The sequence below is a fragment of the Mesorhizobium sp. LMG17149 genome (assembly GCF_024518695.1).
GTDB lineage: Bacteria > Pseudomonadota > Alphaproteobacteria > Rhizobiales > Rhizobiaceae > Mesorhizobium.
On the sequence record NZ_JANIFL010000003.1, the window covers coordinates 1 to 57186 of the forward strand.

The window sequence follows — 57186 nt, forward strand, 5'->3', positions numbered from 1 at the left end:
GTGTCGATGAGGTTCATCGCGCCCTTGATGATGCCGTTGGTCTCGAGGAATTCCTCGTCGCACTGGGCGATGATGTCGACAATGGCATTGCCGATGCAAAGCACGTCATAATCCGGCATCAAAATCTCCGCCAAAACCCGAGCCGGCTTCTTGCCACGCCGGTCCGGCGCGGGTCTAGCGATTTGAAACCGGTTTGCCTAGGGCGTGACACGCAACTTTGGCGGAACAGGCAAAAGGCGCATCAGCCGCGAGGCGCTATGACAATTCGACCGTGGCCGAAGCATTTCATCGCCGGACCGCCTACAAGCATGGCTCACCCGATCCCGTCTGAAGGCGAGCCATGCCGACAAAGAACGAGCCTGCAAAGAACGACATGACCACCGACCTTGCGCTGCTCGTCGTGCTGGCGGTGCTCTGGGGCGCCTCCTACACCTTCATCAAGATCGGCGTCGAAACCATCCCGCCGGTCACCTTCATCGCCGCCCGCACCCTGATTGCCGGTGGTATCTTGTTTGCCATCCTCCGCTGGCGCGGGCTCGCCATGCCGGGCGATGCGGCAAGCTGGCGCCGCTTCGCCTTCCAGGCCTGCCTCAACAGCGTCATCCCGTTCACCCTGATCGCCGCGGCGGAACGTTCGGTCGATGCCGGCCTCGCCACCATCCTGAATGCGACCTCGCCGATCTTCACCTTCCTCTTGACAGCGCTCATCACCCGCCACGAGCCGGTCACGCTGCGCAAGCTGATTGGCGTGGGCGCCGGCATTGCCGGCATCTGCCTCATCATCGGCACGCAGGCACTGGGTGGCCTCGGTCACGAGTTGTGGGCGCAGTTGGCCATCGTAGCGGCAACAATCTGCTATGCCGGGGCCGCCATTTTCGGCCGCGGCTTCAAGGGTCTCGATCCGATGCTGCCTGCCGCCGGTTCGATGCTGTGCGGCGCCGTCATCCTCGTGCCGCTCAGTCTTGTGTTCGACCAGCCGTGGACGCTGGCGCCTTCGATCGCATCGATTCTGGCCCTGCTCGGCCTGTCGGTGTTTTCCACCGCACTGGCCTTCGTTATCTATTTCCGCCTCATCCACACGCTGGGTTCGGTCGGCACCACCTCGCAGGCCTATCTGCGGGTGCCGATCGGCGTCGGCATCGGCGCCCTTTTCCTCGGCGAAAGCCTAGGCTCGACGGCATGGCTGGGCATGGGTTTTGTCGTGGCTGGGGTCGCCGCCATGACCATTCCGGTTCGAAAGCCAGCATTTGCGCGGTAGAGCAATTCCAGGACAAGTGTGAAGCGGTTTTCCCGGGAAAAGCGCATAGCGCTCTCCCATTGGGGATTGCGTCAAAGCAAAAGAACCGGCCTGCTTGCGCTCATGCCGTGCTCTGCTTATCTCGGAAGCATCCGCCTTTTCGACGGTGTCTGGTGTGACCTAGGGGTAAAGCACGGTGATTTTCGACGCTGCCCGCACTGCGGCCCTCGAGCTGCTCTCGCCTCCCTTTCGGGCCGTGTTCCTCAAGACATTGGGTCTGACGCTGCTGGCGCTTGTCGCCTTGTGGTTCGGCCTGACCAGCCTCGTCGAGTGGCTCGCCCTGCCGTGGCTGCAGACGCTGTTGCCCGGCATACCGTCCTGGGCCGGCTGGCTGGGTGGCATCATCGCCGCGATAGCGCTTGCCTTCGGCATGGCATTGCTCATCGCGCCGGTGACGGCTGTTGTCGCCGGCCTGTTCCTCGACGATATCGCCGAAGTGGTCGAGCGCACCGACTATCCCGGCGATCCGACCGGTCGCGCCATGCCGGCGCTGCGCTCGCTGGTGCTGTCGGCGCGATTCCTCGGCGTCGTCATTCTCGGCAACATCGTCGCCCTGCTGCTTCTGCTGGTGCCGGGCGTCAACATAGCCGCCTTCTTTATCGTCAACGGCTATCTGCTCGGGCGCGAGTTCTTCGAATTCGCTGCCATGCGCTTTCGCGGGGAAGAAGAGGCCAGGGCCTTGCGCAGGCACTATGCCGGCACGGTGTTTCTCGCCGGGCTGCTCATCGCGGCTTTCCTCGCCGTGCCGTTGCTCAACCTGCTGACGCCGCTCTTCGCCGCCGCCGTGATGGTGCATCTGCACAAGGCGATCTCGGTGCGGGAAGTGGCTCGCTCCTCGCGCCGCTGAGCATTTTCTTCAGCGCAACAGGAATCCGCGTCCGAGCTCGTCGTCCGCTTCGACGATAAACTCCGTCCTGCCACTATAATAGGCGCGGCCGCCGACGCGGGCGATGATCGCCCCGTGCGGGCCAGCCTTCGCAGTCCGCACCACGGCTCCCGAAAAACGCGAGCCGGCAATGCTTTCGAATGTGCGCGTCTGTCCGATCGCGATCTCGCCCTTGGCATGCATGGCTGCCAGCCTCGCGGTGACGCCGGAACCGGTCGGCGAGCGGTCGACCTCCGCCTCGGCGAAGACGCAGATGTTCTTGGTCACCCCATCGGAAAAAGCATCGCGGCCATCGGTCAGGATGGTGCCGTAGAGGAAGGCAAGGTCGCCGTGGTCGGGATGCGACAGCGGAAATTCGGCCTTGAGCCTGTCCGTCAGCGCGGTTGCCGCATCGACGAAATCGCGCACCCGGCTTCTGCCGAATTCGAGCCCGAATTGGTAACAATCGGCCAGCGCGTAGAAAGCCCCGCCATAGGCGACGTCGAAGCCGATCGTGCCGTGGCCCGCCAGCTCTATCGTCCGGCCGCCGGCGAACAGGAAGGCCGGCACGCTTTCGAACGACACCGCACCGGCCTTGCCGTCCCTGACCTCGACCGAGGCGACGACCAGCCCGCACGGCGCCTCGATATTGACTGTCGTGATTGGTTCCTGTTTCGCCACCAATCCTTCATCTACGGCGTAGCGGCCGAGCGCGACGATGGCGTGGCCGCACATCGTCGAATAGCCCTCATTGTGCATGAACAGCACGGCGAGGTCGGCGCCGGGCAGGTCGGGTTCGACCAGCAGGGCGCCATACATGTCGTAATGGCCGCGCGGCTCGAACATCAGGATCTTCCTGAGATGATCGAGATGGTCGCGCACATAGGCGCGCTTTTCCAGGATCGTGCCCTTGGGGACACTGGGATAGCCGCCGGTGACGATCCTGAGCGGCTCGCCGCCGGTATGCATATCGACGACGGTAAGCGTCATGCGATGGGCCCCGTTCAAGCTGAAGACTTGCCGAAGAGGGCTTGCAATTTGCCGAACGGCATGGCGGCGCGGGTGAAGCCGAAGGTGCCGTCCTGCTGGATCTCGCGCGCCGCCGTTTCCAGCATGCCATAGGCGAAATTGGTCAGCCACGGCCCGAGCGAGATGCGCTTGACGCCGGCCATGGCGAGGTCGGCGATGGTGAAGCCAGGCTTTGCCATGACATTGACCGGCTTGTTGACCGCCGAGCAGAGCGTGCGGATCATCTCGACATCGCCGATGCCGGGCGCATAGAGCACGTCGGCGCCGGCCTTCTCGAAGGCCTGCAGCCGCTTGATGGTGTCGTCGAGGTCGGACTTGCCCCACAGGAAATTCTCAGCCCGCGCCGTGAAGACGAAATCGCGCTTCAGCGCCCGCGCCGCCTCCGCCGCCGCCGCAACGCGCTCGACGGCGTGCGCGAAATCATAGATCGGCTTGTCCGGATCGCCGGTGTGGTCCTCGATCGAGCAGCCGGCAAGACCGGCCGCTTCCGCCGCGAAGATGGTTTCGGCGGCCTGCTCGGCGCTGTCGCCCTTGCCTTTCTCGAGGTCGGCGGAGACAGGCAGGCTGGTCGCCGCCGTCACCTCGCGGCAATGGTGGATCATCTGGTCGAAGGTTACGGCGCCATCCGGCAGGCCGCGTGAAAAAGCAAAGCCGGCGCTGGTCGTCGCCAGCGCCGTGAAACCGAACGAGGTCAGCAGCTTCGTCGTGCCAATATCCCAGGGATTGGGCATGACGAAGGTCGAGGCATGCAGGTCGCGAAAGATCTTGCCCTTGTCCATGGTAGTTCCCCCATCATGTGCGGTGTGGCTAAGCGGATTTTATCCTGCCCGATTTGACCGGGCAAACGAATGCGGTTGGTTCAGAAGCGATTGGCGTTCTCTCCTGCCAATTTGTCCAGCGCGTCGGAATCCTTGGTGTAGCGCGATGTCTTCTTGTCCCAGTGATAGGTGACGGAGATCTCGTGGGACTCTGGTCTGGGCGGAGTGTCGTCGCAGCTTTCGCCGTTCAGCACAGTAGAGTCGGTCACGGTCACCTTGATGGCGGCATAAGGCTGACCATCGGCAATGCCCTGAAAAGCTACATCCTGCTTGCGGCTGTAGGCGCACAGGTTTTCATCGAACGTATAGATCATGTCGATCGGTTCGAACTTGTCGTCGCGGATCATGATCAGCGGCGTGATCACATAGTTCTGGCTCGAATTGAAATGCGCGCTCATGGTGATGAGGACGTCATCGTTGGCGCCGACGGAAAGCTTGCCCGGTTCGCGGAAATAGGTGCCGCGGTCGAGCGCGACATTGACGGCGTCGAGCAGCTTTGGCTTGGCCGTGATGTCGTAGAGCGCCAGCACCGCATAGCCTTCGGCGCTGTCGGGAGAATCGCCAAGGTCGAACAGCATGGTCAGCCGATCCTTGCCGCCGGCCTTGATGGCGAGCACCGCGGCATTGGAAAAGCTCGAAGTCTCGGGCGGCGAACCGCCGCTGTCCGGTCCCTCGATATGACGCATCTCGATCGGCAACCCACCCCTATAGAAGCCGTCCTTGTCCGCAGCGAGATCCGGAATGACCATCCTCGCGAGGTCGAGATAGGTGACATCCGTGCGGCCAGGCAGAGCGCTGCCGAGCTCCGGAAAGCTGATGGCTTGCGCGCCGGCCGCGGTCCATAGAAACGGCGCCAGCATCAAGGCGAGGATGAGGCGGAGCAGGCTGGGGTTCATGCGTGGCCTCGAGTTGGCGGTGCCAAGCTAGCACGGACAATCGAGGCGTACAGCTGCAGGCTGAAGATCAGGTCAGTGGATCGGCACCAGCCCGGCCAGCTCGCGCATGTCGTCGAACAGGATGCCGCCGGCCTGGATCAGGCCGGCGCGGTCGGAATAGGGATCGGCATGGTAGGAAAACACCCGCATGCCGGCGGCGATCCCGGCCTGCGTGCCGGCGACGCTGTCCTCGATGACGATGCAGTCGGCAGGCGCGAAGCCCATGGTCTTGGCCGCATGCAGGAACAGGTCCGGGAACGGCTTGCCACGGCTGACCATGGTCGAGGAAAACATCGCGTGTTCGAACAGCGGCAGCAGCCCGGTCTGGCCAAGCGTGATGTGCATCTTCGACACCCGGGCCGAGGTGGCGACGCAATAGGCGATACCGGCTGAACGCACGGCTTCGACGAACTCGCGGACGTAGGGGATCGCTTCGACGCCGTGGGCAAACAGGTCCGGCAGGCCGGCGTTCCAGCGATCGACGAAACCGGCGCCGAGCCTGACGCTGGTCTCTTCTTCGATCTCTTTCTGCACCGACGCCATGCTGCGGCCGGAGAAATTCTTGCGGCAATATTCGAAGCTTGTCGGATAGCCGGCAGCGGTCAGGCATTCGGCGAGACGCCGATTGGCCAAATTCTCTGTATCGACCAGAATCCCGTCGCAGTCGAAGATGACAAGCTTAGGCAGTTCAGACATCAGGCGGTGCCGGTCGATCCGAACCCGCCCGCGCCACGCGCCGTACCACCGGCCAGACTGCGCTCTTCCACGGTCGCCTGGGCCACCGCAGCGAAGATGATCTGGGCGATGCGCATGCCGCGCGTCACGGCAAAGTCCTCGTCGCCGAGATTGATCAGCAGCACCTTCACCTCGCCGCGATAATCGCTGTCGATGGTGCCGGGCGTGTTGAGGACGGTCAGGCCGTGCTTGAAAGCAAGTCCGGAGCGCGGCCGCACCTGGCCCTCCATGCCTTCCGGAATTTCCAGGATCAGCCCGGTCGGCACCAGAGCGCGCTTTCCCGGAAGGATCAGCAGCGGCCGGTCGTCCGGCACCGCGGCGCGCAGATCCATGCCGGCGGCACCAGTGCTTTCATAGGCGGGAAGGGGAAGTCCTTCAGCATGCGGCAACCTGACGAAGCCGACGGTCGGACCGATAACGGAGGAAGTTTGAAGGGCTGCGCGCATAAAATCGATCCTATCGGCGCGAACGGCGATTCGGTCAACTCGACTGTAATTCTGTCAACGGCTTTCTTTTGGGCGGCACGATGGCCGGTCCGGTAGTGGGTCGCCTAACTGTTCGAATTTCGATATGTTGGCCGCATGGATAATCAGGCCGATGACCAACCCGACATCTTAGCCCTATTGAGAAGCACTGCAGAGTCTAGCAAGCGTCTCGCTGAGGCCATGTTGAAGGCCTATGCAGCAAACGCTTTGCCAGAACCAGCGACGCCGGACGATATCGCTCATTGGAAACAGGTTTTGGTGGATGCCAAGTCAGAATTGCTAAGGCTACACGAGGCCCACCGGACCTAAAGACCAGAAGCGCCCAGTTCATACCGAGACACTACCCAATCCCACATGCGGTGCCCCTAACGCAGTTCCATCGGAACGACGGTCGTTTCCTTGATTTCCTCCATCACGAAGGACGCGGAAACGTCCGACAGCGCCACCTTGGCAATCAGCCGCTGATAGAGCCGGTCATAGGCCTTCACGTCGGCGACGCGGGCGCGCAAGACATAATCGAGGTCGCCGGACATGCGGTAGACGCCGATGATCTCGGGAAAGCCGGTCACCGCCGCCCGGAACTTCTGCAGCCACTCCGGATCGTGGTTGGACGTGCGGATCAGGATGAAGACGGAAAGGCCAAGCCCGAGCTTTTCGGCATCGACCAGCGCCACCCTGCCGGTGATGACACCAGCCTCTTCCAGCCGCCTCACTCGGCGCCAGCAGGCATTGCGCGACAGCGCCACCCGTTCCGACAGCTGGTCGACCGACAGCGTGCCGTCGCGTTGCAGCTCAGTGAGCAATTTCCGGTCGATTTCGTCAATTTCCAGCGTCATGTGGGATGTTTGTCCCAAGGATCACCGAAATACAAGGACATTTTGAGACCGATGAACCGGCGAAGCGTGTCAGGATACACATATCAGGAACTTGAAGCGCTGAAGGGGAACCAGCATGTCGGTCGCCAAGATTTTCACCTCTCATCCGGCCAAGGTCGGCGAAACCTATTTCAGCCACATGGGCTTTGCCGCCTGGTTTTCGTCGCGCCTGTTGATGGCGGCTTGTGCTGCGCTCGTTCATGCTTTCTTGCCATTTCTGTTTGAAACTACCGCCAGCCGAATCGTTCGCGAGCTTTATGAGCGGACGCACAACAGAGGCACACACGCGATCAAGGAGCCTGCGGCTCTTATGGATCGCGCCTAGAGGACGACAGAAGCGATGTGCCGGTGGGCGGCCTATCTCGGTGAAGCGGTCTTTCTCGAAGACATCCTCACGGCGCCCTGTCACTCGCTGATCGCCCAGAGCCATTGCGCCCAGGAAGCGAAATCGCCGACCAATGGCGACGGCTTCGGCCTTGCCTGGTATGGCGACCGCCCGGAGCCGGGTCTCTATCGCGATATCCTGCCGGCCTGGTCCGATCCCAATCTGAAAAGCCTGTGCCGGCAGATCAAATCCGGCCTGTTCCTCGCCCATGTACGGGCGTCCACCGGCGGCGCCACCAGCCGCATGAATTGCCATCCGTTCATCTCCGGCGCCTGGTCGTTCATGCACAACGGCCAGATCGGCGGCTTCGAGAAGATCCGCCGCGCGCTGGAGAATTCGCTGTCAGACGCCGTCTTCGACCAGCGCGAAGGCACCACCGATTCCGAACTCTTTTTCCTGCTGATGATCGACGAAGGGTTGGCCGGCGATCCGCAAGGCGCGGTGTCCCGCGCCACTAGCCGCGTGCTCGAAGCCTCGCGCCGCGCCGGCCTCGAACCAGCGCTGAAGCTCACCGCCGCCTTCTCGGATGGACAGGCGCTGCATGCGGTGCGCTATGCCACCGACGCCCACGCGCCGACGCTCTACACCTCCGTCTTGCGCAAGGGCGGCGGCCGCTGCATCGTGTCCGAACCCTTCGATCGCGAGGGTGGCGACTGGCAAGCGATCCCGCCATCGAGTTTTGTCACGATGACGCGGGACGGCATCAGCATTCGCCCGTTTGCTCCGGCGGCGGCAAAGCTGGCGCTGGTCGGGTAAGTTTCTTCGCCGGATCGCAAATGCTGCAAAGTCGCGGGCCAGCGCCCCCCTCTGTCCTGCCGGACATCTCCCCCTCAAGTGGGGAGATTGGCAGCTTCGCCGACCGCGCGTTCTTGCAACGTTGAAGATTGGCGAAAGCCGTGACGCTATCCAATCTCCCCACTTGAGGGGGAGATGGCCGGCAGGCCAGAGGGGGGCGCCGTAGAGTGCCGACATCGGCAGCACAACTTCGATCAAGCACTAGCGAATACCGAATGCTCAACTCCGCTTGAAATCGCGCCGCGTTCCGCCAATTGGTCAGGCACGCGTGGCCAAGCCGGAGCATTCCTCATGGACATCGTCTTCTCCTCAACCGTCGATCTCGCTACAGCCATCGCCAAGCGCAAAATCTCCGCCGTGGAAGCACTCGACGCCTATCTGGCGCAAATCGATGCGCACAACCATGCGGTGAACGCCGTCATCTCGCTCGACAGGGAAGGCGCCCGCGAGCGTGCCAAGAAGGCGGACGCTGCCCAGGCGCGCGGCGCCGCACCCGGACCTCTGCATGGCGTGCCGTTCACGCTGAAAGACATGCACGAAACGTCAGGCATAAGGACCACGGTCGGCTTCCCGCCCTTTGCCGACTATGTCGCCAAGCAGGACAGCCCGGTCGTCATCAGACTGAAAGCGGCCGGCGGCGTGCTGATGGCCAAGACCAATGTCGCGGCCATGCTTTCGGACTGGCAATCGAACAACCCGCTGTTCGGCCGCACTAACAATCCATGGAATCTCCAGCGCACGGCGGGAGGCTCCAGCGGAGGCGCGGCAGCGGCAATTTGCTTGGGGATGACGCCGTTCGACGTGGGCACAGACATGCAGGATTCGATCCGGCTGCCAGCCGCCTTTTGCGGTGTTTATGGCTTGAAGCCGACGGAGCATCGTGTCTCGCTGGCCGGTGCCTTCCCCGATCCCGGCGGTGCCGCGCGCAGCGTACGGCTGATGTCCTGCCTCGGGCCGTTGGCGCGCAGCGTGCAAGATTTGGCGCTGATTTATCAAATCATCGCCGGCCCGGATGGAAGCGACACCGATCTTGCTCCGGTGCCGGTCCAGGATATGCCGAAGCTCGACCCTAGGACATTGCGCATCGCCTTCGCGCCGTCCTTTCCCGGCTTTCCGGTGGCCGGCGACATCAGCGCCGCGGTCGAAAACCTCGCAAGGCAGCTGCAATCGGCCGGTGCCCTCGTTGAGGAGGCAAAACTGCCGAAACTCGATCTGCACCACGATCTGGAGCAGGGCGGCGCGCTGATCGGCATGATGCTGGAGGCCGCCCAGCCGGAGTCGCCGGAGAACCCGACACCGGTCTCGCATTGGTTCGAGGCACTCGCCCGCCGCGACAGGTCCATTCTCGCCTGGGACCGGTTTTTCGAAAACCATGACGCGCTGCTCTGCCCGGTCGCCATGACTTCCGCCTTCCCGCATTGCGAGCCGGGCACGCCGATCACGGTCGACGGCAAGGAGCAGAGCTACTGGATGCTGCCGGCCTATGGCGCCGTCTTCAACTACAGCGGCCATCCGGCGCTTTCCATCCCATGCGGACAGGGCAGCGAGGGCTTGCCGATCGGCTTGCAACTGGTCGGCAAACGCTGGTCGGAGTCACAGCTGCTCGGCATCGCCAGGGCAATCGAACCACTGACCGGCGGCTTTCGGCGTCCGCCCGCCTATTGAGCGAAACGCGACAATCCATAAGGGGCAAGTAAGGGGTCGCGCTCGCCGTCGAGGATTTCCCGAGCGGCGAACAGGCCGATGGCCGGCGCCAACGTGATGCCGGAATGCATGACGGCGACATAGACACCGTCCAAGCCCTCGGCGCGGCCAATGATCGGAAAGCCGTCGATCGGCGTCGGCCGGTAGCCGACCGTGTGGAAATCGAGTTCCAACCCATCGCTGTCGCGCAGCATGGCCTTCATGGCCGCAAACAGGGCGTGGGCGGTGGCTTCGGCATCCATGCCCGGATCGGCTCCGCCAAAATCCGAGCCGGCGATGATGCGGCCTTCCGCCGTCTGGCGCATGTGCAGCCGCTCGGCCAGCACCAGCCCGTTGAGCAGCTTTTCGTGCGGTCGCGAATGGACGATCAGGCCGGGCGGCGTTTCGATCGGCAGGTTGATCCCGGCGGTCGCGGCGATCTCCGGCGAGCCAACGCCGGCCGCGACCACCACCTCGTCCGATGCAATCAGGCCATGCGATGTGTCGACACCGGTGATCCTGCCGCCGGTCTGGACCAGGGCCGTCACCGTGCTGGAGATGGTCTTCGCGCCATGTCGCTTCGCGTCTGCCAATAGGGCACGGACGGCGGCCACGGGCTCTGCGACACCTTCTTCGGCAACATGCAGGGCAAAATCCGGAAGCTCGGTGAGATTGGGCTCGATGCGCGCTGCACCGGCGCGGTCGACTTGGCTGATGCCATAGCCCCAGGCGGAATGTTCCGTGGCGTAGGTTTCCATGTCGGCCGCCGGTAAGTCCCAGCACAGGCCGCCGCACCAGCTCAGCGGCAGGTCGGGCAGGTCCTGCGCCAGCCGCGACCATTCGGCCATGGCGCGGGTGCGCAGCCGGAAATAGGGCTCCGGATTGCCCCAGCTGGCGTTGATCCAGGCGAACGAATTTGGCGTCGCCACCCCACCGGCAGCACTGTCGGCAATCACCGTCACTTGCGCACCCGCTCTGCTCAGATGCCAGGCGGTGGAGGCACCGATGATGCCGGCGCCGATGACGATTACTTGTTTCGCCGCAGTCATGCTTGCTCCTCTGCCTCGTCATCCGGAGGGATGTTCATCCAGTGCCATCCCGGCAGCCGCTTGCCAACATCGCGCAGCGTAAAATATGCGGCAATGCACTGGCCGGAGCCACAGCACGACTGAGCTGTATGCTCTGACGGTGAGGCGGCGATCAGCAGCGCCCGAGCCGCCGGACCGGTCGACAGGCCGGCACTGCGCTGCTAGAAGCCCGGCCTGTCACACGGAAATCCCAGAGAATGCCCGAAGCAATAGAAGAAGAAGTGGCGCGCCGCCGCACCTTCGCGATCATCGCGCACCCGGACGCCGGCAAGACGACGCTCACCGAAAAGCTGCTGCTGTTCGGCGGCGCCATCCAGCTCGCCGGCGAGGTCAAGGCCAAGAAGGACAAGATCCAGACGCGGTCCGACTGGATGAAGATCGAGCGCGAGCGCGGCATCTCGGTCGTCACCTCGGTGATGACCTTCGAGTATGAGGACAATGTCTTCAACCTGCTCGACACGCCCGGCCACGAGGATTTCGCCGACGACACCTACCGCACGCTGTCGGCGGTCGACTCGGCGGTCATGGTCATCGATGCCGCCAAGGGCATCGAGCCGCGCACACTGAAACTGTTCGAAGTCTGCCGGCTGCGCGACATTCCGATCATCACCTTCATCAACAAGATGGACCGCGAAAGCCGCGATCCGTTCGAGATTTTGGACGAGATCGAACAGAAGCTGGCGCTGGATACTGCCCCCGTCACCTGGCCGATCGGCCGCGGCAAGAATTTTGCCGGCACCTATCATCTGGCGCTGAATGCCGTGCGCAGGGGCGACGCGGAGAAAGAACGCACGCCGGTCAACGGTCCCGATTCCAACCGCGTCGCCGGCTTGCTGCCGGAAAACGAGCGCGAAGCCTTCATCGAGGAACTGGAGCTCGCGCGAGAAGCGTGCAGACCCCTTGATATTGAGGCCTTCCGCGAGGGCCATCTGACGCCGGTCTATTTCGGTTCGGCGCTGCGCAATTATGGCGTGCGCGACCTGATCGAGGCACTCGGCGCTTTTGGACCGCCGCCGCGCGCGCAGGAGGCCGACACCCGCAAGGTCGAGGCGACCGAAGAGAAGATGACGTCCTTCGTCTTCAAGATCCAGGCCAACATGGATCCCAATCACCGCGACCGCATTGCCTTCGTCCGCGTCTGTTCGGGCAAGCTCGAGCGCGGCATGAAGGCCAAGCTGGTGCGCACGGGAAAACCGATGTCGTTGTCGGCGCCGCAGTTCTTCTTTGCCCGGACCCGCGTTACCGCTGACGAGGCTTTTGCCGGTGATGTCGTCGGCATCCCCAACCATGGCACGCTGCGCATCGGCGACACGCTGACCGAAGGCGAGGAGATACTGTTCCGCGGCGTTCCGAATTTCGCCCCGGAAATCCTGCGTCGTGTGCGCCTCGGCGACGCGATGAAGGCGAAAAAACTCAAGGAAGCGCTGCACCAGATGGCAGAGGAGGGCGTCGTGCAGCTGTTTTCGCCGGAGGATGGCTCGCCGGCCATCGTCGGCGTCGTCGGCGCGCTGCAGCTCGACGTGCTGAAGGAACGGCTGAACTTCGAATACACGCTGCCGGTCGAATTCGAGATGTCGCGGTTTTCAGTCTGCCGCTGGATATCGGCCGACGACAAAGCCGAGACGCTTCGCTTCATCGAGGCGCATCGCGGTGACATCGCCCGCGACCTCGACAATGATCCGGTGTTCCTCGCCCAGCACGCTTTCTCGCTGAACTACGAAGCGGAACGCTGGAAGGCGATCAAGTTTGCCACGATCAAGGACTATCAGGTCCGCGACAAGGCGGCGTAGGCGCCAGTTTTCCCTTCTCCCCGTTCACGGGGAGAAGGTGCCCGAAGGGCGGATGAGGGGCAGCGCCGACCCTCGACTATCCTCTCGCCGCTTCCTCGATCCTGGCGATGTCGATCTTGCTCATCTGCATCATCGCCGACATCACGCGGCCGGCCTTGGCCCGGTCCGGATCCAGCAGCAGGCGCGGCAGCTGCTCCGGCACAACCTGCCAGGAGACGCCGAATTTATCCTTCAGCCAGCTGCATTGCGACGGTTGGCCGCCACCTTCGATGAGCTTGTCCCAGAAGTAATCCACCTCTTCCTGCGTCTTGCAGTCGATCGACTGCGACATCGCCTCGGTGTGCTTGAACTGCGGTCCACCATTGAGCGCCTGGAATTGCACCCCGTCGAGTTCGAACGTGGTCACCAGCACCTTGCCTTCATCGGCGTGGCCTTCGGGCCAGCGCATCACGCTCAGCACCTTCGAATTCTTGAAGATGGAGACGTAGAAATTCATGGCCTCTTCGGCCTGGCCGTCGAACCACAGGCAGGTGGTGATCTTTTGCATGTCGTGCTCCTCGGGTTGTTTGGTTGCGTTACGGCGAAACGGCTGACTCCGAACGCGGTGCCATTTCCATGTCGTCTGCCCAAGGACGGGCATGCAGTGCGCCATCCGACAGTGCCACGCATTTTTTTGAGAGAATCTGGCGCATTGCAAAATTGTGGCCAGACCGGGCTTGCGCGTCTATAACGCCTGCGGTCCGAATTCAGCTCCGCCGCGCCATGCCTGGCTGTGGCCAGCCACCAAGGAAAAAACATGCCTGCCTATCGCTCCCGCACCACAACCCATGGCCGCAACATGGCCGGCGCACGCGGCCTCTGGCGCGCCACCGGCATGAAGGACTCGGATTTCGGCAAGCCGATCATCGCGGTGGTCAACTCCTTCACCCAGTTCGTGCCGGGCCATGTCCATCTGAAGGATCTCGGCCAGTTGGTCGCGCGCGAGATCGAGAAGGCCGGCGGCGTCGCCAAGGAATTCAACACCATCGCCGTCGACGACGGCATCGCGATGGGCCATGACGGCATGCTCTATTCGCTGCCGTCGCGCGAGCTGATCGCCGATTCCGTCGAATACATGGTCAATGCTCACTGTGCCGACGCCATGGTCTGCATCTCCAATTGCGACAAGATCACGCCCGGCATGCTGATGGCATCGTTGCGCCTCAACATCCCGACCGTCTTCGTTTCCGGCGGTCCGATGGAAGCCGGCAAGGTGGTGCTCGCCGGCAAGACGCAGGCGCTCGACCTGGTCGATGCCATGGTGGCGGCCGCCGACGACAGGGTCTCCGACGAGGACGTCAAGGTCATCGAGCGCTCGGCCTGCCCGACCTGCGGCTCCTGCTCGGGCATGTTCACCGCCAATTCGATGAACTGCCTGACCGAGGCGCTTGGCCTGTCGCTGCCCGGCAACGGCTCGACATTGGCGACGCATGCCGACCGCAAACGGCTGTTCGTCGAGGCCGGCCACCTGGTCGTCGATCTCGCCCAGCGTTACTACGAACAGGATGACGAGACGGCTCTGCCGCGCAACATTGCCTCGAAGGGCGCCTTCGAGAACGCCATGACGCTCGACATCGCCATGGGCGGCTCGACCAACACCGTGCTGCACATCCTGGCTGCCGCGCATGAGGGCGAAATCGATTTCGATCAGGACGACATCGACGCGCTGTCGCGCAAGGTGCCGGTGCTGTGCAAGGTTGCTCCGGCCAAGTCCGACGTGCACATGGAAGACGTGCACCGCGCCGGCGGTATCATGGCCATCCTCGGCCAGCTCGACAATGCCGGCCTGCTCAACCGTGACCTGCCGACGGTGCACACGCGAACGCTGGGCGAAGCGCTCGACCATTGGGATATTTCCCGCACGACCAGCCAGAGTGTGCGCGATTTCTTCCTCGCCGCCCCTGGTGGCGTGCCGACACAGGTCGCTTTCAGCCAGGACCGCCGCTGGGACGAACTCGATCTCGACCGCGAGAAAGGCGTCATCCGCTCGACCGAACATCCCTTTTCCAAAGATGGCGGCCTCGCCGTGCTGAAAGGCAATCTGGCTCTCGACGGCTGCATCGTGAAGACCGCCGGCGTCGATGAATCGATCCTGAAGTTCACCGGCCCGGCCCGCGTCTTCGAAAGCCAGGATTCCAGCGTCAAGGCGATCCTGTCCAACGAGATCAAGGCCGGCGATGTGGTCGTCATCCGCTATGAAGGGCCGCGCGGCGGCCCAGGCATGCAGGAAATGCTTTATCCAACCAGCTATCTGAAGTCGAAAGGGCTCGGCAAGGCCTGCGCCCTGGTCACCGACGGCCGCTTCTCGGGAGGCACGTCGGGCCTGTCGATCGGCCATGCGTCGCCGGAAGCCGCCGAAGGCGGGCTGATCGGGCTGGTGCAGGAGGGCGATACGATCGAGATCGACATCCCGAACCGCAGCATCCGCCTGGCTGTCGATGAGGCGGAACTCGCTGCCCGCCGGGCGGCGATGGAGGCCAGGGGCGCCCTGGCCTGGAAGCCCGAGGAAAAGCGCAAGCGCAAGGTGACGACCGCCTTGCGCGCCTATGCCGCGATGGCGACCAGCGCGGCCAAGGGCGCGGTGAGGTTTGTGCCGGAATAGAGCAGTTCTTCCTTCTCCCACAAGGGGAGAAGGGAAGAGTGTGCTACGGCATCAACTGATACTCATAAAGCTTCTGGTAGAGCCCACCCTGCTTGAGCAAGGTCTTGTGCGGGCCGCTTTCCACCACCTTGCCGGCTTCGAGCACCACGATCGTGTCTGCCTGGTGCACCGTCGACAGACGGTGCGCGATGACGATCGTCGTGCGGCCTTCCGTCAATTGCTGCAGCGCGTCGCGGAACAGCGCTTCCGATTCGGCATCAAGCGCGCTGGTCGCTTCGTCCAGCAGCAGGATCTCGGCATTGCGCAGCATGGCGCGTGCGATCGAGATCCGTTGGCGTTGGCCGCCCGATAGCAGGCCGCCATTCTCGCCGACATCCGTCTCGTAGCCTTTCGCCTGCGCGCTGATGAAGTCATGGGCGTTGGCCGCCTTGGCGGCGGCGATAACCTCTTCGTCGGTCGCACCCTCGCGCCCAAGCCGGATGTTGTGCATGATGGTGCCGGCAAACAGGAATGTATCCTGGCTGACATAGGCGATCTTTTCCCGCAGCGATGCGAGTGTCGCATGGGAAATATCCTGACCATCGAACAGCACCTTGCCACTCTTCGGGTCGTACATGCGCATGATCAGGTTTAGAATCGTCGACTTGCCGCCGCCGGAAGGCCCGACCAGCGCCGTCATCTTGCCGGGCGCAAGCGTCAGATCGAATCTGTCCAGCACCGGCGGCCCGTTTTGATAAGCGAAGTCGACGGCGTCGAACCGGATCTCGCCCGGTCCGGCCAGAAGCGGCTTCGCGCCGGGCTTCTCCACCAGGGTCAGCGGCTGGTCGGCGAGCTCGAACATCATGCGCACGCCGACAATACCGCTTTCCAGCGATATGCGCACGCGCGCAAGGCGCTTTGCCGGCTCATAGGCAAACAGGAGCGCCCCGATGAAGGCCATGATGTTTCCCGGCATCTGGCCGCCCTGCAAGACCAGGAAGCCGCTGACGAAGATGGCCCCGGCAATTGCCAGCCCGGCCAGCGTCTCCATCACCGGGCTTGTCGCAGCCTCCAGCGTCGCGATGTTATTGGCCCGGTTCTCGACGTCCGACACGGCCTTGTACATGCGGTTGCGCATTGCGCCTTCGAGGTTGAAGGATTTGACGACGCGCACGCCGATTGCCGTTTCCTGCATCACCTGCACGATCTGGCCGACCGAGCGAAACTCCATCGCGGCGAACTTGCGAACACGTTTGAGGATGCGGTTGACCCCGTAGATAGCCAAGGGGCCGACGACGAAGCAGATTATAGACAAGGCTGGCTGCTGCCAGACCATGACTCCTACCAGGACAACCAGCGACAACAGATCGCGCACATAGGACGTGACAACGAGGTCGAGCACGTTGCGCGCCGCCTGCGCATTGTTGGTCATGCGTGTGATCAGGTCGGACGACGAGGTCGAATGGTAGAATTCGATGCCTTGCGCCAGGATTCGGTCGTAGATCTTGCGCTGGCGATCGGCGATGATGGCGTTGCCGACCCGGCTCATGAAATAAGCCTGGATGAAGTTGGCGAGACCCTTGAGAATGAAGATCGTGGCGACCCCCGCCGCAATCAGGTTGACGCGGTCAATCCGCTTGAAGACCACGAATTCGTCGGTGATCTCTTTGAGAATCCAGGCGCTGGCGCCGGTCGTGGCGGCCACCACAAGCATCGACAAGATCGCGGCGCCGTAGCCAAACCTGTGCTGATAAAAGGATTCCCGGATCAACCTCGCAACGAGGCGCTGGTTTTCCGTCGAGCGGAAGAAACGAAACAAACGGCGGATCCTTGAAACCGGGACAACGAAGGCGGCTTATAGAGGGAGTTGCGGCCGGATGGAACCATCCGCGGCCGCCGCGGACAAACCGCTGTTGCAAGCGGCATCGACGGGATGCGATTTTCAGCCTCGGCACTATCAGATGATTCTTTTGACGGGATGACGACAGATGGCTTTCGACCTTATCGTTCGCGGCGGCACACTGCCTGATGGCAGGGTTGCCGACATAGGCATCAGCAGTGAGACGATCGCGGCGATCGAGCCCACCCTGCAGGGTCCTGCGCGGACCGAGGTCGACGCCCGCGGCAATCTGGTCTCGCCACCCTTCGTCGATCCGCATTTCCACATGGACGCCACGCTCTCCTACGGCATTCCGCGCATCAACGCGTCGGGCACGCTGCTCGAAGGCATTTCGCTGTGGGGCGAGTTGAAGCCGCTTTTGACGCATGAGGCGGTGCGTGATCGCGCATTGGCCTATTGCGACTGGGCGGTGTCGATGGGCCTGCTCGCAATCCGTACCCATGTCGATGTCTGCGATGACAGGCTGCTGGCGGTCGAGGCGCTGCTCGAGGTCAAGAAGACGGTCGCCCCCTATATCGACCTGCAACTGGTCGCCTTCCCGCAGGACGGGTTTTATCGTGCTCCATCGGCGCGTGAAAACACCATTCGCGCGCTCGACATGGGCGTCGACATTGTCGGCGGCATCCCGCATTTCGAGCGCACCATGGCCGACGGCACGCGCTCGGTAACGGAGCTGTGCGAGATCGCGGCCAGGCGCGGCCTGATGGTCGACCTGCATTGCGACGAGACCGATGATCCGCTGTCGCGTCACATCGAACAGCTTGCGTATGAGACGCAGCGCCTTGGTCTGCAGGGCAAGGTCGCCGGTTCGCACCTCACCTCGATGCATTCGATGGACAATTACTATGTCTCGAAGCTGCTGCCGCTGATCGCCGAGGCCGGCGTCTCGGTCATTCCCAATCCGCTGATCAACATCATGCTGCAGGGCCGCCACGACACCTTCCCGAAGCGCCGGGGCCTGACTCGGGTCAAGGAAATGCTGGCGCTCGGCATTCGCGTCGGCTGGGGCCAGGATTGCGTGCTCGATCCCTGGTATTCGCTGGGCACCGCCGACATGCTCGATGTCGCCTTCATGGGCCTGCACGTCGCTCAGATGTCGAGCCCGGCCGAGATGGCGCGCTGCTTCGACATGGTCACCAACGTCAATGCCGCGATCATGGGCCTCGATCATCTCGGCCTGGCGGTCGGCAAGCGCGCCAGCCTTGTCGTCCTCGATGCCGGCAATCCGGTGGAGGCCCTGCGCCTGCGCGCCGAACGCCTGTGCGTCATCGCCAGGGGCAAGGTGGTGGCGGAGCGGACGAAGCAGGAAACCAGGCTGTCCATCGACGGAAGGCCGGTACTTGTGAACCGACGGCACCATTCGCATCAGGACCAATAGGACACCGCATCTGCATCAAGGGTCTGAGCTTCGCCCGTCCGGAAATAAGTCTACATTAAGGCTCCACTTTTATTCGAGGAGGATTCCATGTGGCGCAAGACTGTGATGGCGGTGGCGTTGACGGTGCTTTGCGCCGGCTGCACGACGGTGACGGCAGAGGACCGCCGCGCCGCCGACGAAGCGAAATGCCGGTCCTACGGCTTCGTCAAGAAGAATGACGCCTTTGCCGAGTGTCTGCAGCGCATCGATCTGGAGCGGCGTGCGGAGCTCAGACGCACCCCGGCTTTCGACCCCTGGGACAGGCCGGTGATCTATCGGCCCATTATTCTCAGGCCGCAGCCAAAAGGGAACTGAATCGCGCAGACCCAGCCGATTCCCGAGGCTGGCCTTGCCGATTTCCGGTTTTCTCCTCGTCAAAGCCGCCGCTTCCGTCTACGACGCGGCTAACTAGGGAGGAATCGGGATCGGCATGACGCAGCCCGCGGCGCAGAATTCGACGATCAGGAATGTGCTTCTGGCCGGCATTCTGCTGATGCTGGCCGGCGACTTCCTGTTTGCGCTGAACGACGCCATGGGCAAGTGGCTGGTCGCCAGCTTCTCCGTCGGCCAGGTGGTGCTGATCCGCTCTATCGGCGCCTTCTTCGTGCTCGGCCCGATGATCGCCAATCAGGGCCCGGCCAAGCTGTTTCGCATGGAACGTCTGGAGCTGCAGCTGCTGCGGGTGGTGATGACCACGCTCGACACCGCGCTCTTCTATGCCGCCGTGGTCTATCTGCCGCTTGCCGATGTGATGAGTTTCTACATGGCCGGGCCGATCTACGTTGCGGCACTCTCGCACCTCTTGCTTGGCGAAAAGGTCGGCTGGCGCCGCTGGATGGCGATCCTGCTCGGCTTCTGCGGCGTTTTGATCATGCTGAAACCGTCCTCGGCGGCGTTCTCGCTGTCATCGGGTTTTGCGCTGGTAGGCAGCATCTCCTTCGCCTTCGCCATCATCCTCAACCGCCGCCTGCGTGGCACCAGCGACACCAATCTGGTGACATGGCAGACCATCGGCACGCTGCTGGTCGGCGGTGTGCTGACCATCGGCGCCTGGCAGACGCCGTCGGCACTCGATCTCGGCGCCATGCTGCTGCTCGGTATCGTCTCCTGCGGCGCCCACCTGATGATCACCAGGGCGCTCAAGCTGGCGCCGGCTTCGACATTGGCGCCGCTGCACTACACACTGCTGCTGTGGGCGGTAGTGTTCGGCCTGGTGTTCTTCGGCGACGTTCCCGGTCCGCGCATCCTGATCGGCTCGGCCATCGTTGTTCTCGCCGGCCTGTTCATCTTCCATCGCCAGAAAGTGGTCGAGACCACTGTGCCGCCCGAAAACGTGCCGAAGGGCGTGAGTTAGTCCAGGCTCAGCCCCGGTGTATTGCTGCCAGATGCCGCGAAAACTCCGGCGTCTCCATCAGCGCCTTGCAGCGAGCGAAACGGCCATCGGCATAAGCGCGAAAATCATCGACCGGGTTGTTGTTGGCGAGCTGGATCAACCCCCACAAGGTCCACAACAGGTCGCACATTGCCTTGTAGATGACGATGCGGCCGCGCTCCGCCGGCCTTGCCTCGCCGCCGAAATAAGCGCGTATCATCTCTTCGTCCTGGGCGGCGTCGAACTTGCCCTCCACGCTGAGGTCGCCAAGGTCCCAGAGCGGATCGTTCATGCCCGAATATTCCCAGTCGACGATCCACATCCGCTCGCCAGTATCGAGAAAGTTCTCGCACAGCGGATCGCAGTGGCAGGCGACGATCGGCAGCGGATGGGCGGCCAGCGCCGAGCGGACGCTCTCGGCGTCTCGCACCACGTCATGATAACCGGCGGGCAGGGCGACCTCCTTGGTGGACAGCACCTTGAGGTAATCGTCGATCATCGCGAACAATTCGAAGCGGAAGGGAAACACCGCGCCTGAATCATGCAGCTTGCGAAAGGCTTCGCCGGCGCGTGCCGGACTGCCCGGACGTGTCCGGAATTTCTCCGGCGACATCGTTTCGGCGCCGGCGATGTAGCGTGTCACCATCACCCCGGTACCGGGGTCGACATGCAGCACCTCGGGACTGACCCCCGCTTTTGCAGCTTCGCGCGCGGCCACCGCTTCGTTGGCCCGGTTGATGTATTCCTCGGTGCCCTTGCCGGGAATGCGCAGGCAGAAGTCGCCGGCCTTGAAGACGAGATTGGTGAGGCCGCCCAGCCGTTCCAGCGGCCCGCTGTAGCCGGCCAGCATGGGAATGGCGTCCAGTGCGGCACGCGCCTCGTCTGTCACCATGCCTGCGCCCCCACGCTGTTATTTGTCGCAGCGACGGTTCCACAATTTTCGCGCTTTGGCTATCATCACTGCGAGATCAAAAATTGGCGGACTGGATAAAAGTGGCGGACAGCAAACATCAGGGCGCGCTCGGCGCGGCCTACGCGGCAAAACGGCCCGAAGAGGTGGCTGCACTCTATGACCGCTGGTCGGAAACCTATGACGCCGACATGTCGGCCGCCGGCTATCGCCATCCGACGATCTGCCTTGCGTTGCTGGCCCGCCATCTGCCGCGCGGTTCAGCACCGCTGCTCGATGCCGGGGCCGGCACCGGGCTCATCGGTGAATGGCTTGATATTGCTGGTTATCCCCTGGTCGAGGCACTCGATATTTCACAAGGCATGCTGGACCAGGCGGCCCGCAAGGGCATCTATTCCGCGTTTCATTGTCTGGCGCTGGGCGGTCATCTGCCTTTTGACGACGATGCCTATGCCGGGATCATCTCGGCCGGCGTCTTCACCTCGGGCCATGTCGGCGTCGAGGGGCTGGACGAGTTAATCCGCATCTGCCGCCCGGGCGGCGTGATCGTGCTGACGGTCAAGAACACGCTTTGGGATGCCGGCTTTGCCACGCGTGTCGGCGAGATCGAGGCGCAAGGCCTCGTCACCCGCGTCGAGGAAACGCGTCCTTACGTCTCGATGCCCGGCGAAGCCGACACGGTACCAAGCCGCGGCCTCGCTTTGCGCGTTATTTGACCTACGCTTTGACCCTGGCGCCTGCCGGATCATACATCGGCTCGAGGTGGATATTGGCCGCTGTCCTCTCCATCGCAACCACCAGTTCATAGTCGCCGGAAGCGAGAAAATCATCGCTCACCCCGTCGGCGTTGCGCACATAGCCGTAGCCGATGTTCCTGCCCAGCGTGTAGCCGTAACCGCCGCTGCTGAGATAACCGACCGGTTCGCCATTGCGCAGGATGGTTTCGCGGCCGAGCAGCACGATCTCGGGGTCGTCGACCGTGAAGCCGGCAAAGCGTTTCTTCAGTGCCGCGCCGCTGGTCTTCTCCAGCGCGCGCCGTCCAACGAAATCGGTGTTCTTGCGCAGCTTGACCGCCCAACCGAGCCCGGCTTCCTGCGGCGTGTCGTTGGGGGTGATGTCGGAGCCCCAGGCGCGATAGCCTTTTTCCAGCCGCAGCGATTCCAGCGCCCGATAGCCGACCGGGCGGATGTCATGCTTCTCGCCTGCCGCCATCAGTGCGTCGAAGACTTCGCCGGTGACCGCGATCGGCACATGCAGCTCCCAGCCGAGTTCGCCGACATAGGTGACGCGCAGTGCCCGAACCGTGTGGCCGGCGATGGCAATCTCGCGCACATGGCCGAACGGGAAGCCGGCATTCGACACGTCGGCTCCGGTCGCCACCGAGAGCACGTCGCGCGCCCGAGGACCCATCAGCGACAGCGTGCCGAAATCCTCGGTGACGTCGACAAGCATGGTGTCGAGCCCTTCGCCGATATGATCGCTGATCCATGAGAAATCATGCGTGCGGAAACCGGTGCCGGTGACGATATAGAACTTCTCTTCGGCCAGCCGCGCCACCGTCAGATCGGCCTCGATGCCGCCGCGCGTGTTGAGAAGCTGCGTATAGGTCAGCCGGCCGACCGGCTTGCTGACGTCGTTGGCGCAGATCCAGTCCAGCGCCTTCAACGCATCTGGCCCGGTCAGCTCGTATTTGGCGAAAGACGATTGATCGAAGATGCCGACCTTATCCCGCACATGGCGGTGTTCGTCTCCGACCGCCGCGAACCAGTTCTGCCGGCCCATCGAATAGATGTCCTGCGGCTCGACGCCTTGCGGTGCGAACCAGTTCGGCCGCTCCCATCCGAGCTTCGAGCCGAATACGGCGCGCTGCTGTTTCAGCCTGTCGTAGAGCGGCGAGACGATGCGGGGTCTCCCGGTGGCATACTCCTCATGCGGGAAGCCGATCGTGTAATGCTTGCCATAGGCCTCCAGCGTGCGGTCGCAGACCCACTGCCGGTCGCGGTGCAGGTTGGAAAAACGCCTGATGTCGACCACCCACAGGTCGAGCGGTGCCTCGCCGTCGACCACCCACTGCGCCAGCACCCAGCCGGCGCCGCCGCCCGAGGCGATGCCGAAAGCGTTGAAGCCGGCGCCGACGAACATGTTGGCGCATTCGGGCGCTGTGCCGAGAATGAAATTGCCGTCCGGCGTAAAACTCTCCGGCCCGTTGATCATCTGCTTGACGCCGACGGTTTCCAGCGCCGGCACACGCGCGATCGCTTGGCTCATGTGCTGCTCGAAATGGTCGTAGTCGTCGTCGAACAGCCTGAATTCCCAATCATTGGGAACGTCGTCGCCGGGGAGACCAGTCGCCCAGGCCTGCGGGTTAGGCTCATAGCCGCCCATCACCAGCCCGCCGACTTCCTCCTTGAAATAGGTGCGTCGGTCAGGGTCGCGGATGGTCGGCGCGTCGGTCGCCAGCCCGTCGATTTTCTCGGTGATGATGTACTGGTGCTTCACCGGCTGAAGCGGCACGTTGATGCCGGCCATGGCCCCCACTTGCCGCGCCCATTGGCCGGCGCAGTTGACCACCTTGTCGCAGGCGATGTCGCCCCTGCTGGTCTTCACCGCCGCGATGCGGCCGTCCTTCATCTCGAAGCCGGTGACGCGAACATCCTCGAACAGTTTGGCGCCATGCATGCGAGCGCCCTTGGCCATCGACTGCGTGATGTCGGAGGGGCTCGCCTGGCCGTCGGTCGGCAGCCAGGAGGCGCCGACGAGATCGCCGGTCTCCAGCAGCGGCCACATTCTTTTCACCTCGTCCGGCGACAGCAATTGCATGTCCATGCCGAAGCTTTTTGCTGTCGTCGCCAGCCTTTTGTACTCGGTCCAGCGGTCGGCGTTGGTGGCGAGCCTGAGGCAACCGGTCATCTTCCAGCCGGTGGCGAGACCGGTCTCGGCCTCCAGTCCCTTGTAGAGGTCGACGGAGTATTTCAGCACGCGGGTGATAGACGCCGACGAGCGCAATTGCCCGACAAGGCCGGCGGCATGCCAGGTCGAACCCGAGGTCAGCTTGCCCTGCTCCAGCAGCACCACGTCAGCCTTGTGGTCGCGCGCCAGATGATAGGCCGTCGAACAGCCGATGATGCCGCCGCCGATGACGACGATGGCGGCCTGGCTCGGCAATGTCATGATTTCTGTATCCCGTATTTTGTCCGGTAGTTTTCCAGTGCCGCGTCGAGCCGGGCGAGGTTTTCCTCGGTGTAGGCGACGTAGTCGATGCCCGGTGCGTCGAGATAGAGCTCGGAGACCATGCTCCACATCGCCTCGCGCAGCAGCGAGGCGCATTGCATGGCCGCGTGCGAACGGCGGATCGCCTCGTCCGGTTCCTTCATGAAGTAGGCGGTCAGGAAGGCGAAGGATTCCTCGTCGCTCATGCCGGCGTTGGAGGCGGCGCCTGCGAGGTCGAACATCGCCGTGTTGAAGCCGGCATATTCGAAGTCGATCAGCCATAGTCTGTTGCCGTCGTCGAGAATATTGGCCGGCAACAGGTCATTGTGGCCAAAGACGATCGGCAGCAGTTTCTGCGCGCGCTCCAGTTCGTCGGCCAGTGTCAAAAGGCGCGGCAAGTCGCTGCGCTTGCGGCTGCCGCCTTCTTCAAGCGTGCGCGCATAGTCGCGAATGACATGGAACACCCAGAACATGAAGCCGGCGCCCGAGACGTGATTGGGCATCTCCCGGTGGAAGGCGCGCATCAGGGCCGCGACCCGGCCGAGATTGGCGCGCACGTCTTCCGCCAGATAGGTTTTCGCACCGAGAAATTCCGTCACCAGTATGCCTGGTTCGGCATGGCGGACGGCTGGCGCGAAACCGGCGGCATGCGCCGCCCGCGCGGTCATAACCTCGCGCTCGCGAAAGACATGGTGGAACGGATAGTCCTTGCCGAAGCGCACGACATGTCGTCCGGCCGCGTCCGTGACCACATAATTCGCGTTGCTCAGGCCGCCGGGCAGCGGTGCGATCTCGATGCTACCGGTCCAGCAGGGCAGGGCGCGGATGCGATCTTCGGCGGTCACGGAACATCCCTGGTTTGCTGGGCTTCGACAAGGCGCCGTGAACAGCGCAACGATGGCGGGAGAAACGTAAATGATCTCGTCGGTGCGGGACGCCAGGATCGGTATCCCGCACCGCACCGACGAGCCCCTTGGCCAGGTTTTTGAGCCCGGCATCCGCCCCCGCGGATCTGAAAATTCCTTGAACAGGCACGTTTCCAAACGGCCTGATCGCTGAGTCGCGGCTCTGCCCCCAGTCGCAGATCTGAAGCCTGTTGATGTCTTCGATTTCACGCCAGGGCTGCCCGCTTGTCAATAAAAAGGTGTGACTTTTTTTGGGTATTTTGCCCGAAAACGTAAGGTAGTTCCTTTAAAAGCACTTGAATTACCTTAAAATCGGTCAGGAGCATCAGTTCGGGAAACCAGATGGCCCAGTCCAAACGACACGGCGAGATCCTGCGGCTCCTGCAGGAAGAGGGCACCGTCACCATCGCCAGTCTGGCCGACCGGCTGGGCGTGTCGCTCGAGACGGTGCGCCGCGACGTCAAGCCGCTGACTGGTGACGGCTCTGTCCTCAAGATGCATGGCGCCATCGGCCTGCCGTCGATGATCGGCGAAGCGCCGTTCGAGCGGCGTATGCGTGAGAACGCCGACGCCAAGCGCGTCATTGCCCGCATGGTCGCCGCCACCATACGCGACGGCGAATCGATCATGCTCGACACCGGCACGACGACCTCGTTCCTTGCGCGTGAACTGCTCGGCCACCGGCGCCTGACGGTCGTCACCAATTCCTCGGATATTGCCCGCACCCTGGCCACCATCAACGGCAACAAGGTCTATATGGCAGGCGGCGAGCTGCGCAGCGATTCCGGCGCTGCTTTCGGCGCCTCGGCAATCGATTTTGTCAGTCGTTTTTCGGTCAGCCACGCCATCATTTCCACCGGCGGCGTCGACGCGGTGATGGGCGTCATGGATTTTGATCTGGATGAGGCCGAGTTCGCCCGCATGGTGCTGTCGCGCGGCCAGCGGTCCCTCGTCATCACCGATCACTCGAAATTCGGCCGTCTTGGTCTGGTCCAGGTCTGCGGCTTCGACAGCTTTTCCGAACTCGCCACCGACCGCTCGCCGCCGCACGACCTGGCTGCCGCCCTGGCCCAGGCCGGCGCGCGGCTCAGCATCGCCGGCGAGGAAGCCGGGTTCTAGCCGAACACAAGCGACTGGTGGGCGCAGACGCCCGCAAAGGTGCCACCCGATACCGCAAAGGCAATATTGTGCATCGAACGTGCCGCGTCGCCGGCGGCGTAGACGCCGGGCACGGTCGTCTGCTGCCTGTCATCGACTGATATCACCGGGCCGAGGAGGTCTTCGGTGAAGCCGCAGCCGAGCTGTTCGGCCAGCGGGCTGGCCATGATGTTGCGCGGCGCGGTGAACATCGCCCTGACGCCGGCCTTTCGGCTATCGTCGAGGTGGACGATCAACCCGCCGGAGCCGTCTTCCCTTAGCTCGGCAACGCTGGTGGGCTCAAACCGCACCTTTCGGCTCTCCAACGCGCGCATCTGATCTGTGTCGGGTTCGAACAGGCCATTGCCGAACAGTGTGACATCACCCCAATCGGCGATCAGCTGTGCCTGATGCAGGGACATCGGGCCGGTTGCGAGCACGCCGAGCGGCCCGCCGGAAACCTCGTAGCCGTGGCAATAGGGGCAGTGCAGCACGCTCCTGCCCCAGAGCTCGGCAAGCCCGGCAACCTCCGGCAGGATATCGCGCACCCCGGTGGCCAGCACCAATCGTGCGGCACCGAATGTCTCGTCGCCATCGGTGGTGATTTCGAAATCGCTGCTGCCGGCGGCAACGGCCTTGTCGGCGCGCCCGTCGACAACCCTGGCTGTCGGGTAGGCCAGCAGCTGCCGCCTTGCGTCAGCCAGGATTGCGCCAGGCGCGCGCCCGTCCTGGCCGAGGAAGCCGTGCGAATGCTCGGCAAAGCGGTTGCGCGGCTGGCCCGCGTCGATCACCAGCACCTTGCGTCCTGCCCGCGCCACCTGGATGGCGGCGGACAGGCCGGCAAAGCTGCCGCCGATGACGGCAAGATCATACTGCATGGCTGGAGACTCCAATGAGATCAAAACGGCGGCGGAAATCGGCGGTCAGGTCGGCCAGCGTGATGCGGCTCAGCTTCTCCGCCAGCAGCCTTTCGGCGGCGATGCGAAAATCGTCGAGGACGGCGATCACCGCCTGCTCGACGAGGCAGCCGGGGCTTTCCGGCTCTGTGCTGAACGGCAGCAGCGTCTCGCCAAGGGCGACGCTGATCTCGGCCAGGGATATTTTCTCGGGCGCCCGCCCGAGCAGCCAGCCGCCACCGTGCCCGCGCGACGAGGTGACGATGCCGGCATCGCGCAAGCCTGCGATGGTGCGGCGGACCACAACCGGATTGGTGTGGATGAAGGTGGCAAGCTGCTCGGAGGTCAGCGCCTGTTCGGGCTTCTCGGCCATGTGGACGAGAATGTGCAAGGTCGAGGACAGTCGGCTGTTGCGTTTCATGTAACTTAGTTAGTTACGATTGGCGAAGCCGTCAAGTGTTCGGTTGCCACTTCCCAGCATCGCGTCCGCCGTGTTTAGTCCGGCCATGGCTTTCACCATCCGCCAGTTGCAGTTCTTCATCGCCGTCGCCGAGCAAGGCACGGTTTCGGGCGCCGCGCAGAACCTGTCAATCTCGCAGTCGTCGGTCACCGAAGCGATCAAGGAGCTCGAAAGCGATCTCGGCGTCGAACTGTTCGAACGCCATCCGCGCGGCCTCAACATCACCCACAAGGGCCACCAGTTCCTGCGCCACGCGACGAAAATCCTCGCGGACGTTTCCGACGCGCGCCGCTCTTTCTCCGGCGAGCAGGCGGTGGCGGCCGGCCGGCTGCAGCTCGGCGTCACCTCGCTGGTTGCCGGTTATGTGCTGTCGGATCTGCTTGCCCGCTACCGCCGCGCCTATCCCGGTGTCGAGGTCTCGGCCATCGAGGACAATGGCGATTATCTCGAACACCTCCTGATCGGCGGCAAGCTCGACATTGCCGTCATGGTCACCTCCAATTTGCGCGACCGCACCGCGTTGCAGTCGGAAATCCTCGAAGTCTCGGCCTATCGGCTGTGGCTGCCGCTCGGTCATCCGCTCGTCGGCGCCGACATCATCAGCATTGGCGACATTGCCTCCGAAACGCTGATCATGCTGACCGTCGACGAGATCGAGGAGAATACCGGCAAGCTGCTGACGGCAATCGGCGCCAAGCCGCATGTCGCCTTCCGCACCCGTTCCGTGGAAGCCGTGCGCAGTCTCGTCGCCACCGGCGCCGGCGTGGCGCTGCTGCCCGACCTCGTCTACCGGCCCTGGTCGCTGGAAGGCGACCGCATCGAATCGCGCGATATTTCCGGCTCCTTGCCGGTGGTCCAGGTGGGCATGGTCTGGCGGCGCGGCTCCGGTCTGCCGCAGGCCGCGCGCGATTTCATCGGTCTTGCCCAGTCGCAACGGACGGTTCGCCAGCGTCCCTGAGAGATCGGCTGCCAACCTATCGGAAAAACCGATATCGCCCTTCTGATAAATGAATTTGCGAAACCGGAATTTTCAAAGCACTTTCCGGTTCAGGGACCAAAGCCGCCATCAGAGCGGCATCAAGCCCAACGGACGAACTGACAGTTTTCAGTCCGCGCGTGACCCCTAGCGAAGACCGAAACCGGCCTTCGGGGCCAGGCGCCTAAATGGGAGATCGACAATGAATTCATTCCTGAAGTCATGCACTGCTCTGACGGTCGCGCTGACCTTCTCCGGTCAAGCCGTCGCCCAGGTCAAGGAACTTGGCAAGGGCGAGGGCCAGGTCAACATCGTTGCCTGGCCGGGCTACATCGAGCGCGGCGAAACCGACAAGGGCTATGACTGGGTGACCTCCTTCGAGAAGGAGACCGGCTGCAAGGTCAACGTCAAGACCGCCAACACCTCCGACGAGATGGTCTCGCTGATGAATGAGGGTGGCTTCGACCTCGTCACGGCTTCGGGCGATGCTTCGCTGCGCCTCGTTGCCGGCAAGCGCGTGCAGCCGATCAACACCGATCTCATCCCGAGCTGGAAAACGGTCGACGAGCGCCTCAAGGACGCGCCGTGGTTCACCGTTGGCGGCGCCCATTACGGCGTTCCCTACCAGTGGGGTCCGAACGTCCTGATGTACAACACCGACGTGTTCAAGGAAGCTCCCAAGAGCTGGAACATAGTCTTCGAGGAAATGAAGCTGCCGGACGGCAAGTCCAACAAGGGCCGCGTCCAGGCCTATGACGGGCCGATCCACGTCGCAGACGCCGCCAACTATCTGATGTTCCACAAGCCGGAACTCGGCATCAAGGATCCCTACGAACTGAACGAGGACCAGTACAAGGCGGCACTCGACCTGCTGCGCATCCAGCGCACGCTGGTCGGCCGCTACTGGCATGACGCCGCCATCCAGGTCGACGATTTCCAGAACGAGGGCGTCGTCGCTTCCGGCTCGTGGCCTTTCCAGGTCAACACGCTGGTCGCCGCCAAGAAGCCGATAGCGTCCACCATTCCGGAGGAGGGCGCGACCGGTTGGGCCGACACCACGATGATGGAAGCCGATTCGGCCAACCCCAACTGCGCCTATATGTGGATGGAACATTCGCTGTCGCCCAAGGTGCAGGGCGACGTCTCGGCCTGGTTCGGTTCGCTGCCCGTGGTGCCCGCCGCCTGCAAGGGCAATGAGCTTTTGACCGACGAGGGCTGCAAGACCAACGGCTACGAGAACTTCGACAAGATCAAGTTCTGGAAGACCCCGGTGTCGAAATGCGCCACCCAGAACGACCAATGCGTGCCGTACTACCGCTGGGTGTCGGACTATATCGGCGTCATCGGCGGAAGGTGATTCCGCGCTTCGCCTGAGAGTGCAGCGCCGCCCCTGACCTTACCCTCTCCCCGTGAAGAAGCGGGGAGAGGGGGGTCACCGGCCTTGGAGTGCTTCCCTTCTCCCCGTCACTGTACGGGGAGAAGGTGCCGGCAGGCGGATGAGGGGCAGCGCAAACGCCCGCTAGAAGAACGCTGCACCGCAGCCCGAATTGATTTGCCTGACAGATCAGGACAGCCCATGACCTCCGCCGTCTCCTTCCAGAAAGCCTCGCGCCATTTCGGCAGCGTGCGCGCCGTCGACGCGGTCGATCTCGACATCGTGCCGGGCGAATTCTTCGCCATGCTCGGCCCGTCAGGTTCCGGCAAGACCACCTGCCTGCGCCTCATCGCCGGCTTCGAGCAGCCGACATCGGGCTCGATCTCGATCTTCGGCGAACGCGCCGAGGGCGTTCCGCCCTATCGCCGCAACGTCAACACCGTGTTCCAGGACTATGCGCTGTTCCCGCATCTGAACGTGCTCGACAACGTCGCCTACGGGCTGATGGTCAAGGGTGTCGGCAAGGCTCAGCGGCACAAGGCGGCGGAAGAAGCGCTGTCGATGGTGCGGCTGCCCGGCTACGGCGCCCGCCGCCCCGGCCAACTTTCCGGCGGCCAGCGCCAGCGCGTGGCACTCGCCCGTGCGCTGGTCAACCAGCCAAAGGTGCTGTTGCTCGACGAGCCGCTCGGCGCGCTCGACCTCAAATTGCGCGAGAACATGCAGGAGGAGTTGAAGTCGCTGCAGAAGGCGCTCGGCATCACCTTTGTCTTCGTCACCCACGACCAGGGCGAAGCGCTGTCGATGGCCGACCGCGTCGCCGTCTTCAACGATGGCAAAATCATGCAGGTCGGCACGCCGGAAGATATCTACCAGCGACCGAAGACGCGCTTCGTCGCCGATTTCGTCGGCTCCTCCAACGTGCTGCCGCCGGATTTCGTCCAGCGCTATTCCGGCCAGCATCGCTGGGGCAGCCTGCGCCCTGAATCCATTCGTGTCGGCCGCGCGGCCAGCGCGGGCACAAGTGGCGAAGGCGTATCCGCCCGCCTCGTCTCGACCAACTATCTCGGCGCCACGACGAAGCTGGCGCTCGACGCCGACGGGCTGCGGCTGCACGCCATCGTGCCCGCCGGCACGGCCTTGCCTGGGGAAGGCGAGGCGGTGGTGCTCACCTTCAACCGCGAGCACCTGCATCTGATGGACGAGCCGGCATGAGCCTCGACGCCGCCATGATGCGTGCAACAGCGCCCGCCATCCTGCCCGGCAGCGGCGGTCTGCGCGGCGCGCTATCGGACCTTTTCTGGCGCAAGCCGAAGGTCCTGCTGCTGCTCATGCTGCTGCCTCCGGTTCTGTGGCTGGGTATCGTCTATATCGGCTCGCTGTTTGCGCTTCTGGCGCAGAGCTTTTTCTCCATCGACGAGTTTTCCGGCCTCATCAACCGTGAGTTCACGCTCAAGACCTATGGCGATCTGTTCCAGGCCGCCAATCTCGACATCATCCTGCGCACGGTGACGATGGCGGCCCTGGTCACGCTGGCCTCGGCCGTCATCGCTTTCCCCATCGCCTATTACGCGGCGCGCTATGCGCGCGGCCGCTGGAAGGCGCTGTTCTATCTCGGCATCATGCTGCCGCTGTGGTCGAGCTATCTGGTCAAGATCTACGCCTGGAAGCTGATCCTGGCCAAGGAAGGCATCCTCACCTGGCTGCTCGCCAAGCTGCATTTGTTGTGGGTGCTCGACGCATGGCTGTCGCTGCCGATTGTCGGCGGCAATTCGCTGTCGGTATCGTTCACCGGCACCTTCATCGTCTTCGTCTATGTCTGGCTACCGTTCATGATCCTCCCCGTTCAGGCAGCGCTCGAACGTGTACCGGGCAATCTTGTCGAGGCCTCGTCCGATTTGGGGGCTTCGCCGGGACAGACCTTCCGCAACGTGCTGTTCCCGCTGGCCCTGCCGGGCATTGTCGCCGGTTCGATCTTCACCTTCTCGCTGACGCTCGGCGACTACATCATCCCGCAGATCATCGGCACCTCGCGCCTGTTCATCGGCCAGGCCGTCTATTCGCAGCAAGGCACCGCCGGCAACATCCCGCTCGCCGCCGCCTTCACCGTGGTGCCGATCGTCATCATGGGCTTCTACCTCTGGGGCGCCAAGCGCATGGGGGCCTTCGATGCGCTCTGATGGTTCCCAGTCGGCTCCGCTCGGCCTGAAGATAGCCGCCGCCTGCGGCCTGCTGTTCCTGCATCTGCCCATCCTGCTGATCTTCGTCTACGCCTTCACCACCGAGGAGAAGAGCTTCGTCTGGCCGCCGCCAGGGCTGACGACGCAATGGTTCGCCGTGACCTGGAACCGGCCGGATGTCTGGCAGGCGCTGTCGCTATCGGTCAGGGTTGCCTCGATCTCGACTGCGATTGCTTTGGTCCTCGGAACGCTCTGTTCGGCGGCGGTGTCGCGGACAAAATTCTTCGGCCGCGAAACCATCTCGCTGCTGGTCATCCTGCCGATCGCCCTGCCCGGCATCATCACCGGCATCGCGCTGCGCTCGGCCTTTTCGCTCGCCGATATCCCGTTCTCGTTCTGGACGATCGTGCTCGGCCACGCCACCTTCTGCGTCGTCGTCGTCTACAACAATGCCGTCGCCCGCTTTCGCCGCACCTCCGGATCGATGATCGAGGCGTCGATGGATCTCGGCGCCGACGGTTTTCAGACTTTTCGCCATGTCGTGCTGCCCAACATCGCCACGGCACTGCTTGCCGGCGGCATGCTGGCCTTCGCGCTGTCCTTCGACGAGGTCATCGTCACCACCTTCACCGCCGGACAGCAGCAGACGCTGCCGATCTGGATGCTGGAAGAGCTGATCCGTCCGCGCCAGCGCCCGGTCACCAATGTCGTCGCCATGGTCGTCATGCTGGTGACGCTGCTGCCGATCCTTGCCGCCTATTACCTCACCCGTGACGGCGACCAGATCGCGGGAAGCGGGAAATGAAAAACAGCGAATAGGGAGTGGCGAATAGCGAATAGGGAAGATCGACGGTCAAACCCTACTCGCTTTCAGCTACTCGCTACTCGCTCCTGTTAAGGGAGAAACCTTATGGACACCCAGATGCTGATCGGCTCGAAATTCGAGAAGGGCACCGAGACCGAGGAGCCGATCCTCAATCCAAAGACCGGGGCGACCATCCTCAACCTGCCCGAGGCCAGCCAGGCACAGATCGAGGCGGCGGTCACCGCCGCCGAACAGGCGTTTGTCTTGTGGTCGCGCACCACGCCGGCGCAGCGCTCCGGCTATTTGCTGAAGATCGCCGACCGCATCGAGGCCGACGCGAAGGAGTTCGCCACGCTCGAGGCGCTCAACTGCGGCAAGCCGATCAACGCCGTGCTCAACGACGAAATCCCGGCGATCGTCGATTGCTACCGCTTCTTCGCCGGCGCCGTTCGCTCGATGCCCGGCGTCGTCGCCGGCGAATATCTGCCCGGCCACACTTCCATGGTCCGGCGCGATCCGATCGGCATCGTCGCCTCCATCGCGCCGTGGAACTACCCGCTGATGATGATGGCCTGGAAGCTGGCGCCGGCCATCGCCGGCGGCAATACCGTCGTCTTCAAACCATCCGAGCAGACACCGCTGACGGCGCTGAAGCTGGCGAAGATCCTCGCCGATATTCTGCCGGTGGGCGTGGTCAACGTCGTGCTCGGCCGCGGCGACAGCGTCGGCAACACGCTGATCAATCATCCCAAGGTCAACATGATATCGATCACTGGCGACGTCGCTACCGGCAAGAAGGTGCTGCAGGCGGCTGCCAAGTCGGTCAAGCGCACGCATCTCGAACTCGGCGGCAAGGCGCCGGTCATCGTCTTCGATGACGCCGACCTCGGTGCCGTGGTCAACGGCCTGCGCGCCTTCGGTTATTACAATGCCGGCCAGGACTGCACCGCCGCCTGCCGCATCTACGCCGGCAGGAAGATCTACGACAAACTCGTCGCCGATCTCTCCTCGGCCGTCTCGACCATCAAATACAACCGTCCCGACGACACTGAAAACGAGATCGGCCCGCTCATCTCCCGCCGCCAGCGCGACCGCGTGTCGAGTTTCGTCGAGCGGGCCTCGGAACTGAAGCACATCGAGATCACCACCGGCGGCAAGCCGGGCGAGGGTTCTGGCTTCTACTACCAGCCGACCGTCGTCGCCGGCGCGCTGCAGGAAGATGAGATTGTCCGCCGCGAAGTGTTCGGCCCGGTCGTCTCGGTTACTCGTTTTTCGGAAGTCGACGACGCGGTGAACTGGGCCAATGACAGCGACTACGGCCTAGCGTCATCGGTATGGACCAAGGATGTCTCGCGCGCCATGGCGACGGCCGCCCGCCTGCAATATGGCTGCACCTGGATCAACACCCACTTCATGCTGACCAACGAGATGCCGCATGGCGGGCTGAAACAGTCCGGTTACGGCAAGGACATGTCGCTCTACGCGCTGGAAGACTACACCGCCGTGCGCCATGTGATGGTGGCTCACAGCTAGCGCCTTCCCTTCTCCCCGTTTTACGGGGAGAAGGTGGCCCGAAGGGCCGGATGAGGGGCAGCACGTCCCTGGCAAAGCGGGCTCCGCCCCTCATCTGCCTGCCGGATTCTTCTCCCCGTGAAACGAGGAGAAGAATCACTACTCCACAATGCGATAAATATTCCACAGGCTGGTGCCCGACACGACATAGGGCTCGATCTCCTTGCCCCATTTGGCATGCGCGTCGATCTTGCCGATCTTGGCAAAGAACGCCTCCAACTGGGCCAGGCTTTCGACCTGGTGATGGGACTCGACCGTCGCCTCCCGCGCGCCGATCGAACCGGTCATGATCTGGAATTCCAGCTGGTCGATGCCGACCTGCGAGCCGATCTCGCGTTCCCATTTCTTCAACAGGTCGAGCACGGTCTGTTTGTGTCCGAACTTGGCGTCGATCTGCCATCTGGCGCTGAACATCGTCTTCTCCTCCAGGTTTGCGGCCCAGGCCGCGGTTATCCACCGGCCGTTGATCTACTCGTCCCAGGCCTGGACGACGGTTTGCCTTGCGATCCGCCCGTCCTTCAGCTCCAGCATCGCCGCGCAGAACACCTTCGTGCCGTCCGGATAGGCGCAGGCCTGGGTGAAGGCGAGGCTGTCGCCGTCGGCGATGGTGGTGTCGACCTTATGGGTCATCGCCCGGCTGCAGATGTCGTCCCAGAATGTGGTGATCGCCGCGCGCCCGCGGATTTCGCGCGGCTTGCTCGGCGGGTTGTTGCGGTCGATCACCCGCACCAGCGCGTCGTCGGCATAAAAGCTCGACAGCATCTTGCCGTCACGGGTTTCGATGGCCTTCTTGATCGCCGCACCATCCACTGTTTGGGTCTTGGTCAGCATGTCATCCTCCATTGGCCCGTCTTCCGGGCGGTTGATGGTCGAAGTGCTGCCGGGCGCTTGTCGCCAGGCAGTGGTTGTTACTGCGACTTCGCCTTGACGGCCGCGAACACGTCGTCGGCCTGCTCCTTGAAGGTCGTCAGATCGACCTGGCTGCCGTTGAGCATCGTCGGCCAGTGGCGCACGATCGCGGACATCGCCGCCGCCTCCTTGATCTCCTCATCGCTGGCGCCCTGCCGCTATCGCAAGCGATTTGAGTGTTTGGTTCGACGTCAGCATTTCCTCCTCCGTTCGCAGCACCTTTCCCGACGACATCCGCCTGGCCTGCATGGAGAGAATTGATAGCGCTGACCCGCCCATGGCCGCTTCGCCCGAAAGCGCCATGGCTCTCATGGCCCGTGCGGGCCAGGGTGCCTGGCCGAAAACGCCGCCGCCGCCGCCCGCGACGGCAGGTCCAGCTTGAGCAGTATGTTGGCGACATGGCGCTTGACCGTGTGTTCGCTCAGCCTCAATTCGGCGGCGATCGCGGCATTGCTCTTGCCGTCGGCGACGAGGCTCACCACCTCGCTTTCGCGCGCCGTCAATGCGGCCGGCTCGGCAACCCTGGGTTTGGGCCGGCAGGCGGGTTCCAGATGCTGTTCGGACGTCGCATGGACCAGCGCCAGCGGCTCCTCCAACTCGTCGACGCTGATGCGCCCGGCGTCGGTGAAATGCAGGCCCGACCCAGCCGCCAGATCGGCGATCAGACGCGACGCGATAATGTCGCCGCGGCCGGCATGGGCGGCCAACTGCATCGCCACCCGCGCCGTCATCCCAACGGGCGGACCGCGCATTTCGATCTCGCCGACATGCGCCCCTTGCGCGCTTGCCACGCCGATTTCCTGCGCCGCCTCGCGCAGGGCTGCCGCGCAGCGTATGGCGCGTGCCGGGCCGTCGAAGCGCGAAATCATCAACTCGCCATGCAGGCCCACAGAGCGCCCACCATGGCGTCCGACCAGCAGCCGCCAGGTTTCCTGGAAGCGTTGGCTGCGTTCGCTCCACATGCGGTCGCCGAGCCGCGCCGTATCGTAGATGCGTGTCACCAGAAGTGCCGCCAGCACGCGGTCCACTTCGCCCACGGCGCGCTCGCCGGTCAGGAATTCCTCGATCAAGTCGGCCACCCCGTCGACATCGCCGGTCCAGATCGGATGGTCGCGTCCGGCAATCTCGACCAGCCGGGCGCCGGGAATCTTCTGTGCAAGGAAGCGGCTGGCATCGGGGTCGACCCGCGCATCGTTGCGGCGATGAATCACAAGCGTCGGCGCGCTGATCACGTTCAGGATGTGGCGGATGTCGACGTCGGCGTTCATGCGCGCCAGCGCCGCCGCCGCCGTCGGGCTCGCCGACAATCGTTCGAAACGTGCCCACCACTGGGCGAAATGCGCGTCGTCGACCCGGCTCGGCGCGAAATGGGGCAGAGTGGCGCCGGTGCCCCAGGCTGTCTCCGCCATCTCGATGAAAGCGTCGAGGCGTTCGGGCGACATCACCCATTTGTGGAAATGCGCATAGCCGCCATAGAGCGCCAGCGCCCGCGTCCGCTCCGGATAGGTGGCGGCGAACAGCATCGCCATCGGCGCGCCTTCGGAGGAGCCGAGCAGGGCTGCACGGCCGCTGCCGGCAGCGTCCATAATCGCGCGCACATCGTCCATCCGCGTTTCGAGACTGGGCAGGTTATGCGCGTCGACGCGGTCGGACAGACCCGTGCCGCGCTTGTCGAACAGGATCAGCCGCGAGAATGCCGAAAGCCGCTTCAAGAGCCTGGTATAGCCCTCGTCTTCCCAGTGCAGGTCGAGGTTGGAAATGAAGCCCGGCACGAAGACGAGATCGAACGATCCCTGCCCGACCACCTGATAGGCGATCCTCATATCGCCGCTACGGGCGTATCGCGTCTCGATCGGCCTCACGAGATTTCCACCCCGGCCTGACGATTTCTGGTCGTCAAACCATAGCAGAACAGCGCGGATGCGGCAGCTTAAACTTTAGCGATGACGAATGTAAGCCGGCGCGGCTTGGCGATTATTCCTGCGAGGCGGCGACGTCGGCAGGGGAGGGCTCGAGTCCGAGTTTGAGGTCGGCCGCAGCCGGCGTGATCGGCCGCCTGATCCTGGCGGAGGCGGCCACCACCAACTCGTTGAAGTTCCCGGTGCCGTCGTCCAGCATTTCGAAGAACTGCCGCCGCATCCTCGGCTCCCAGAACTTGTTGATGTGCTCGGCGACGCCGGCAATGCCTTCCTCGCGCGGCTTGGAATGGAAGAAATCGGCGATCTGGTTTGCCATGCGCACCAGCTTCTCGGCGGTGCTCATAATGTGTTCTTCGTCATGCGACATGCTTGGCAACTCCGCAAACCACCCGGTCGGGGTGGGTGAAAATATCAAAATCGTCGCCGCGAACCAGCGCCACCAGCGTCATGCCAGCCTCTTGCGCCGTGCGGATGGCAAGGGCGGTCGGCGCCGAGACGGCGATGATGAAGGCCGAGCCGATAGAAGCCGTCTTCTGCACCATTTCGACCGACACCCTGGATGTCACCACGACGGCACCGGATGCGCCATCGATGCCGGCCCTGGCCAGCGCGCCGGCCAGCTTGTCGAGCGCATTGTGACGGCCGACATCTTCGCGCGCCATGACGATGCCCTTGCCAGGCATATAGAAACCGGCGGCGTGTACCGCTCCGGTCTCGGTGTGCAGCGGCTGCACTTTGGACAAAAGCTTGACCGAACGAGCGATGTCGTCGGCATCAAGCGTAAGGCTTGAGGCACCAACCGCATCGACCGAGCGCATCGCTTCCTCGATCGATTCGATGCCGCAAAGCCCGCAGCCGACCGGGCCGGCGAGCCTTCGCCGCCGCGCTTCGAAACGTGTGTTGGCTCGGTCCTTCAGCCGGATCTGAATGTCGATGCCGGCGCCATGGTCCTCGACCTCGATGGCTTCGATCTCTTCGGGCAAGGCGATGATGCCTTCGGTCAGCGAGAAGCCGAGCGCGAAATCCTCGAAATCCGCCGGGCTTGCCATCATCACCGCATGCGTGGTGCCGGCAAAGGAGAACGCCACCGGCGTCTCTTCCGGCACCATCCGGTTGGCAGCCGTCGTCCCAACCGCGCGGTGCGCCAGCCGCGATACCTGCGTCGTGGCTTTGCGGCGCGCGCTCAAGACTACTCCGCCGCCTGCAAAGACGCGATGCGCCGGCTCTGCTTGGCTTGCTCGTCATAGTCGCGCTGCCATTCCGACGGTCCGTTGGAGGCGCCGACCTGCACCGCCGTCACCTTGTATTCCGGACAATTGGTCGCCCAGTCGGAGAAGTCGGTGGTGATGACGTTGGCCTGCGTGTCCGGATGATGGAACGTCGTGTAGACCACGCCGGGCGACACCCGGTCGGTGATCAGCGCGCGCAGCGTCGTCTCGCCCGATCGGCTGGTCAGCCGGACCCAGTCGCCGTCGCGCAAACCGCGATTCTCGGCATCGTGCGGGTGGATCTCCAGCCGGTCCTCCGAGTGCCACATGCTGTTGTCGGTGCGCCTGGTCTGCGCGCCGACATTGTACTGCGACAGGATGCGGCCGGTGGTGAGCAGCAGCGGAAAGCGCGGCCCCGTCCTTTCGTCCGTCGCTACATATTCGGTGCGGATGAACTTGCCCTTGCCGCGCACGAACGCATCGATGTGCATGATCGGGGTACCGAGCGGCGCCTTCTCGTTGCAGGGCCATTGCACGGATCCGACACGGTCGAGCAACTCGAAGGAGACGCCGGCGAAGCTCGGCGTGGTCATCGCGATCTCGTCCATGATCTCGGAGGGGTGCTGGTAGTTCCAGTCCAGCCCGATCGCGCGGGCAAGCTCCTGCGTCGCCTCCCAATCGGCGTAGCGCGCCTTCGGCTCAAGAACCTTGCGCACCATGTTGATGCGGCGCTCGGCGTTGGTGAAGGTGCCGTCCTTCTCCAGGAAGGTCGAGCCCGGCAGGAAGACATGCGCGTAGTTCGCCGTCTCGTTGAGGAAGAGGTCATGCACGACGACGCATTCCATCGCGGCAAGGCCGGCGGCGACATGCTTGGTGTCGGGATCGGACTGCAGAATGTCCTCCCCCTGGATGTAGATGCCCTTGAAGCTGCCGTCGACGGCGGCATCCAGCATGTTGGGGATGCGCAGGCCGGGTTCGTCGTCCAGCTTCACGCCCCACAAGGTCTCATAGATATCGCGCACGGCTTCGCCGGAGATGTGGCGATAGCCCGGCAGTTCGTGCGGGAAGGAGCCCATGTCGCAGGAGCCCTGCACGTTGTTCTGGCCGCGCAGTGGGTTCACGCCGACGCCGGGCCGGCCGATATTGCCGGTGGCCATGGCGAGATTGGCGATTGCCATCACAGTGGTCGAGCCCTGGCTGTGTTCCGTCACGCCGAGGCCGTAATAGATCGCACCGTTGCCGCCGGTGGCGTAGAGGCGGGCGGCACCGCGGATCAGTTCGGGATCGACGCCGGACAATTTGCCGACGGTTTCGGGGCTGTTTTCCGGCAAGGCTACGAACGATGCCCAATCCTGGAACTCCGTCCAGTCGCAGCGTTCGCGGATGAAGGCTTCGTCGAACAGGCCCTCGGTGACGATCACATGCGCCAGCGCCGTCAGCACGGCCACATTGGTGCCGGGCTTCAGCGGCAGGTGATAATCCGCTTCGACATGGGCCGACTTGACCATCTCGGTGCGGCGCGGATCGAGCACGATCAGCTTGGCGCCCTGGCGCAGCCGCTTCTTCAGCCGCGAGGCGAACACCGGGTGAGCGGAAGCCGGATTGGCGCCGATGATGACGGCGACGTCGGTGAAGTCGACGGAATCGAAATCCTGCGTGCCGGCCGAGGTGCCATAGGTCTGGCCGAGCCCGTAGCCCGTCGGCGAATGGCAGACGCGTGCGCAGGTGTCGACATTGTTGTTGCGGAAACCCTGCCGCACCATCTTCTGGACGAGATAGGTTTCCTCGTTGGTGCAGCGCGACGAGGTGATGCCGCCGATCGCAGTGCGTCCGTACTGGTACTGGATGCGGCGGAATTCCTTGGCCGTATGGGCGATCGCCTCTTCCCAGCTCACCTCGCGCCACGGGTCGGTGACCTTTTCGCGGATCATCGGCGACAGGATGCGGTCCTTGTGGGTGGCGTAGCCATAGGCGAAACGGCCCTTGACGCAGGAATGGCCGTGGTTCGCCTTCCCCTCCTTATAGGGCATCATGCGAACGACTTCGTCACCCTTCACCTCGGCCTTGAACGAGCAGCCGACGCCGCAATAGGCGCAGGTGGTAACAGCCGAGCGCTCCGGCAGGCCCTTGGCAAGCACCGTCTTCTCGCGCAGCGCATCGGTCGGACAGGCCTGCACGCAGGCGCCGCAGGACACGCATTCCGAATCGATGAACGCCTCGTGCATCCCCGCCGAAACCCGGGATTCGAAGCCTCGTCCCTCGATGGTCAGCGCGAAGGTGCCCTGCACCTCTTCGCAGGCCCGCACGCAGCGCGAGCAGACGATGCATTGCGAGGCATCATAGGTGAAATAGGGGTTGGATTCATCGCGGGCGATGTAGTCGACCGCCAGCGAGCCATGGCCGGGCGCCACGCCACCTTCCGGCTTGACGTGGTTGCGGCCTTCGATGCCGTAGCGGTTCTCGGTCAGGCCGATCGACTTCGCCACCGCATCGAACTCGCTCGCGCCGGTTCCGGCCTGTTCGTTCCAGCCGGTCGGATGGTCCGAGACATAGAGTTCCATGACGCCGCGGCGAATGGCGTCAAGCCGCTCGGTCTGCGTGCGCACGATCATGCCTTCGCCGACGGGCGTCGTGCACGATGCCGGCGTGCCGCCGCGTCCTTCGATCTCGACAAGGCAGACACGGCACGAACCGAAGGAGTCCAGCATGTCGGTGGCGCAAAGCTTCGGGATCTCGACCCCGCCTTCCATCGCGGCACGCATGATCGAGGTGCCTTCCGGCACGGTGATGCTGCGCCCGTCGACGTTCAGCGTGACCTGCTTCTGCGCCTTCGATTGGGGGGTTCCGTAGTCGATCTCTTCGACGAGGGAAGGGAAGTCGGCCTTGATGTTCATCTGCCAGCTCCTATTCGGCAGCCACGCGCACGGGCGCTGGCTTGAAGTCGTCGGGGAAATGGGTAATCGAGCTCATCACGGGATAGGGCGTGAAGCCGCCCAGCGCGCAGAGCGAACCGAACTTCATCGTGTTGCAGAGGTCGGTGACCAGAGCGAGGTTCTTCTCCGGCTCGATGCCCGCGACTATTCTGTCGATGGTCTCGACACCGCGCGTCGAGCCGATGCGGCAGGGCGTGCACTTGCCGCAGCTTTCGATGGCGCAGAACTCCATGGCAAAGCGCGCCTGTTTCAGCATGTCGGCGGTGTCGTCGAACACCACGATGCCGGCATGGCCGATCAGCCCGTCCTTTGCCGCGAAGGCTTCATAATCGAACGGCGTGTCGAACAGCGCGCGCGGGAAATAGGCGCCGAGCGGCCCGCCGACCTGCACCGCCTTGACCGGACGTCCCGTGGCCGTACCGCCGCCGATATCGTCGATGATTTCGCCCAGCGTCATACCGAAAGCGGCTTCGAACAGGCCGGCATATTTGACGTTGCCGGCGATCTGGATCGGGATCGTGCCGCGCGAGCGGCCCATGCCGAAATCCTTGTAGAAGGCCGCACCCTTGTCCATGATGACAGGCACCGAGGCCAGCGAGATGACATTGTTGATCACCGTCGGCTTGCCGAACAGCCCCTTATGCGCCGGCAGCGGCGGCTTTGCGCGCACCATGCCGCGCTTGCCCTCGAGCGAATCGAGCAGCGCCGTCTCCTCCCCGCAGACATAGGCTCCGGCGCCGACCCGGATCTCCATGTCGAACGCGTAAGGTGAATCCAGCACGCTGGCGCCAAGAACGCCGGCCTTGCGGGCGACCTCGACGGCCTTGTTCATCACCGCCACCGCATGCGGATATTCCGAGCGGACATAGACAAAGCCCTTGGTCGCGCCCGTGGCTATACCGGCGATCGTCATGCCTTCGATCAGCACAAACGGATCGCCCTCCATGATCATGCGGTCGGCGAAGGTGCCTGAATCGCCTTCGTCGGCGTTGCAGACGATGTATTTGCGGTCGCCTGCGGTATCGAGCACCGTTTTCCACTTGATGCCGGTCGGGAAGCCGGCGCCGCCGCGCCCGCGCAGGCCCGATTCGGTAACCTGGGCGACGATGTCGGCAGGCGTCAGCGCCAGCGCGTTCGTCAGTCCGTTCAACCCGCCATGCTTCTTGTAGGATTCGAGCGAAAGCGGATCCGTGACGCCGCAGCGCGCGAAGGTCAGCCGCGTCTGCTTGGCGAAGAAGGGGATCTTGTCCGGTGAGCCCAGCCAGCGCTTGTGATGGCCGCCGGTGAGGAAGCCGCCGTCGAACAGGCTTTTGACGTCGGACGGCTTTACCGGCCCATAGGCGAGGCGGCCGTTCGCTGTCGCAACTTCGACCATTGGTTCGAGGAAATAGGCGCCGCGCGACCCGTTGCGCACGATCTTGGCTTCGATGCCGCGCTCGGCGAGTTCGCCGGCGATCGCCTTGGCGACCTTTTCGGCGCCAAGCGCCAGCGCACCGGAATCGCCGGGAATGTAGATGCGCGGGATCATGAGCGCACCTCTGCAACGATCTCGTCGAGCTTCTCGTCATTGAGCCGCCCGATCACCTCGCCATCCAGCATTGCGGCGGGCGAACAGGCGCAAAGGCCGAGACAATAGACCGGCTCCAGCGTCACCGAACCGTCGCGGGTCGTCTCATGGAAGCCGATGCCCAGCAATTGCTTCAGCTTGGCGGCGATGGCGTCCGAACCCATCGACTGGCAGGATTCCGCCTGGCAGAGCTTCAGCACATGCCGGCCTGCCGGGTGGCTTCGGTAATCGTGATAGAAGCTGACGACGCCGTGCACCTCGGCCCTGGAAATGTTCAGCGCCTCGGCGATGACCGGCAGCGCATCCTTGGGCACATGGCCGAACTCTTTCTGGATGCCGTGGAGGATCGGCAGCAACGGGCCTTCGAGGCCCTTCATCTCCTGGATGATCGCGACCGTGCGCGACGTGATCTCGGTACTTGCAGGCTGCATTGTCATGCAGCGCCCTCCCTATCGTAGCGACCCATACATATCGGCCAGAAGCATCAAGCTGTTTTGGAACAACGACATGCGCGTGCCGCTTTATCGCTAAGTGCTTAAGAAACCAGAGAAAACCTCTGAAATCAATAAAGCGGTTTCGTTGCACGATAGAAATTTTCTATCGCTCCGTTCGGCTAACTCTGTCTAGCGGAACGGTTGGCGTGGAAATCGTCCGCCAGCGCCATTGCCTCGTCCAGCAGCGCCGAGACCAAAGGTGTGTGCGGTTCGCGCGGTGTCGCCACCAGGCCGACCGTGTGGCTGGCATCCGGCTCGACGATCGGAATGGCCCGGATCGGCTCGGAAAAACCGAATGTTTCCGCAAGGTTGAGCGGCATGATCGACGACCATTTGCCGGTGCGGATGTGCGAAAACAGCACGATCATCGAATTGGATTCCAGCGTCGGCCGCACCTGCACGCCGGCTTCGGCCAGATGCTGATCGATGATGCGGCGGTTCTGCATGTCCGGCGTCAACAGGCACAGCGGCAGGCTTGAGAGCTCCGCCCATGTCACTTTGTCGCGGTCGGAATAGGGATTTCCCATCGCGGTGATCAATTGATAGCGCTCGTCATAGAGCGGCACGCTGGTCACCCGCCCCAGCGGCTCGTTGTCGAGATAGGTGATGCCGGCATCGATGTCGAAATTGCCGAGCAGCGACAGCACCTCGATCGAGGTCCGCGACAGCACCGAAAAGGTTACGCCGGGATGCTTTTCGCGAAACGGCGTCGTCAGCCGCGGCAGCATGGCGAGCGCCGTCGGAATGGCGGCGATGCGGATACGGCCCGAAAGTCCGTGGCGCGCCGCGCGCATTTCCTCGCGCATGGTCCTGGTGTCGCCGACGATGCGGCGTGCCCACACCAGCACCTGTTTTCCCTCCGGCGTCAGCCCCTGGAAGCGTGAGCCGCGCAGGACCAGCATGACGCCAAGCTGGCCCTCCAACTGCTTGATGCCGGCCGAGAGCGTCGGCTGGGTGACGCCGCATACCTCCGCCGCTCGGCCGAAATGCTCCTCCCTGGCGAGCGCGATGAAGAATTCCAGCTTGTCGATCATGCGATCTTTCCGGTGGTTCGCTGCAAGGTCGGGGAAATCGCGCCTCACCGCAAGCGCGATGCACAATTGCCCTGCATCCACACCTTTAAGCCGGCTACCTGTTTCCCGCGGCGCGATGCGGCGCTATGTGGATGAAACTGGGAGATCGACCATGCTGGGCTGGTTCCGCAAGCTTTTGCCGCGCGAAGATCGCTTCTTCGACCTGTTCGAACGACATTCGCGCACCGTGGTCGGCGGCGCCGAGGCGCTGGAGCAGCTTCTCCAGGGCAGGGACATCGACCTCTGGTGCCAGAAAATCGTCGATCTCGAAGATGAGGCCGACCACATCACCGCGGAAGTCCTGCTGGCGGTGCGGCGCTCCTTCATCACGCCTTTCGATCGCGGCGACATCAAGGACCTGATCCAGTCGATGGATGATGCCATCGACATGATGCACAAGACGGTCAAGACGGTGAAGCTGTTCGAGCGCAAGGAATTCGATCCGCTGATGCAGGAAATGGGTGGCGTCATCGTCGCCGCCGCCAAGCTGGTGGCCGAGGCGATCCCGCTGCTCAACAAGGTCGCGACGCACACGGTGCGCCTCAACGCCATCGCCGAAGAGGTGATGCGCGTCGAAAGCCGGGCCGACGACCTGCACGAGCAAGGGCTGAAGGATCTCTTCAGGAAGCACGGCAGCAGCGATCCGATGGCGTACATGATCGGCAGCGAGATTTATGGCCAACTGGAAAAAGTGGTCGACCGCTTCGAGGACGTCGCCAACGAGATCAGCGGCATCGTCATTGAGAATGTCTAGGTGATGGAAGCCACCATTGCCTTTCCCGTGCTGGTCGGCCTCGTCGGCGTCGCGCTGTTCTTCGACTTTCTCAACGGCTTGCACGATGCCGCCAACTCCATTGCCACCATCGTCTCCACCCGCGTGCTAAGGCCGCAATACGCGGTATTGTGGGCGGCTTTCTTCAACTTCATCGCCTTCATGTTCTTCGGCCTCCACGTCGCCGAGACAGTGGGCAAGGGTATCGTCGATGTCAGCATCGTCACCCCGGCGGTCATCTTCTCGGCGCTCGTCGGCGCCATCGTCTGGAACATCGTCACCTGGATCGCCGGCATCCCGTCGAGCAGCTCGCATGCGTTGATCGGCGGCCTGGTAGGTGCCGGTGTGGCAAAGGCAGGCGTGGGCGCCATCGTCTGGACAGGGCTTGGCAAGACGGTTGCGGCAATCGTCCTGTCGCCAGCGACCGGCTTTATCCTGGCGCTCATCCTGATTTTCGTCGTCTCGTGGCTCTTCGTGCGCCAGACGCCCTTTGCGGTCGACAGTACCTTCCGCGTCATGCAGTTCTTTTCCGCCTCGCTCTATTCGCTCGGGCACGGTGGCAATGACGCGCAGAAGACCATGGGCATCATTGCCGTGCTGCTCTATTCGCAAGGCATGCTCGGCGCGACTTTCCATGTACCGCTCTGGGTTGTCCTCACCTGTCAGGCGGCACTGGCGCTCGGCACCCTGTTCGGCGGCTGGCGCATCGTCCACACCATGGGCTCGAAGATCACGCGGCTGAACCCGATGCAGGGTTTTTGCGCCGAGACCGGCGGGGCGATCACGCTGTTTGCCGCGACCTGGCTCGGCATTCCCGTGTCGACCACGCACACCATCACTGGCGCCATCATCGGCGTCGGCGCCGCCCGCCGCGTCTCGGCCGTGCGCTGGGGCATTGCCGGCAACATCGTCATTGCCTGGATCGTCACCTTGCCGGCCACCGCTTTGATTTCGGCGCTCACCTACCTGGCGGTTGGCCTGGCGAGGTGACGTAAAGAAATCTACCTGTCCACAAGGTTCAGGATGTTGCCGTCCGGGTCCTTGAACCAGGCGACCTTCATTCCGTAACCGACGTGGAGATCGCCCTCCAGCGTCAAGCCCGGCATCTCATAGTGCTCGAAGGTGACGCCCTTCGTCTTCAGTTCCTTGACGATGCTGCCGATCTCGTCGCCAACCATCCATGTCACCGCTGTCGCCTTGTTGGTTCCGGCAAATTGGGAGTGATAGACGTTGAGGGTGGTATCGCCGCTTTTGTAGACGATCAGTTCGCCGCCCTCATCGTGCACCTGTTTCAGGCCAAGCGTTCCCTCATAGAAAGCCTTGGCTTTCGCGAGATCCTTCACCGCGAGATTGGCCGTTGCATTGCTGTTTGCGAGCATGATGGTCTCCTTTCCTGGTTGTCGACCCCGTGCTGGTCACCGAAATAGGTCGCCGCGATCGTTTGACGACTGTCGCTCGACCTGATTGTTAGCCGCATCGGCGCTCGATTATCTGGAAGACGTTTGGCGCGGATGAAATCCGACAGGACCCGCCGCTTTTCCAGGCACGCCAAGGCAGCCATTGCTCCACGGCTTGGTTCTGTCCGGAAACTGCATTATCTCAGGTGCAAGCTGCATCTCAGGCGCAAGCTGCGTAAGGAAAAACTGCCATGTCCGTCACCAAGGAAATCGTCACCGAGCGTCTGAAGACGGTCAACGGGCCGGATTTCACCGGCAACATCGTCGACCTCGGCATGGTTTCGGAGATTTTCATCGCCGACGGGAAGGTCTTCTTCTCGATTACCGTTCCCGCCGCTCGTGCCCAGGAAATGGAGCCGCTGCGCGCCGCCGCCGAGCGCGTCGTCAAGGCAATCCCCGGGGTCGCCGGCGCGGTCGTCGCGCTGACGGCCGAGAAGAAGGGCGGCGGCATGGAGGCGCCGGTTCCGTCGCGCCCCGCACCCAGGCCCGTTCCGCCGGCTGCGCCTGCTGCCACCGCGCCGCGTGCGGCTCCGCACGCGCCCGCCTCGCACAGTTCGGGCAAACGTGGCGTGCCCGGTATCGAGGCGATCATTGCCGTTGCTTCCGGCAAGGGCGGCGTCGGCAAGTCGACCACCGCCGTCAACATCGCGCTCGGCCTCGCCGCCAACGGCCTGCGCGTCGGCGTGCTGGATGCCGACATCTACGGACCGTCCATGCCCAGGCTGCTCAACATCCACGGCCGGCCGCAGACCGTCGACGGCAAGATCCTGAAACCGATGGAGAATTACGGCCTGAAGGTAATGTCGATGGGTTTCCTCGTCGACGAGGAAACGCCGATGATCTGGCGCGGCCCGATGGTGATGTCGGCGCTGACGCAGATGCTGCGCGAGGTCGAATGGGGCCGTCTCGACGTGCTCGTCGTCGACATGCCGCCCGGCACTGGCGACGCGCAGTTGACCATGGCCCAGCAGGTGCCGCTGGCTGGTGCTGTCATCGTCTCGACGCCACAGGATCTGGCCCTGATCGACGCGCGAAAAGGCCTCAACATGTTCAAGAAGGTCGACGTTCCGTTGCTCGGCATCGTCGAGAACATGAGCTATTTCATCGCCCCGGACACCGGCAAGCGCTACGACATCTTTGGCCATGGCGGCGCCCGCCGCGAGGCCGAGCGCCTCGGCGTCACCTTCCTCGGTGAGGTGCCGCTCGAAATGGGCATTCGCGAAAGCTCGGATGCCGGCACGCCGGTTGTCGTCTCCAAGCCCGATGGCCCCGAAGCGAAAATCTACCGCGACATCGCCTCGAAGGTCTGGGACCGGGTCAACGAAGAGCGTGGTGCGGCTGCTGCTGCCGTGCCGAGTATTGTGTTTGAATAGCAGGCGCCGCCGTGCTGCAGCCTAGGCCGCGCCGACCTTCTCGCCAAAGCTGGAAAAAAACTGTCCAGCCAGTTTCTTCGAGGTCGATTCGATCAGGCGGCTGCCAAGCTGTGCGATCTTGCCCCCGACATCGGCCTTGGCCGCGTAGTTCAATATCGTGGCGTCGGGTCCATCCGCCGTCAGCGTCACGTCGGCGCCCCCCTTGGCGAAGCCTGCAATGCCGCCCTTGCCTTCGCCCTGGATGGTGTAGGAGTGCGGCGGCTTCAGGTTCTTCAGCGTCACTTCGCCGTTGAACGTCGCCTTGATCGGTCCGATCTTCACCACCACGGTTGCCGCCATCTCGGTCGGCGACTTCATCTCCAGGCTCTGGCAGCCGGGAATGGTCGCCTTCAAGACCTCGGGATCGTTCAGCGCTTCCCACACTTTTTGCAGCGGTGCGGCAATGCGCTCCTCGCCTTCGATCACCAAAGCCATGAAAACCTCCCGGACAAGACTGCCCGAACCCGTAACGCACGGCTCGGTGCGTGTCTATCGCACCAAAGTCCGGTTGCGACCGCACGCCCTCTTGCCTGCTCCCGCGCGTTGCCATATCGATTTGTCTTACAAATACGGAGACCATGATGGCAGGCGCCCCCACCCATAAGAAAAAATTTCGCTCGCAGGAGTGGTTCGACAATCCCGACAATCCGGGCATGACGGCGCTCTATCTCGAGCGCTATCTCAATTACGGCCTGACGCGCGCCGAACTGATGTCCGGCAAGCCGCTGATCGGCATCGCCCAGACCGGCTCGGATCTGTCGCCTTGCAACCGTCACCATATCGAACTCGCCAAGCGTGTGCGCGAAGGCATCGTCTCGATGGGCGGCATTCCTTTCGAGTTTCCTTGCCATCCGATCCAGGAGACCGGCAAGCGCCCGACCGCGGCACTTGACCGCAACCTTGCCTATCTCAGCCTTGTCGAGGTGCTCTACGGCTATCCGCTCGATGGCGTCGTGCTGACCATCGGTTGCGACAAGACGACGCCGGCCCTGCTGATGGCGGCGGCCACCGTCAACATCCCGGCGATCGCGCTGTCGGTCGGCCCGATGCTCAATGGCTGGCACAAGGGCAAGCGCACCGGCTCCGGCACCATCGTCTGGGAATCGCGCCAGCGGCTTTCGGCCGGCGAGATCGGCTATGACGAGTTCATGGACATCGTCGCCTCGTCGGCGCCGTCCACCGGCTATTGCAACACCATGGGCACCGCCACCACGATGAACTCGCTGGCCGAGGCGCTCGGCATGCAATTGCCGGGCTCGGCCGCCATTCCCGCGCCCTACCGCGAGCGCGGCCAGATTTCCTATGAGACCGGAAAACGCATCGTCGAGATGGTGCATGCGGATCTGAAGCCGTCCGACATCATGACGAGGGAGGCTTTCGAGAACGCCATCGTCGTCAACTCGGCCATTGGCGGCTCGACCAACGCGCCTATCCATCTCAACGCCATCGCCCGCCACCTTGGAGTCAAGCTCGACAATGACGACTGGCAGACGGTCGGCCTCAATGTGCCGCTGCTGGTCAATTTGCAGCCGACGGGCGAATACCTCGGCGAGGACTACCATCATGCCGGCGGCGTGCCGGCGGTCATTGCCGAACTGATGAAGGGCGGGCTGTTGCCGCATCCCGGCGCGCGCACCGTCAACGGCAAGTCGATCGGTGAGAACAGCGAGGGCGTCGCCAACGAAAACCCCGACGTCATCCGCTCTGTCGCCAAGCCGCTGAAGGCCAATGCCGGCTTCATCAACCTCAGGGGCAATCTGTTTGATTCGGCGATCATGAAGACCAGCGGCATCTCGCCGGAATTCCGCGAGCGCTATCTGTCCAACCCGAAGGATCCCGAGGCTTTCGAAGGTAACGCCATGGTTTTCGACGGGCCGGAGGATTACCACGCCCGCATCGACGACCCGGCGCAAGGCATCGACGAACACACCATCCTGTTCATGCGCGGCGCTGGCCCGGTCGGCTATCCCGGCGGTGCCGAGGTCGTCAACATGCAGCCGCCGGCCTATCTCATCAAGAAGGGCATCCACGCGCTCGCTTGCATCGGTGACGGCCGCCAGTCGGGCACGTCGGGTTCGCCCTCGATCCTCAACGCCTCGCCGGAAGCCGCAATCGGCGGCGGACTGGCGCTGCTCAAGACGGGCGACCGGGTTCGCATCGACTTGCGCAAAGGCACGGCCGACATCCTCGTCACCGACGACGAGATCACCCGGCGCCGCGCCGAACTGCAAAACAATGGCGGCTTCCACTATCCCAAGCACCAGACACCCTGGCAGGAGATCCAGCGCGGCATGGTCGCGCAGTTCTCGGAGGGGATGGTGCTGAAGCCGGCGGTGAAATACCAGGATGTCGCGCACACCAGCGGTGTCCCCAGAGACAATCATTGATACTGAATCGACGGATGGCGGCTTGATCAAATCAGGCCGCCATCGGTTTTCCGGTTATCCTGGCCGGGTAGGTCGAGAACGGTCACCGTCCTTGACAAGCGCGCCCAACAAATCCACCATCATGACAAGGGGTGCATCGCGACGACCCCGTGAGGCGTCAGCCCAACGTTCGCGTCCAAGCTTCTCTTTTCAGGAGGTGGACGCCATGCCGTCAACAACCGCTATCACCGTACCGCAATTGTCCCGGCTCATAGGTCTGCCGGGTGCACCTGTCATCATCGATGTTCGCATCGAAGAAGATTTCGAAGCCGATCCGCGCCTGTTGCCGGCCTCGTGCCGGCGCGATTTCAAAACCGTTTCGACCTGGGCGGCCGAGTTTGCCGACAAGCCGGTGGCCGTCGTCTGCCAGAAGGGGCAAAAGCTCTCGCAAGGCGTCGTCGCATGGATGCGCCATGAGGGGATATCAGCCGAATCCCTTGAAGGCGGCTTTGAGGCCTGGCGCGATGCCGGGGGGCTTCTGGTCCGCACCGCCAAGTTGCCGCCACGCAATGAAAAGGGCGCCACCGTCTGGGTGACGCGATCCCGCCCGAAGGTCGACCGCATCGCTTGCCCATGGCTGATCCGGCGTTTCCTCGACCCCGACGCGGTGTTCCTGTTTGTCGAACCCGCTGAAGTATTGGCTGTTGCCGACCGCTTTCAGGCCGTGCCGTTCGACATCGACAATGTGTTCTGGAGCCATCGCGGCGAACGCTGCACCTTCGACACCATGATCGAGGAGTTCGGGTTGGAATCCGGGGCGCTCGATCGCCTCGCCGCAATCGTGCGCGCGGCCGACACCGCAAGCCTCGACCTGGTGCCCCAGGCGGCCGGCTTTCTGGCTGCCTCGCTGGGTCTGTCGCGTATGTACCGCGACGATTTGGAACAACTGGAAGCAGGCATGCTGCTCTACGACGCGTTCTTCCGCTGGTGTCGCGACGCCACCGAAGAAACGCACAACTGGCCCGCTGCAGGTAAACCATCATGACCATTCTTGTCCCCGACAATAAGGCGGTGACCGTCGAGCCGCCGGCTGCGCCGACCTTCGCGGAAGCCACGAAGGTCTGGGCGAAAATCGGATTGCTCAGCTTTGGCGGTCCGGCCGGGCAGATCGCGCTGATGCACAAGGAACTGGTCGAGGAGCGGCGCTGGATCGGGGAACGGCGTTTCCTGCATGCGTTGAATTACTGCATGCTGCTGCCTGGCCCGGAAGCCCAGCAACTCGCCATCTACATCGGTTGGCTGCTGCACAGGACGGCCGGTGGCCTTGTTGCCGGCATCCTGTTCGTCGTGCCGGGCGCGCTCGTCATGCTCGCCTTGAGCAGCCTGTACGTCCTCTATGGCGACATGCCGCTCGTCGCGGCGCTGTTTTTCGGGGTGAAGGCGGCGGTGCTCGCCATTGTCATCGAGGCGGTGATCCGGATCGGGCGACGCGCCCTCAAGAACCGGGTCATGGTGTCGATCGCGGTCGCGGCGTTCATTGCCATCTATGCGTTGAATGTGCCGTTTCCGCTCATCGTCCTTCTCGCCGGCCTGACGGGATGGCTGGGGGACCGCGTTGCTCCCGGCCTGTTTTCCGGCTCGGCCCATGGCAAGGACGGTGTTGCCGACTCCAAGGGAGCGGTCGACCTGATGTTCGAGCGTGGCGAACTGGCCCATGTCAAACCGACCAAATGGCACGCGCCGCGCACCCTCGCCATCTGGCTGCCGATCTGGCTCGGGCCTGTTCTTTTGATCTGGTGGTTCACCGGCTCCGCAAGCGTCTGGACCGAGATAGGCCGGTTCTTCAGCCTGATGGCTGTCGTCACCTTCGGTGGCGCCTATGCGGTCCTCGCCTATGTCGCGCAGGCAGCCGTCCAGTCCTTCGGCTGGCTGGCGCCGGGTGAAATGGTCGACGGTCTTGGACTTGCAGAAACGACGCCAGGACCACTCATCCTGGTGTTGCAGTTCGTCGGCTTCATCGCCGCGTTCCGCCATTCCGGCTCGCTCGACCCGTTACTTGCCGGATCGCTGGGGGCGCTGCTCACCTTGTGGGTGACGTTCACGCCCTGCTTTTTCTGGATATTCCTCGGGGCGCCCTACATCGAGGCCTTGCGCGGCAACAAGGCATTGTCGGCCGCACTGGGCGCGATCACCGCCGCAATTGTCGGGGTGATCATGAATCTGGCCCTATGGTTTGCTTTGCATGTCATCTTCCGTGAGGTGCACGCGACGGGGCTTGGCATGAACGTGCCGGTGCTTTCGTCCATCGACTGGCGTGCGGCCTTGCTATCCGTGGCCGCGATGGTCGCCATCCTGAAGCTGAAAGTCGGCATGCTGCCGACACTCGCGCTATCCGCCCTTGCAGGGGTCTTGCTGGCGGCGGCTGGTTAGACAGCACCGCCTTTGTAATCCGCTTGCCCACCACCTAAGTGGGCTGGAAACGGAAGGAAACATCATGGCCGGACGGCGCTCTTCCCTCGGCTTCCTCGGAATGTTCGGCCGTTCGGGCGACTTGAGGCAGCTCGACGATGCATTGCGCGGCGCCGATCTGCATCCAGCCCTTGTGCCGGAGGGCGTGAAGCTTACCCTCGTCAATCTCATGAAGGATCGCTGGCCCGACGAGCCGCCACCGGGCACCTATGCGTCGGTGGCGCAATTATGCAGCTATTGCATCGCGGGTCCCGAAACCTTCGAGCAAGCCAATGGCCATCAGCGGACGCTGGAAGCCGAACGTCGCATCGAGGCGGCGCTTGAAACCGGCGACAGCCTCGACGCGCAGATCGTGCTGATGACGCTGCATGCCAAGCTCATCAACGCTGAAGTCGTCGACCGATACGGGCTCAGCGCGGAATGACGCGAAAGGCAAGATCTGCCTGATTCTCCCGCGGCAGCCGAGCCGATCAGGCCCGGCTGATCTCCTCGAGATACCAGCCGATGTAGCGCAGTTCGTTGTATTCCATCGGCGCGATCGGTCCGGGCACGAAATAGTGCGAGCGCACGCCGCGCGCGGTGTGCTCGATGATCTTCTTGTCCTCTTCGGTGGTGACCTTCCACAGCCAGGTCAGCTTCTCCAGATCGTAGTCCTGCCCCTCGACCGCGTCGCCGCGCACCAGCCAGATCAGCTCCATCTCACAGGTACCAGCTGTTTTCGGGATGAAACGATAGATCATGCCGTGATCGGGATAACAGACCAGGAAGCTGGTGCCGCCAAGATGGATCGATGTCACGCCACCATCATAGTCGGTGAAGCGGCCCATCAGCGGCGCGACCGGCGAGCCGTCCTTGCTGCCGCTGGAAACGCCGTCATAGAGCGCATAGCGGAAAGTGTGGATCGCCTCCTGTCCGGCGGCCGAGTTCTGCCAGCGGTTGGCGCTGCCGATCTCGATGCCGAGCGCGCAGGTGCGTCGCTCCATCGCGGCATTGAGCTGCTCGATCATCTCGGCCGGTTTTTCCAGCGCATGCGTCTGCGAATATTCCGGATGCGCCGGCCCGCAATGGTAACATTCGACATAGTTCTCGACGGCGAGCTTCCAGTTGGCGTCGAGCGCATAAGACTGACGATACGCCACCTTGGCGTCGCCCCAGCCATATTGGCCGCAGCTCGTGCGCAGCGACTGTTCGATCGGATCGAAATCGAGCGGCGTCTCGGCGAAGGAAATGAAGACCAGCCCGGAGGCGACGCGGACATGAAGCTTCTTCAGCCCGTGCGCCGTGCGGTCGAAATCCTTCGGCATCAGGCGTGCGGCACGCAAGGATCCGTCATTGGAATAGGCCCATGCGTGGTAGGGGCACACGAACATCTTCGCATTGCCCTTCTCCTTGGTGCAGACCTCGGCACCACGGTGGCGGCAGACATTAAGCATGGCATGCACGGTGCCATCCATGCCGCGTGTCAGGATGACCGCCTCGTCGCCCAGCTTGAACAGCTCGAAATCGCCGGGGTTCGGGATAACGCTGGCATGGGCCAGGCAATGCCAATGGCGGCGAAAGACACGTTCCATGTCGCGCTCGAAGATCGCCGGATCATGATAGAAGGCACGCACCAGGCCGTGACCTGGCTGATGAGATGCCACCAGCCGATCGATCGCGTCGCCGTCGGTGGGTGCTTGCTGGATAGGATGCACACTCATTTGTCGTTCTGCCCGATGGTTGATCCCGGAGCAATTCCAGGAAAAGTGTGAAGCGGTTTTCTGTTAGGAATTGCGTCAAACGAAGAGCGCAATTCCAGGAAAAGTGTGAAGCGGTTTTCCGTCCTGAATTGGCTCCGGGTGGTGGCTGTATGGCTGCACGAACTCGTCTCCGGTCAGCCGCCCATTTGCGTGCGCGGCAGGTGGATCAGGTTGCCGAAGCGGGCACGCAATCTGTCGTCGACCTGTTTTGGCACGTGGCGCGGAAATCGCTCGGCAAGAATGCGTTTCTTCTCGGTGATCGCACGCAGCAATATATCAGGCCGGCCTTTTTCGTTCCATTCCTTCGGCGAGGAACGATCGCCGAGGGCGGGATAGAAGTGCTCGGTCTGCATCAGCTTGAGCGTTTGTTCGTTGTCGAGATAGTGGCCCGGACCCTTGAGGCAGACCTCGGCGATGCTGTCGATCGACAGGGCCTCGTCAGTCACGTCGATGCCACGCGCGCAGCCTAGGCAATGACCGAGCATGTCGTTGTCGATGACCAGGCTCTCCAGGCAGAAGCCGAGCAGCGAGGCATGCATGCCGGCCGCCTCGTAGACGAGGTTGAGGCCGGAGAGGCCGGCCATCACATTGGTGATGCCCTTTTCGTAGCCGGACTGAATATCGGGCAATTTCGAATCCGTCATGCCGGCGGCGGAGCCACCGGGCAGGTCGTAGAATTGCGCCATCTGGGCACAGGCCGCCGTTGCCACCGACTGCTCGGCCGACCCGCCCGCCATGGCGCCGGTGCGCAGGTCCGACATGAACGGCCATGCGCCGAAGATCGCCGGATGGCCGGGCTTGAGCGCGTTGACATAGACCAGGCCGGCCAGCACTTCGGCCACTGCTTGCACGACGGCGCCGGCCATCGCCGCGGGTGCCGTGGTGCCGGACTGGCCGGTCGACAGCAGCAGGATCGGGATGCCGCCTTCGACGCAGGCCTCAAGCACGCCGCAGGCATCCTCGGCGAACTTCATTGGCGGCACGACGAATGAGTTGGAGTTGGAAACGAACGGCCGGGCACGGAAATGCTCCTCGCCGCCGGCGATGGCGTACAGCATTTCAAGCGCAGGCTTCACGTTCTCACGCACGGTGAAGGATGTTCCGACGTGCTTCGATGTTCCCATCACACAGGCATAAAGCGTGTTGAAATCCATCTCGAGCGGATCGGCGATGTCGCGCGCCACCATCGGCCGCTGGAAGAAATGGATGTTGTCCAGCCCGTCGACGATGCGGGCGGCATCATAAATATCCTGCAGCTTGGACTCGCGGTACTCGCGCTTCTCCAGATCCACCAGGTGCACGGCGATGCCTGCCGTGCCGTAGTGCACGCGCTTGCCCTGGACCACCATGTCGTGCCTGGGGTCCTGGCCATAAAGCGTGAAATGTCGTGCCGCCCGCTTGATGGTGTCGAGCACGAGCGCGCGCGGAAAGCGGACCCGGCCATCGTCGCCGTGGACCGCCCCCACCTTGGTCAACACCTTTATGCAGGAAGGAATGGCGTTGGCGAAACCCACTGTCTCCAAAAGCGTCAGCACGCCCTCGTGGATACGCTCGCGGTCATCCCCGCGCAGCGGCCCGTAGCCGCCACCCTCGATGGCTTTGTGCTGTGGTCTGGTATCCTCCACCAGGGGAGATGATCGCATGGCATGTCCTGTTTCGCGAAGACCGGAGCGCTGCGGACGACGGTTCGCCGGCGTGTCCTGCTGTTCGACAGCCACTGGCATGGAAGCACTCCACCTTCGTCGGCAGGAACTCGTGGCGGTTGGTCCACCATCGGCCTGCTTCTTCCCCTGACGCCGACTATGCCGCTGGCACTGGCCCATCCTATGGGCCAGCTGGCCCAGTTCCATGTGCCAGAGCTAAAATACCGGAGCCGCTGCGAACGGCTCCGGTCACGAGAGATCGACGATGGATCAGGCGGCCGCGGGTCTGCGTCCGGCGGCCGTGGCCAGTTCGCGAATGCCTGGCTCGATGTGCTGCAGTGCGATCGACGAGATGCCCAGCCGCATGAAACGCGAAGGCTTTTCAGTGCGATCGAAGAAACGGTCGCCTGGCTCGATGATGACGCTGCGCGAGGCGGCTGCCTCGGCCAGCCCGCGCGAATCGGTGCCGCGCGGCCCTTCGAGCCACAGCGACGTGCCGCCGGCCGAATCGGTCGAACGCCATTCCGGCAGGAAGGCGGAAATCGCATGGACCAGCCGCTTGCGCCGCTCGTCGAAGGCTGAAGACAGCCGCCGCACCAGCGCCTCGTGGTGGCCGAGCGACAGGAACAGCGCTACGGCGCGCTGATTGTTGGCCGGCGGGTGACGCAGCATGAAGCGGCGCAGCGCCCTGAGCTCCGCGATCAGTCCGGCGG

52 protein-coding genes and 3 pseudogenes (1 of these 55 only partly in view) are annotated in these 57186 nt (G+C 63.3%); 25 read left to right on the plus strand and 30 right to left on the minus strand.

The features are described from left to right. Positions 1-119: pseudogene (locus NP945_RS06275) on the minus strand (adenosine kinase); the annotation flags it as partial. Positions 120-340: 221 nt separating this feature from the next. Here NP945_RS06275 and NP945_RS06280 point away from each other — a divergent pair. Both NP945_RS06280 and NP945_RS06285 read left to right on the plus strand, forming a co-directional pair. Next, positions 341-1258 carry a DMT family transporter gene (locus tag NP945_RS06280; protein ID WP_256745860.1) on the plus strand — a complete coding sequence of 306 codons (918 nt, stop codon included), beginning with the start codon at positions 341-343 and terminating at the stop codon, positions 1256-1258. A gap of 175 nt (positions 1259-1433) precedes the next feature. Further along, positions 1434-2144 (plus strand): sulfate transporter family protein, encoded by a 711-nt coding sequence (locus tag NP945_RS06285; RefSeq protein WP_127266633.1) that lies wholly within the window; start codon positions 1434-1436, stop codon positions 2142-2144. 9 nt (positions 2145-2153) lie between these two features. Here NP945_RS06285 and NP945_RS06290 read toward each other — a convergent pair whose 3' ends face one another. The 6 genes from NP945_RS06290 to NP945_RS06315 form a co-directional block, all read right to left on the minus strand. Continuing rightward, on the minus strand, positions 2154-3152 hold the full coding sequence (locus NP945_RS06290; protein ID WP_256745861.1) for a proline racemase family protein: 999 nt from the start codon (positions 3150-3152) through the stop codon (positions 2154-2156). 14 nt (positions 3153-3166) lie between these two features. Continuing rightward, positions 3167-3970, minus strand: coding sequence for an isocitrate lyase/phosphoenolpyruvate mutase family protein (locus NP945_RS06295; RefSeq protein ID WP_256745862.1), 804 nt, complete (start codon positions 3968-3970; stop codon positions 3167-3169). An 80-nt stretch (positions 3971-4050) separates the two neighbouring features. Next, on the minus strand, positions 4051-4905 hold the full coding sequence (locus NP945_RS06300) for a hypothetical protein (RefSeq protein WP_256745863.1): 855 nt from the start codon (positions 4903-4905) through the stop codon (positions 4051-4053). A 72-nt stretch (positions 4906-4977) separates the two neighbouring features. Further along, complete coding sequence (locus NP945_RS06305) at positions 4978-5640, minus strand: HAD family phosphatase (RefSeq protein ID WP_256745864.1); 663 nt, start codon at positions 5638-5640, stop codon at positions 4978-4980. After that, positions 5640-6125 carry a dUTP diphosphatase gene (gene dut, locus NP945_RS06310; protein ID WP_127321744.1) on the minus strand — a complete coding sequence of 162 codons (486 nt, stop codon included), beginning with the start codon at positions 6123-6125 and terminating at the stop codon, positions 5640-5642. Before dut ends, NP945_RS06305 begins: the two co-directional genes overlap by 1 nt. 404 nt (positions 6126-6529) lie before the next feature. After that, on the minus strand, positions 6530-7000 hold the full coding sequence (locus NP945_RS06315; protein ID WP_127332244.1) for an Lrp/AsnC family transcriptional regulator: 471 nt from the start codon (positions 6998-7000) through the stop codon (positions 6530-6532). Between the two features lie 115 nt (positions 7001-7115). Between NP945_RS06315 and NP945_RS06320 the strand changes: the two genes are divergently transcribed. From NP945_RS06320 to NP945_RS06330, 3 genes are all read left to right on the plus strand, one after another. Next, positions 7116-7364 (plus strand): DUF6356 family protein, encoded by a 249-nt coding sequence (locus NP945_RS06320; protein ID WP_127323170.1) that lies wholly within the window; start codon positions 7116-7118, stop codon positions 7362-7364. Between the two features lie 15 nt (positions 7365-7379). Beyond that, positions 7380-8180, plus strand: coding sequence for a class II glutamine amidotransferase (locus NP945_RS06325; RefSeq protein ID WP_127266625.1), 801 nt, complete (start codon positions 7380-7382; stop codon positions 8178-8180). A gap of 330 nt (positions 8181-8510) precedes the next feature. Continuing rightward, positions 8511-9884, plus strand: coding sequence for an amidase (locus NP945_RS06330; protein WP_256745865.1), 1374 nt, complete (start codon positions 8511-8513; stop codon positions 9882-9884). Here NP945_RS06330 and NP945_RS06335 read toward each other — a convergent pair. After that, the gene (locus NP945_RS06335; RefSeq protein WP_127266622.1) at positions 9878-10951 is read right to left on the minus strand and encodes an FAD-binding oxidoreductase; all 1074 of its coding nucleotides are present in this window, start codon (positions 10949-10951) and stop codon (positions 9878-9880) included. The genes NP945_RS06330 and NP945_RS06335 overlap by 7 nt on opposite strands. 236 nt (positions 10952-11187) lie before the next feature. Here NP945_RS06335 and NP945_RS06340 point away from each other — a divergent pair, with 236 nt between their 5' ends. Continuing rightward, positions 11188-12780, plus strand: coding sequence for a peptide chain release factor 3 (locus NP945_RS06340; protein ID WP_127808105.1), 1593 nt, complete (start codon positions 11188-11190; stop codon positions 12778-12780). A 76-nt stretch (positions 12781-12856) separates the two neighbouring features. On the opposite strand, the gene NP945_RS06345 is transcribed toward NP945_RS06340, so the two are convergent. Then, the gene (locus NP945_RS06345; RefSeq protein WP_127266620.1) at positions 12857-13327 is read right to left on the minus strand and encodes a VOC family protein; all 471 of its coding nucleotides are present in this window, start codon (positions 13325-13327) and stop codon (positions 12857-12859) included. Positions 13328-13576: 249 nt separating this feature from the next. On the opposite strand from NP945_RS06345, the gene ilvD reads away from it, so the two are divergent. Continuing rightward, positions 13577-15421: a dihydroxy-acid dehydratase gene (gene ilvD / locus NP945_RS06350; protein ID WP_256745866.1), complete on the plus strand. Its 1845-nt coding sequence runs from the start codon at positions 13577-13579 to the stop codon at positions 15419-15421. 43 nt (positions 15422-15464) lie between these two features. Here ilvD and NP945_RS06355 read toward each other — a convergent pair whose 3' ends face one another. Further along, a complete protein-coding gene (locus NP945_RS06355; RefSeq protein ID WP_256745867.1) occupies positions 15465-17219 on the minus strand; it encodes an ABC transporter ATP-binding protein in 1755 nt (584 codons plus the stop codon). A 169-nt stretch (positions 17220-17388) separates the two neighbouring features. Between NP945_RS06355 and NP945_RS06360 the strand changes: the two genes are divergently transcribed. The 3 genes from NP945_RS06360 (at position 17389) to NP945_RS06370 (ending at position 20071) form a co-directional block, all read left to right on the plus strand. After that, on the plus strand, positions 17389-18678 hold the full coding sequence (locus NP945_RS06360; RefSeq protein ID WP_256745868.1) for an amidohydrolase family protein: 1290 nt from the start codon (positions 17389-17391) through the stop codon (positions 18676-18678). 87 nt (positions 18679-18765) lie between these two features. Then, positions 18766-19032: a hypothetical protein gene (locus NP945_RS06365; RefSeq protein WP_256745869.1), complete on the plus strand. Its 267-nt coding sequence runs from the start codon at positions 18766-18768 to the stop codon at positions 19030-19032. A 115-nt stretch (positions 19033-19147) separates the two neighbouring features. Further along, the gene (locus NP945_RS06370; RefSeq protein ID WP_256745870.1) at positions 19148-20071 is read left to right on the plus strand and encodes a DMT family transporter; all 924 of its coding nucleotides are present in this window, start codon (positions 19148-19150) and stop codon (positions 20069-20071) included. Between the two features lie 7 nt (positions 20072-20078). On the opposite strand, the gene NP945_RS06375 is transcribed toward NP945_RS06370, so the two are convergent. Further along, positions 20079-20981 (minus strand): phosphotransferase family protein, encoded by a 903-nt coding sequence (locus NP945_RS06375; protein WP_127319200.1) that lies wholly within the window; start codon positions 20979-20981, stop codon positions 20079-20081. Positions 20982-21082: 101 nt separating this feature from the next. Here NP945_RS06375 and NP945_RS06380 point away from each other — a divergent pair, with 101 nt between their 5' ends. Beyond that, a complete protein-coding gene (locus tag NP945_RS06380) occupies positions 21083-21715 on the plus strand; it encodes a class I SAM-dependent methyltransferase (protein ID WP_189526032.1) in 633 nt (210 codons plus the stop codon). 1 nt (position 21716) lies between these two features. Here the strand turns inward: NP945_RS06380 and NP945_RS06385 are convergent, their stop codons facing one another. Together NP945_RS06385 and NP945_RS06390 are read right to left on the minus strand one after the other, a co-directional pair. Further along, the gene (locus NP945_RS06385) at positions 21717-24170 is read right to left on the minus strand and encodes an FAD-dependent oxidoreductase (protein WP_256745871.1); all 2454 of its coding nucleotides are present in this window, start codon (positions 24168-24170) and stop codon (positions 21717-21719) included. Further along, positions 24167-25054 (minus strand): phosphotransferase family protein, encoded by an 888-nt coding sequence (locus NP945_RS06390; RefSeq protein ID WP_127267468.1) that lies wholly within the window; start codon positions 25052-25054, stop codon positions 24167-24169. Before NP945_RS06390 ends, NP945_RS06385 begins: the two co-directional genes overlap by 4 nt. Positions 25055-25456: 402 nt before the next feature. On the opposite strand from NP945_RS06390, the gene NP945_RS06395 reads away from it, so the two are divergent. Continuing rightward, the gene (locus NP945_RS06395; RefSeq protein ID WP_027039687.1) at positions 25457-26233 is read left to right on the plus strand and encodes a DeoR/GlpR family DNA-binding transcription regulator; all 777 of its coding nucleotides are present in this window, start codon (positions 25457-25459) and stop codon (positions 26231-26233) included. Here NP945_RS06395 and NP945_RS06400 read toward each other — a convergent pair. Together NP945_RS06400 and NP945_RS06405 are read right to left on the minus strand one after the other, a co-directional pair. Then, the gene (locus NP945_RS06400) at positions 26230-27129 is read right to left on the minus strand and encodes an NAD(P)/FAD-dependent oxidoreductase (protein WP_256745872.1); all 900 of its coding nucleotides are present in this window, start codon (positions 27127-27129) and stop codon (positions 26230-26232) included. The genes NP945_RS06395 and NP945_RS06400 overlap by 4 nt on opposite strands. Further along, positions 27119-27568: an Rrf2 family transcriptional regulator gene (locus NP945_RS06405; RefSeq protein WP_024503367.1), complete on the minus strand. Its 450-nt coding sequence runs from the start codon at positions 27566-27568 to the stop codon at positions 27119-27121. The genes NP945_RS06400 and NP945_RS06405 overlap by 11 nt, the downstream gene beginning before the upstream one ends. Before the next feature lie 85 nt (positions 27569-27653). Between NP945_RS06405 and NP945_RS06410 the strand changes: the two genes are divergently transcribed. The 6 genes from NP945_RS06410 to NP945_RS06435 all read left to right on the plus strand — a co-directional run bounded on the left by NP945_RS06410 (position 27654) and on the right by NP945_RS06435 (position 34473). Continuing rightward, the gene (locus NP945_RS06410; protein WP_013528025.1) at positions 27654-28565 is read left to right on the plus strand and encodes a LysR substrate-binding domain-containing protein; all 912 of its coding nucleotides are present in this window, start codon (positions 27654-27656) and stop codon (positions 28563-28565) included. A 220-nt stretch (positions 28566-28785) separates the two neighbouring features. Next, positions 28786-29940: an ABC transporter substrate-binding protein gene (locus NP945_RS06415; protein WP_256745873.1), complete on the plus strand. Its 1155-nt coding sequence runs from the start codon at positions 28786-28788 to the stop codon at positions 29938-29940. Positions 29941-30159: 219 nt separating this feature from the next. Further along, complete coding sequence (locus NP945_RS06420) at positions 30160-31170, plus strand: ABC transporter ATP-binding protein (protein WP_256745874.1); 1011 nt, start codon at positions 30160-30162, stop codon at positions 31168-31170. Between the two features lie 14 nt (positions 31171-31184). Further along, entirely contained in the window at positions 31185-32135 is a 951-nt protein-coding gene (locus tag NP945_RS06425) for an ABC transporter permease (protein ID WP_197031622.1), read from the plus strand. Then, complete coding sequence (locus NP945_RS06430) at positions 32125-32940, plus strand: ABC transporter permease (RefSeq protein WP_127320604.1); 816 nt, start codon at positions 32125-32127, stop codon at positions 32938-32940. Before NP945_RS06425 ends, NP945_RS06430 begins: the two co-directional genes overlap by 11 nt. A 105-nt stretch (positions 32941-33045) precedes the next feature. Continuing rightward, on the plus strand, positions 33046-34473 hold the full coding sequence (locus NP945_RS06435; protein WP_256745875.1) for a gamma-aminobutyraldehyde dehydrogenase: 1428 nt from the start codon (positions 33046-33048) through the stop codon (positions 34471-34473). 138 nt (positions 34474-34611) lie between these two features. Here the strand turns inward: NP945_RS06435 and NP945_RS06440 are convergent, their stop codons facing one another. The 10 genes and pseudogenes from NP945_RS06440 to NP945_RS06480 form a co-directional block, all read right to left on the minus strand. After that, on the minus strand, positions 34612-34926 hold the full coding sequence (locus tag NP945_RS06440) for a hypothetical protein (RefSeq protein WP_256745876.1): 315 nt from the start codon (positions 34924-34926) through the stop codon (positions 34612-34614). A gap of 54 nt (positions 34927-34980) precedes the next feature. After that, on the minus strand, positions 34981-35343 hold the full coding sequence (locus tag NP945_RS06445) for a nuclear transport factor 2 family protein (RefSeq protein ID WP_023811681.1): 363 nt from the start codon (positions 35341-35343) through the stop codon (positions 34981-34983). Positions 35344-35729: 386 nt separating this feature from the next. Beyond that, positions 35730-37283 (minus strand): alpha/beta fold hydrolase, encoded by a 1554-nt coding sequence (locus tag NP945_RS06450; RefSeq protein ID WP_256745877.1) that lies wholly within the window; start codon positions 37281-37283, stop codon positions 35730-35732. A 112-nt stretch (positions 37284-37395) separates the two neighbouring features. Next, positions 37396-37707 (minus strand): formate dehydrogenase subunit delta, encoded by a 312-nt coding sequence (locus NP945_RS06455; protein ID WP_023811684.1) that lies wholly within the window; start codon positions 37705-37707, stop codon positions 37396-37398. Continuing rightward, positions 37697-38527: a formate dehydrogenase accessory sulfurtransferase FdhD gene (fdhD, locus tag NP945_RS06460; RefSeq protein WP_127267011.1), complete on the minus strand. Its 831-nt coding sequence runs from the start codon at positions 38525-38527 to the stop codon at positions 37697-37699. Before fdhD ends, NP945_RS06455 begins: the two co-directional genes overlap by 11 nt. Before the next feature lie 2 nt (positions 38528-38529). Then, positions 38530-41019: pseudogene (fdhF, locus tag NP945_RS06465) on the minus strand (formate dehydrogenase subunit alpha); the annotation flags it as partial. Between the two features lie 59 nt (positions 41020-41078). Continuing rightward, positions 41079-41442: pseudogene (locus tag NP945_RS31935) on the minus strand (2Fe-2S iron-sulfur cluster-binding protein); the annotation flags it as partial. A 10-nt stretch (positions 41443-41452) separates the two neighbouring features. Continuing rightward, positions 41453-43009, minus strand: a complete 1557-nt coding sequence (locus NP945_RS06470; protein ID WP_256745879.1) for an NADH-quinone oxidoreductase subunit NuoF — start codon at positions 43007-43009, stop codon at positions 41453-41455. After that, positions 43006-43485: a formate dehydrogenase subunit gamma gene (locus tag NP945_RS06475; protein ID WP_256745880.1), complete on the minus strand. Its 480-nt coding sequence runs from the start codon at positions 43483-43485 to the stop codon at positions 43006-43008. Before NP945_RS06475 ends, NP945_RS06470 begins: the two co-directional genes overlap by 4 nt. A 176-nt stretch (positions 43486-43661) precedes the next feature. Continuing rightward, positions 43662-44576 carry a LysR family transcriptional regulator gene (locus tag NP945_RS06480; protein WP_127267008.1) on the minus strand — a complete coding sequence of 305 codons (915 nt, stop codon included), beginning with the start codon at positions 44574-44576 and terminating at the stop codon, positions 43662-43664. Between the two features lie 151 nt (positions 44577-44727). On the opposite strand from NP945_RS06480, the gene NP945_RS06485 reads away from it, so the two are divergent. Together NP945_RS06485 and NP945_RS06490 are read left to right on the plus strand one after the other, a co-directional pair. Next, positions 44728-45369, plus strand: a complete 642-nt coding sequence (locus NP945_RS06485; RefSeq protein ID WP_127267007.1) for a DUF47 domain-containing protein — start codon at positions 44728-44730, stop codon at positions 45367-45369. Between the two features lie 3 nt (positions 45370-45372). Then, on the plus strand, positions 45373-46377 hold the full coding sequence (locus NP945_RS06490) for an inorganic phosphate transporter (RefSeq protein ID WP_127267014.1): 1005 nt from the start codon (positions 45373-45375) through the stop codon (positions 46375-46377). An 11-nt stretch (positions 46378-46388) separates the two neighbouring features. Here NP945_RS06490 and NP945_RS06495 read toward each other — a convergent pair whose 3' ends face one another. Then, positions 46389-46766 (minus strand): VOC family protein, encoded by a 378-nt coding sequence (locus tag NP945_RS06495; RefSeq protein ID WP_256745881.1) that lies wholly within the window; start codon positions 46764-46766, stop codon positions 46389-46391. Positions 46767-47035: 269 nt separating this feature from the next. On the opposite strand from NP945_RS06495, the gene NP945_RS06500 reads away from it, so the two are divergent. After that, entirely contained in the window at positions 47036-48217 is a 1182-nt protein-coding gene (locus tag NP945_RS06500) for an Mrp/NBP35 family ATP-binding protein (RefSeq protein ID WP_256745882.1), read from the plus strand. Between the two features lie 21 nt (positions 48218-48238). Here the strand turns inward: NP945_RS06500 and NP945_RS06505 are convergent, their stop codons facing one another. After that, positions 48239-48691 (minus strand): carbon monoxide dehydrogenase subunit G, encoded by a 453-nt coding sequence (locus NP945_RS06505; RefSeq protein ID WP_013528005.1) that lies wholly within the window; start codon positions 48689-48691, stop codon positions 48239-48241. Positions 48692-48837: 146 nt separating this feature from the next. On the opposite strand from NP945_RS06505, the gene NP945_RS06510 reads away from it, so the two are divergent. The 4 genes from NP945_RS06510 (at position 48838) to NP945_RS06525 (ending at position 53515) form a co-directional block, all read left to right on the plus strand. Continuing rightward, positions 48838-50643 (plus strand): IlvD/Edd family dehydratase, encoded by a 1806-nt coding sequence (locus NP945_RS06510; protein ID WP_256745883.1) that lies wholly within the window; start codon positions 48838-48840, stop codon positions 50641-50643. Between the two features lie 205 nt (positions 50644-50848). Beyond that, positions 50849-51667, plus strand: a complete 819-nt coding sequence (locus tag NP945_RS06515; RefSeq protein WP_256746145.1) for a chromate resistance protein ChrB domain-containing protein — start codon at positions 50849-50851, stop codon at positions 51665-51667. Next, entirely contained in the window at positions 51664-53052 is a 1389-nt protein-coding gene (gene chrA, locus NP945_RS06520; RefSeq protein ID WP_127273111.1) for a chromate efflux transporter, read from the plus strand. Before NP945_RS06515 ends, chrA begins: the two co-directional genes overlap by 4 nt. 64 nt (positions 53053-53116) lie before the next feature. Then, positions 53117-53515 (plus strand): hypothetical protein, encoded by a 399-nt coding sequence (locus tag NP945_RS06525; protein WP_256745884.1) that lies wholly within the window; start codon positions 53117-53119, stop codon positions 53513-53515. Positions 53516-53561: 46 nt separating this feature from the next. Here NP945_RS06525 and NP945_RS06530 read toward each other — a convergent pair whose 3' ends face one another. From NP945_RS06530 to NP945_RS06540, 3 genes are all read right to left on the minus strand, one after another. Beyond that, complete coding sequence (locus tag NP945_RS06530; protein ID WP_256745885.1) at positions 53562-54791, minus strand: aromatic ring-hydroxylating dioxygenase subunit alpha; 1230 nt, start codon at positions 54789-54791, stop codon at positions 53562-53564. A 173-nt stretch (positions 54792-54964) separates the two neighbouring features. Then, on the minus strand, positions 54965-56554 hold the full coding sequence (locus tag NP945_RS06535) for a trimethylamine methyltransferase family protein (protein ID WP_256745886.1): 1590 nt from the start codon (positions 56552-56554) through the stop codon (positions 54965-54967). A 189-nt stretch (positions 56555-56743) separates the two neighbouring features. Then, a protein-coding gene (locus NP945_RS06540) for a PLP-dependent aminotransferase family protein (RefSeq protein WP_024503382.1) crosses the window boundary here: on the minus strand, positions 56744-57186 show its end. It continues 1051 nt past the right edge of the window; only the last 443 of its 1494 coding nucleotides appear in the window; its start codon lies beyond the right edge, outside the window — the gene reads right to left on this strand; the stop codon is at positions 56744-56746.

Bases quoted from the DNA above. Each gene is read 5' to 3' on its own strand.
- NP945_RS06315 (WP_127332244.1), bottom strand. From the start codon at position 7,000: ATGACGCTGGAAATTGACGAAATCGACCGGAAATTGCTCACTGAGCTG.
- NP945_RS06335 (WP_127266622.1), bottom strand. From the start codon at position 10,951: ATGACTGCGGCGAAACAAGTAATCGTCATCGGCGCCGGCATCATCGGT.
- NP945_RS06280 (WP_256745860.1), top strand. From the start codon at position 341: ATGCCGACAAAGAACGAGCCTGCAAAGAACGACATGACCACCGACCTT.
- NP945_RS06330 (WP_256745865.1), top strand. From the start codon at position 8,511: ATGGACATCGTCTTCTCCTCAACCGTCGATCTCGCTACAGCCATCGCC.
- NP945_RS06370 (WP_256745870.1), top strand. From the start codon at position 19,148: ATGACGCAGCCCGCGGCGCAGAATTCGACGATCAGGAATGTGCTTCTG.
- NP945_RS06405 (WP_024503367.1), bottom strand. From the start codon at position 27,568: ATGAAACGCAACAGCCGACTGTCCTCGACCTTGCACATTCTCGTCCAC.
- NP945_RS06435 (WP_256745875.1), top strand. From the start codon at position 33,046: ATGGACACCCAGATGCTGATCGGCTCGAAATTCGAGAAGGGCACCGAG.
- dut (WP_127321744.1), bottom strand. From the start codon at position 6,125: ATGCGCGCAGCCCTTCAAACTTCCTCCGTTATCGGTCCGACCGTCGGC.
- ilvD (WP_256745866.1), top strand. From the start codon at position 13,577: ATGCCTGCCTATCGCTCCCGCACCACAACCCATGGCCGCAACATGGCC.
- NP945_RS06325 (WP_127266625.1), top strand. From the start codon at position 7,380: ATGTGCCGGTGGGCGGCCTATCTCGGTGAAGCGGTCTTTCTCGAAGAC.
- NP945_RS06420 (WP_256745874.1), top strand. From the start codon at position 30,160: ATGACCTCCGCCGTCTCCTTCCAGAAAGCCTCGCGCCATTTCGGCAGC.
- NP945_RS06425 (WP_197031622.1), top strand. From the start codon at position 31,185: ATGATGCGTGCAACAGCGCCCGCCATCCTGCCCGGCAGCGGCGGTCTG.
- NP945_RS06505 (WP_013528005.1), bottom strand. From the start codon at position 48,691: ATGGCTTTGGTGATCGAAGGCGAGGAGCGCATTGCCGCACCGCTGCAA.
- NP945_RS06525 (WP_256745884.1), top strand. From the start codon at position 53,117: ATGGCCGGACGGCGCTCTTCCCTCGGCTTCCTCGGAATGTTCGGCCGT.
- NP945_RS06430 (WP_127320604.1), top strand. From the start codon at position 32,125: ATGCGCTCTGATGGTTCCCAGTCGGCTCCGCTCGGCCTGAAGATAGCC.
- NP945_RS06400 (WP_256745872.1), bottom strand. From the start codon at position 27,129: ATGCAGTATGATCTTGCCGTCATCGGCGGCAGCTTTGCCGGCCTGTCC.
- NP945_RS06485 (WP_127267007.1), top strand. From the start codon at position 44,728: ATGCTGGGCTGGTTCCGCAAGCTTTTGCCGCGCGAAGATCGCTTCTTC.
- NP945_RS06470 (WP_256745879.1), bottom strand. From the start codon at position 43,009: ATGATCCCGCGCATCTACATTCCCGGCGATTCCGGTGCGCTGGCGCTT.
- NP945_RS06320 (WP_127323170.1), top strand. From the start codon at position 7,116: ATGTCGGTCGCCAAGATTTTCACCTCTCATCCGGCCAAGGTCGGCGAA.
- NP945_RS06475 (WP_256745880.1), bottom strand. From the start codon at position 43,485: ATGACAATGCAGCCTGCAAGTACCGAGATCACGTCGCGCACGGTCGCG.
- NP945_RS06490 (WP_127267014.1), top strand. From the start codon at position 45,373: ATGGAAGCCACCATTGCCTTTCCCGTGCTGGTCGGCCTCGTCGGCGTC.
- NP945_RS06395 (WP_027039687.1), top strand. From the start codon at position 25,457: ATGGCCCAGTCCAAACGACACGGCGAGATCCTGCGGCTCCTGCAGGAA.
- NP945_RS06305 (WP_256745864.1), bottom strand. From the start codon at position 5,640: ATGTCTGAACTGCCTAAGCTTGTCATCTTCGACTGCGACGGGATTCTG.
- NP945_RS06440 (WP_256745876.1), bottom strand. From the start codon at position 34,926: ATGTTCAGCGCCAGATGGCAGATCGACGCCAAGTTCGGACACAAACAG.
- NP945_RS06385 (WP_256745871.1), bottom strand. From the start codon at position 24,170: ATGACATTGCCGAGCCAGGCCGCCATCGTCGTCATCGGCGGCGGCATC.
- NP945_RS06455 (WP_023811684.1), bottom strand. From the start codon at position 37,707: ATGTCGCATGACGAAGAACACATTATGAGCACCGCCGAGAAGCTGGTG.
- NP945_RS06360 (WP_256745868.1), top strand. From the start codon at position 17,389: ATGGCTTTCGACCTTATCGTTCGCGGCGGCACACTGCCTGATGGCAGG.
- NP945_RS06345 (WP_127266620.1), bottom strand. From the start codon at position 13,327: ATGCAAAAGATCACCACCTGCCTGTGGTTCGACGGCCAGGCCGAAGAG.
- NP945_RS06530 (WP_256745885.1), bottom strand. From the start codon at position 54,791: ATGAGTGTGCATCCTATCCAGCAAGCACCCACCGACGGCGACGCGATC.
- NP945_RS06300 (WP_256745863.1), bottom strand. From the start codon at position 4,905: ATGAACCCCAGCCTGCTCCGCCTCATCCTCGCCTTGATGCTGGCGCCG.
- NP945_RS06515 (WP_256746145.1), top strand. From the start codon at position 50,849: ATGCCGTCAACAACCGCTATCACCGTACCGCAATTGTCCCGGCTCATA.
- NP945_RS06340 (WP_127808105.1), top strand. From the start codon at position 11,188: ATGCCCGAAGCAATAGAAGAAGAAGTGGCGCGCCGCCGCACCTTCGCG.
- NP945_RS06480 (WP_127267008.1), bottom strand. From the start codon at position 44,576: ATGATCGACAAGCTGGAATTCTTCATCGCGCTCGCCAGGGAGGAGCAT.
- NP945_RS06410 (WP_013528025.1), top strand. From the start codon at position 27,654: ATGGCTTTCACCATCCGCCAGTTGCAGTTCTTCATCGCCGTCGCCGAG.
- chrA (WP_127273111.1), top strand. From the start codon at position 51,664: ATGACCATTCTTGTCCCCGACAATAAGGCGGTGACCGTCGAGCCGCCG.
- NP945_RS06495 (WP_256745881.1), bottom strand. From the start codon at position 46,766: ATGCTCGCAAACAGCAATGCAACGGCCAATCTCGCGGTGAAGGATCTC.
- NP945_RS06500 (WP_256745882.1), top strand. From the start codon at position 47,036: ATGTCCGTCACCAAGGAAATCGTCACCGAGCGTCTGAAGACGGTCAAC.
- NP945_RS06375 (WP_127319200.1), bottom strand. From the start codon at position 20,981: ATGGTGACAGACGAGGCGCGTGCCGCACTGGACGCCATTCCCATGCTG.
- NP945_RS06290 (WP_256745861.1), bottom strand. From the start codon at position 3,152: ATGACGCTTACCGTCGTCGATATGCATACCGGCGGCGAGCCGCTCAGG.
- NP945_RS06535 (WP_256745886.1), bottom strand. From the start codon at position 56,554: ATGCCAGTGGCTGTCGAACAGCAGGACACGCCGGCGAACCGTCGTCCG.
- NP945_RS06510 (WP_256745883.1), top strand. From the start codon at position 48,838: ATGGCAGGCGCCCCCACCCATAAGAAAAAATTTCGCTCGCAGGAGTGG.
- NP945_RS06365 (WP_256745869.1), top strand. From the start codon at position 18,766: ATGTGGCGCAAGACTGTGATGGCGGTGGCGTTGACGGTGCTTTGCGCC.
- NP945_RS06445 (WP_023811681.1), bottom strand. From the start codon at position 35,343: ATGCTGACCAAGACCCAAACAGTGGATGGTGCGGCGATCAAGAAGGCC.
- NP945_RS06295 (WP_256745862.1), bottom strand. From the start codon at position 3,970: ATGGACAAGGGCAAGATCTTTCGCGACCTGCATGCCTCGACCTTCGTC.
- NP945_RS06415 (WP_256745873.1), top strand. From the start codon at position 28,786: ATGAATTCATTCCTGAAGTCATGCACTGCTCTGACGGTCGCGCTGACC.